Source organism: Halopseudomonas sp. 4NH20-0008 (genome assembly GCF_057548395.1).
Genome location: NZ_BAAJMD010000001.1, coordinates 57,672 through 115,061, shown reverse-complemented (window position 1 = coordinate 115,061; position 57,390 = coordinate 57,672). Strand labels below are relative to the sequence as shown.

Annotated in this window: 51 protein-coding genes (1 of these 51 cut by a window edge); 29 read left to right on the top strand and 22 right to left on the bottom strand. The window is 56.9% G+C overall.

The window, feature by feature from the left end; all coding sequences use genetic code 11:
- Positions 1–143 precede the first annotated feature (143 nt).
- Positions 144–2,882, top strand: a complete 2,739-nt coding sequence (gene secA, locus AC27HQ_RS00465; RefSeq protein ID WP_487154177.1) for a preprotein translocase subunit SecA — start codon at positions 144–146, stop codon at positions 2,880–2,882.
- Between the two features lie 439 nt (positions 2,883–3,321).
- Positions 3,322–4,539: a bifunctional glutamate N-acetyltransferase/amino-acid acetyltransferase ArgJ gene (gene argJ / locus AC27HQ_RS00460; protein ID WP_487153854.1), complete on the top strand. Its 1,218-nt coding sequence runs from the start codon at positions 3,322–3,324 to the stop codon at positions 4,537–4,539.
- Positions 4,540–4,566: 27 nt separating this feature from the next.
- Here the strand turns inward: argJ and AC27HQ_RS00455 are convergent, their stop codons facing one another.
- From AC27HQ_RS00455 to AC27HQ_RS00445, 3 genes are all read right to left on the bottom strand, one after another.
- Positions 4,567–5,091: a GspH/FimT family pseudopilin gene (locus tag AC27HQ_RS00455; protein WP_487153853.1), complete on the bottom strand. Its 525-nt coding sequence runs from the start codon at positions 5,089–5,091 to the stop codon at positions 4,567–4,569.
- Between the two features lie 67 nt (positions 5,092–5,158).
- Entirely contained in the window at positions 5,159–5,578 is a 420-nt protein-coding gene (locus AC27HQ_RS00450; RefSeq protein ID WP_487153852.1) for a type IV pilin protein, read from the bottom strand.
- A complete protein-coding gene (locus AC27HQ_RS00445; protein ID WP_487153851.1) occupies positions 5,578–8,652 on the bottom strand; it encodes a pilus assembly protein in 3,075 nt (1,024 codons plus the stop codon). Before AC27HQ_RS00445 ends, AC27HQ_RS00450 begins: the two co-directional genes overlap by 1 nt.
- Positions 8,653–8,916: 264 nt before the next feature.
- Between AC27HQ_RS00445 and AC27HQ_RS00440 the strand changes: the two genes are divergently transcribed.
- Positions 8,917–9,195: a hypothetical protein gene (locus tag AC27HQ_RS00440; RefSeq protein WP_487153850.1), complete on the top strand. Its 279-nt coding sequence runs from the start codon at positions 8,917–8,919 to the stop codon at positions 9,193–9,195.
- Positions 9,196–9,446: 251 nt separating this feature from the next.
- Here the strand turns inward: AC27HQ_RS00440 and AC27HQ_RS00435 are convergent, their stop codons facing one another.
- From AC27HQ_RS00435 to trmA, 5 genes are all read right to left on the bottom strand, one after another.
- Positions 9,447–10,070, bottom strand: coding sequence for a pilus assembly PilX family protein (locus tag AC27HQ_RS00435; protein ID WP_487154176.1), 624 nt, complete (start codon positions 10,068–10,070; stop codon positions 9,447–9,449).
- A gap of 32 nt (positions 10,071–10,102) precedes the next feature.
- Complete coding sequence (locus tag AC27HQ_RS00430; protein WP_487153849.1) at positions 10,103–10,867, bottom strand: PilW family protein; 765 nt, start codon at positions 10,865–10,867, stop codon at positions 10,103–10,105.
- Entirely contained in the window at positions 10,864–11,394 is a 531-nt protein-coding gene (gene pilV, locus AC27HQ_RS00425) for a type IV pilus modification protein PilV (protein WP_487153848.1), read from the bottom strand. The genes AC27HQ_RS00430 and pilV overlap by 4 nt, the downstream gene beginning before the upstream one ends.
- 2 nt (positions 11,395–11,396) lie before the next feature.
- Positions 11,397–11,876, bottom strand: coding sequence for a GspH/FimT family pseudopilin (locus tag AC27HQ_RS00420; RefSeq protein WP_487153847.1), 480 nt, complete (start codon positions 11,874–11,876; stop codon positions 11,397–11,399).
- A gap of 141 nt (positions 11,877–12,017) precedes the next feature.
- On the bottom strand, positions 12,018–13,106 hold the full coding sequence (gene trmA / locus AC27HQ_RS00415) for a tRNA (uridine(54)-C5)-methyltransferase TrmA (RefSeq protein ID WP_487153846.1): 1,089 nt from the start codon (positions 13,104–13,106) through the stop codon (positions 12,018–12,020).
- A 189-nt stretch (positions 13,107–13,295) separates the two neighbouring features.
- Between trmA and bamJ the strand changes: the two genes are divergently transcribed.
- The gene (gene bamJ, locus AC27HQ_RS00410) at positions 13,296–13,907 is read left to right on the top strand and encodes a BamJ family beta-barrel-assembly machinery protein (RefSeq protein ID WP_487153845.1); all 612 of its coding nucleotides are present in this window, start codon (positions 13,296–13,298) and stop codon (positions 13,905–13,907) included.
- A gap of 134 nt (positions 13,908–14,041) precedes the next feature.
- On the opposite strand, the gene AC27HQ_RS00405 is transcribed toward bamJ, so the two are convergent.
- Positions 14,042–15,010 carry a polyprenyl synthetase family protein gene (locus AC27HQ_RS00405; RefSeq protein ID WP_487153844.1) on the bottom strand — a complete coding sequence of 323 codons (969 nt, stop codon included), beginning with the start codon at positions 15,008–15,010 and terminating at the stop codon, positions 14,042–14,044.
- A gap of 288 nt (positions 15,011–15,298) precedes the next feature.
- On the opposite strand from AC27HQ_RS00405, the gene rplU reads away from it, so the two are divergent.
- From rplU to proB, 4 genes are all read left to right on the top strand, one after another.
- A complete protein-coding gene (rplU, locus tag AC27HQ_RS00400; protein ID WP_487153843.1) occupies positions 15,299–15,610 on the top strand; it encodes a 50S ribosomal protein L21 in 312 nt (103 codons plus the stop codon).
- A 23-nt stretch (positions 15,611–15,633) separates the two neighbouring features.
- Complete coding sequence (rpmA, locus tag AC27HQ_RS00395) at positions 15,634–15,891, top strand: 50S ribosomal protein L27 (RefSeq protein ID WP_487153842.1); 258 nt, start codon at positions 15,634–15,636, stop codon at positions 15,889–15,891.
- An 89-nt stretch (positions 15,892–15,980) separates the two neighbouring features.
- A complete protein-coding gene (gene cgtA, locus AC27HQ_RS00390) occupies positions 15,981–17,183 on the top strand; it encodes an Obg family GTPase CgtA (RefSeq protein WP_487153841.1) in 1,203 nt (400 codons plus the stop codon).
- 343 nt (positions 17,184–17,526) lie between these two features.
- On the top strand, positions 17,527–18,645 hold the full coding sequence (proB, locus tag AC27HQ_RS00385) for a glutamate 5-kinase (RefSeq protein ID WP_487153840.1): 1,119 nt from the start codon (positions 17,527–17,529) through the stop codon (positions 18,643–18,645).
- A 274-nt stretch (positions 18,646–18,919) separates the two neighbouring features.
- On the opposite strand, the gene rpsT is transcribed toward proB, so the two are convergent.
- Positions 18,920–19,192, bottom strand: coding sequence for a 30S ribosomal protein S20 (rpsT, locus tag AC27HQ_RS00380; protein ID WP_487153839.1), 273 nt, complete (start codon positions 19,190–19,192; stop codon positions 18,920–18,922).
- Positions 19,193–19,432: 240 nt separating this feature from the next.
- Here rpsT and murJ point away from each other — a divergent pair, with 240 nt between their 5' ends.
- The 6 genes from murJ to ispH all read left to right on the top strand — a co-directional run bounded on the left by murJ (position 19,433) and on the right by ispH (position 27,399).
- A complete protein-coding gene (murJ, locus tag AC27HQ_RS00375) occupies positions 19,433–21,004 on the top strand; it encodes a murein biosynthesis integral membrane protein MurJ (protein WP_487153838.1) in 1,572 nt (523 codons plus the stop codon).
- 250 nt (positions 21,005–21,254) lie between these two features.
- Positions 21,255–22,181, top strand: a complete 927-nt coding sequence (gene ribF, locus AC27HQ_RS00370; RefSeq protein ID WP_487153837.1) for a bifunctional riboflavin kinase/FAD synthetase — start codon at positions 21,255–21,257, stop codon at positions 22,179–22,181.
- 22 nt (positions 22,182–22,203) lie between these two features.
- Positions 22,204–25,035 carry an isoleucine--tRNA ligase gene (ileS, locus tag AC27HQ_RS00365; protein WP_487153836.1) on the top strand — a complete coding sequence of 944 codons (2,832 nt, stop codon included), beginning with the start codon at positions 22,204–22,206 and terminating at the stop codon, positions 25,033–25,035.
- Complete coding sequence (gene lspA, locus AC27HQ_RS00360; RefSeq protein WP_487153835.1) at positions 25,028–25,531, top strand: signal peptidase II; 504 nt, start codon at positions 25,028–25,030, stop codon at positions 25,529–25,531. The genes ileS and lspA overlap by 8 nt, the downstream gene beginning before the upstream one ends.
- A gap of 239 nt (positions 25,532–25,770) precedes the next feature.
- The gene (gene fkpB, locus AC27HQ_RS00355; protein WP_487153834.1) at positions 25,771–26,208 is read left to right on the top strand and encodes an FKBP-type peptidyl-prolyl cis-trans isomerase; all 438 of its coding nucleotides are present in this window, start codon (positions 25,771–25,773) and stop codon (positions 26,206–26,208) included.
- Between the two features lie 243 nt (positions 26,209–26,451).
- Entirely contained in the window at positions 26,452–27,399 is a 948-nt protein-coding gene (gene ispH / locus AC27HQ_RS00350; protein ID WP_487153833.1) for a 4-hydroxy-3-methylbut-2-enyl diphosphate reductase, read from the top strand.
- A 325-nt stretch (positions 27,400–27,724) separates the two neighbouring features.
- On the opposite strand, the gene mutT is transcribed toward ispH, so the two are convergent.
- From mutT to pilB, 6 genes are read right to left on the bottom strand one after another with little or no spacing between them, the layout of a single operon-like run.
- Positions 27,725–28,795, bottom strand: coding sequence for an 8-oxo-dGTP diphosphatase MutT (gene mutT, locus AC27HQ_RS00345; protein WP_487153832.1), 1,071 nt, complete (start codon positions 28,793–28,795; stop codon positions 27,725–27,727).
- A 5-nt stretch (positions 28,796–28,800) separates the two neighbouring features.
- Positions 28,801–28,989: a DNA gyrase inhibitor YacG gene (gene yacG, locus AC27HQ_RS00340; RefSeq protein ID WP_487153831.1), complete on the bottom strand. Its 189-nt coding sequence runs from the start codon at positions 28,987–28,989 to the stop codon at positions 28,801–28,803.
- Positions 28,986–29,591 (bottom strand): dephospho-CoA kinase, encoded by a 606-nt coding sequence (gene coaE / locus AC27HQ_RS00335; RefSeq protein ID WP_487153830.1) that lies wholly within the window; start codon positions 29,589–29,591, stop codon positions 28,986–28,988. The genes yacG and coaE overlap by 4 nt, the downstream gene beginning before the upstream one ends.
- Positions 29,592–29,594: 3 nt before the next feature.
- Positions 29,595–30,467 carry a prepilin peptidase gene (locus tag AC27HQ_RS00330; protein ID WP_487153829.1) on the bottom strand — a complete coding sequence of 291 codons (873 nt, stop codon included), beginning with the start codon at positions 30,465–30,467 and terminating at the stop codon, positions 29,595–29,597.
- A gap of 3 nt (positions 30,468–30,470) precedes the next feature.
- Positions 30,471–31,727, bottom strand: coding sequence for a type II secretion system F family protein (locus AC27HQ_RS00325; protein WP_487153828.1), 1,257 nt, complete (start codon positions 31,725–31,727; stop codon positions 30,471–30,473).
- A gap of 3 nt (positions 31,728–31,730) precedes the next feature.
- A complete protein-coding gene (gene pilB / locus AC27HQ_RS00320) occupies positions 31,731–33,431 on the bottom strand; it encodes a type IV-A pilus assembly ATPase PilB (protein WP_487153827.1) in 1,701 nt (566 codons plus the stop codon).
- A gap of 291 nt (positions 33,432–33,722) precedes the next feature.
- Here pilB and AC27HQ_RS00315 point away from each other — a divergent pair, with 291 nt between their 5' ends.
- A complete protein-coding gene (locus tag AC27HQ_RS00315; RefSeq protein ID WP_487153826.1) occupies positions 33,723–34,151 on the top strand; it encodes a pilin in 429 nt (142 codons plus the stop codon).
- Between the two features lie 134 nt (positions 34,152–34,285).
- Here AC27HQ_RS00315 and AC27HQ_RS00310 read toward each other — a convergent pair whose 3' ends face one another.
- Positions 34,286–35,221, bottom strand: coding sequence for a hypothetical protein (locus tag AC27HQ_RS00310; RefSeq protein WP_487153825.1), 936 nt, complete (start codon positions 35,219–35,221; stop codon positions 34,286–34,288).
- 168 nt (positions 35,222–35,389) lie between these two features.
- Between AC27HQ_RS00310 and AC27HQ_RS00305 the strand changes: the two genes are divergently transcribed.
- The 4 genes from AC27HQ_RS00305 to AC27HQ_RS00290 all read left to right on the top strand — a co-directional run bounded on the left by AC27HQ_RS00305 (position 35,390) and on the right by AC27HQ_RS00290 (position 39,563).
- Positions 35,390–35,812, top strand: a complete 423-nt coding sequence (locus AC27HQ_RS00305) for an MAPEG family protein (RefSeq protein ID WP_487153824.1) — start codon at positions 35,390–35,392, stop codon at positions 35,810–35,812.
- A 95-nt stretch (positions 35,813–35,907) separates the two neighbouring features.
- Positions 35,908–38,556, top strand: coding sequence for a transglycosylase domain-containing protein (locus AC27HQ_RS00300; protein ID WP_487153823.1), 2,649 nt, complete (start codon positions 35,908–35,910; stop codon positions 38,554–38,556).
- 21 nt (positions 38,557–38,577) lie between these two features.
- On the top strand, positions 38,578–38,922 hold the full coding sequence (locus tag AC27HQ_RS00295; RefSeq protein WP_487153822.1) for a hypothetical protein: 345 nt from the start codon (positions 38,578–38,580) through the stop codon (positions 38,920–38,922).
- 2 nt (positions 38,923–38,924) lie between these two features.
- A complete protein-coding gene (locus AC27HQ_RS00290; protein WP_487153821.1) occupies positions 38,925–39,563 on the top strand; it encodes a PIN domain-containing protein in 639 nt (212 codons plus the stop codon).
- A 63-nt stretch (positions 39,564–39,626) separates the two neighbouring features.
- Here the strand turns inward: AC27HQ_RS00290 and AC27HQ_RS00285 are convergent, their stop codons facing one another.
- Positions 39,627–40,724, bottom strand: coding sequence for a DUF2855 family protein (locus tag AC27HQ_RS00285; RefSeq protein ID WP_487153820.1), 1,098 nt, complete (start codon positions 40,722–40,724; stop codon positions 39,627–39,629).
- Positions 40,725–40,937: 213 nt separating this feature from the next.
- On the opposite strand from AC27HQ_RS00285, the gene AC27HQ_RS00280 reads away from it, so the two are divergent.
- The 4 genes from AC27HQ_RS00280 (at position 40,938) to AC27HQ_RS00265 (ending at position 46,598) form a co-directional block, all read left to right on the top strand.
- A complete protein-coding gene (locus tag AC27HQ_RS00280; RefSeq protein WP_487153819.1) occupies positions 40,938–42,005 on the top strand; it encodes a calcium/sodium antiporter in 1,068 nt (355 codons plus the stop codon).
- A 409-nt stretch (positions 42,006–42,414) separates the two neighbouring features.
- The gene (locus AC27HQ_RS00275) at positions 42,415–44,082 is read left to right on the top strand and encodes a wax ester/triacylglycerol synthase family O-acyltransferase (RefSeq protein ID WP_487153818.1); all 1,668 of its coding nucleotides are present in this window, start codon (positions 42,415–42,417) and stop codon (positions 44,080–44,082) included.
- 57 nt (positions 44,083–44,139) lie between these two features.
- Positions 44,140–45,594: a DUF3336 domain-containing protein gene (locus tag AC27HQ_RS00270; protein ID WP_487153817.1), complete on the top strand. Its 1,455-nt coding sequence runs from the start codon at positions 44,140–44,142 to the stop codon at positions 45,592–45,594.
- Positions 45,595–45,725: 131 nt separating this feature from the next.
- A complete protein-coding gene (locus AC27HQ_RS00265; protein ID WP_487153816.1) occupies positions 45,726–46,598 on the top strand; it encodes a uroporphyrinogen-III synthase in 873 nt (290 codons plus the stop codon).
- Between the two features lie 231 nt (positions 46,599–46,829).
- On the opposite strand, the gene AC27HQ_RS00260 is transcribed toward AC27HQ_RS00265, so the two are convergent.
- Complete coding sequence (locus AC27HQ_RS00260; RefSeq protein WP_487153815.1) at positions 46,830–48,338, bottom strand: amidase; 1,509 nt, start codon at positions 48,336–48,338, stop codon at positions 46,830–46,832.
- 154 nt (positions 48,339–48,492) lie between these two features.
- On the opposite strand from AC27HQ_RS00260, the gene AC27HQ_RS00255 reads away from it, so the two are divergent.
- The 6 genes from AC27HQ_RS00255 to AC27HQ_RS00230 all read left to right on the top strand — a co-directional run bounded on the left by AC27HQ_RS00255 (position 48,493) and on the right by AC27HQ_RS00230 (position 55,275).
- Positions 48,493–50,913 (top strand): Lon protease family protein, encoded by a 2,421-nt coding sequence (locus tag AC27HQ_RS00255; protein WP_487153814.1) that lies wholly within the window; start codon positions 48,493–48,495, stop codon positions 50,911–50,913.
- Between the two features lie 396 nt (positions 50,914–51,309).
- Complete coding sequence (locus AC27HQ_RS00250) at positions 51,310–51,822, top strand: TIGR00645 family protein (RefSeq protein ID WP_487153813.1); 513 nt, start codon at positions 51,310–51,312, stop codon at positions 51,820–51,822.
- Between the two features lie 66 nt (positions 51,823–51,888).
- Positions 51,889–52,203, top strand: coding sequence for a DUF6482 family protein (locus AC27HQ_RS00245; RefSeq protein ID WP_487153812.1), 315 nt, complete (start codon positions 51,889–51,891; stop codon positions 52,201–52,203).
- A gap of 14 nt (positions 52,204–52,217) precedes the next feature.
- Positions 52,218–53,603 (top strand): GIY-YIG nuclease family protein, encoded by a 1,386-nt coding sequence (locus tag AC27HQ_RS00240; protein ID WP_487153811.1) that lies wholly within the window; start codon positions 52,218–52,220, stop codon positions 53,601–53,603.
- A complete protein-coding gene (locus AC27HQ_RS00235; protein ID WP_487153810.1) occupies positions 53,600–55,144 on the top strand; it encodes a cryptochrome/photolyase family protein in 1,545 nt (514 codons plus the stop codon). Before AC27HQ_RS00240 ends, AC27HQ_RS00235 begins: the two co-directional genes overlap by 4 nt.
- Positions 55,144–55,275, top strand: a complete 132-nt coding sequence (locus AC27HQ_RS00230) for a DUF2256 domain-containing protein (RefSeq protein WP_487154175.1) — start codon at positions 55,144–55,146, stop codon at positions 55,273–55,275. Before AC27HQ_RS00235 ends, AC27HQ_RS00230 begins: the two co-directional genes overlap by 1 nt.
- A 170-nt stretch (positions 55,276–55,445) precedes the next feature.
- Here AC27HQ_RS00230 and AC27HQ_RS00225 read toward each other — a convergent pair whose 3' ends face one another.
- The 3 genes from AC27HQ_RS00225 to pap all read right to left on the bottom strand — a co-directional run.
- On the bottom strand, positions 55,446–56,573 hold the full coding sequence (locus AC27HQ_RS00225; RefSeq protein WP_487153809.1) for a methyltransferase: 1,128 nt from the start codon (positions 56,571–56,573) through the stop codon (positions 55,446–55,448).
- Between the two features lie 89 nt (positions 56,574–56,662).
- Positions 56,663–57,073, bottom strand: coding sequence for a large-conductance mechanosensitive channel protein MscL (gene mscL / locus AC27HQ_RS00220; protein WP_487153808.1), 411 nt, complete (start codon positions 57,071–57,073; stop codon positions 56,663–56,665).
- Between the two features lie 68 nt (positions 57,074–57,141).
- Positions 57,142–57,390, bottom strand: partial view of a polyphosphate:AMP phosphotransferase gene (pap, locus tag AC27HQ_RS00215; protein WP_487153807.1) — the end only. It continues 1,206 nt past the right edge of the window; 249 of the gene's 1,455 nt are visible here — the last part of the coding sequence; the start codon falls outside the window, past its right edge; it ends in the stop codon at positions 57,142–57,144.

Sequence of the window (57,390 nt, the reverse complement as noted above, 5' to 3'; positions counted from 1 at the left end):
GCCTCCTGAATCGTTGTTGCTCCGGCTGCCGTGTCCGCCACGGTTTATTGTGTCGGCTGAATCGGAGTAGAATGCGTAACTTTGTTTCGGCGCTGCCTTGTGTGCGCAACGCCGCCACCCTCAAACGGATATCGAAGTCGACTATGTTTGCGCCTTTATTGAAAAAACTGTTTGGTAGCAAGAACGAGCGTGAGTTGAAGCGCATGGGCAAGGTTGTGGTCAGCATCAACGCCCAGGAAGAAAAACTGAACGCCCTGAGTAACGAACAGCTGAAGGCCAAAACCGCCGAGTACAAGGAGCGTGTTGCGCAGGGTGAGAGCCTTGATGCGATTCTGCCTGAAGCCTTTGCCCTGGTCCGTGAATCCAGCAAGCGCGTCATGGGCATGCGCCATTTTGATGTGCAGATGATGGGTGGCATGGCGCTGCATGAAGGACGCATCGCCGAGATGAAGACCGGCGAAGGTAAAACCCTGGTTGCGACCTTGGCGGCTTATCTGAATGCGCTCTCCGGCAAGGGTGTGCATGTGGTCACGGTAAACGATTACCTGGCACGCCGTGATGCCAACCTGCTCCGGCCCCTGTATGAGTTTCTTGGCTTGACTGTAGGCGTGGTAGTGCCTTTTCAGGATCCGGAGGACAAACGTGCAGCCTATCGCTGCGACATTACTTATGGTACCAACAACGAATTCGGTTTTGATTACCTGCGTGACAATATGGCCTTCAGTCTGGATGAGAAGTTCCAGCGTGAACTGAACTTTGCCATTGTCGACGAAGTTGACTCTATTCTTATCGACGAAGCGCGGACACCGCTGATTATTTCCGGCCCGTCGAATGACAGCTCACGCTTGTACGAGGCGATTAACAAGCTGATCCCGCAACTCAAGCGCGGCTACCTGCCGGAAGAGGGTGAGGAAGAAGTCGAAGGTCACTTCTATATCGATGAAAAGACCCGTCAGGTTGAGCTGAATGAAGAGGGTCACCAGTTCATTGAAGGGCTTCTGGTCAAAGAGGGTCTGCTGCCCGAAGGCGACAGCCTCTACGCGGCGCAGAATCTCAACCTGCTGCATCATGTCCATTCAGCACTGCGCGCGCATACGCTGTTCCATCTGAATGTCGAATATATTGTGCAAAATGGTCAGGTGATCCTGGTTGATGAGCACACCGGTCGTACCATGCCTGGCCGGCGCCTGTCCGAAGGCCTGCACCAGGCCATCGAAGCGAAGGAAGGCCTGAAGATTCAGGCTGAGAGCCAGACTTTAGCCTCGACGACTTTCCAGAATTATTTCCGTCTCTACAACAAGCTCTCCGGTATGACCGGCACCGCCGATACCGAAGCTTTCGAATTCCGTCAGATCTATGGTCTTGATGTGCTGGTTATTCCTACCAACAAGCCGATGATCCGCAAGGATTACAATGACCTTGTCTATCTGACCATTGACGAGAAATTTGCTGCCATCTGTGCCGATATCAAACACTGCATGGGTGAGGGGCGTCCGATTCTGGTCGGTACCGCCTCGATCGAATCCTCGGAAACCGTGTCCAAACTGCTGGAAAAGGAAAAGATTCCGCACAAGGTGCTGAATGCCAAGTACCACGAAAAGGAAGCCGAGATCATTGCCCAGGCCGGTCGCCCCGGTGCCGTGACCATCGCAACCAATATGGCGGGTCGTGGTACCGATATTATTCTGGGTGGTAGCTGGGAAGCCGAGGTCGCCAGCCACGAGAGCCCCGGTGATGAGCTGGTAGCGCAAATCAAGGCCGAGTGGCAACAGCGTCATCAGCAGGTTCTGCAGGCTGGCGGCTTGCATATCATTGCCTGTGAGCGCCACGAGTCCCGCCGTATCGACAACCAGTTGCGCGGTCGCTCCGGTCGCCAGGGTGACCCGGGTTCCAGCCGCTTCTATCTGTCACTCGAAGACAGCCTGATGCGCATCTTTGCCTCTGACCGGGTGAAGAACTTCATGAAGGCACTGGGTATGGAGAAGGGCGAGGCGATTGAACATCGCATGGTCACCAATGCCATTGAGAAAGCGCAGCGCAAGGTTGAAGGTCGTAACTTCGATATCCGCAAACAATTGCTTGAATACGATGATGTGGCCAACGAGCAGCGCAAGGTCATCTATGGGCAACGTAATGCCATCCTTGCGGCCAACGATGTAGCTGAGACGATCAAGGCTATTCGCGAAGATGTAGTGGCTGAAGCAATCAGCCAGTATATCCCGCCACAAAGCCTGCCTGAGCAGTGGGATATTCCGGGACTGGAACATCATCTTTCCGCAGAGCTCGGGCTGAAACTGCCGGTACAGCAATGGTTGGATGAGGATGACAGCCTTCAAGAGGACGGTCTGCGTCAGCGTATTCTCGAACAACTGGTCGCCGTTTACGACGAGAAGGAAACCAAGGTTGGCGCAGACACCATGCGCACGGTTGAAAAGCAGATGTTGCTGCGTTCGCTGGATGACCTCTGGAAGGAACACCTGTCGACCATGGATCACCTGCGTCAGGGTATTCACCTGCGCGGTTACGCCCAGAAAAATCCAAAGCAGGAATACAAGCGCGAAGCCTTCAATCTGTTTGAAGAAATGCTCAGCTCGATCAAACACGACACTATTCGTATCCTCAGCCATATTCAGGTGCGTCGTGAGGATCCGGCTGAAGAGGAGGCGCGGATGCGTCGTCAGGCGGAAGAAATGGCCAGACGCATGCAGTTCAAGCATGACGAATTGGCTCCTGCTGCTGCCGAAAGCTCAGAGCCAAATACTCAAGGCGCCCCGGCTCAAGCCGCGCCCATTACCCGTGACGGCCCCAAACTGGGGCGTAACGACCCCTGCCATTGTGGCTCAGGCAAGAAATTCAAGCAGTGCCACGGCCGGATAGGCTGATATACCACCGCTGAAACTCGACCTGTTGGGTGTACCCCGACAGGTCTTCGCGGCGAGGCCGCCGCTCCTACCAATGCTAGAGCTTTTTCTGGTAGGAGCGGCGGCCTCGCCGCGAATGTGGTTCGGGTAAAGATCCCAGATTACCTCGCCAGATTAGGTTGATACAGGATATGCCAACCTGGGAGTGTCGAGTTCCATCTCCACATAGGGGTGCTGCCAGCGACACCACAGGCCGAGATGGAACTCGGCCGCTCCCAGGGCGCTTCCCGCGAGTATCGCGTTTTACCCCGATACTACGATCTGCGACATATTCAGAAGCTTTTGCGTCCATGTTGCTTAGCCAGCACCTCGCTGCACTATTCTGCCAGCCTGTTCTGCACTGGCATTAACTCCTGATACACTCTTGCCCCAATTCTTTTTCTTCTTTCGGAGATAACCCATGCCCGTCGGTCTTGGTCCCTTGCCTGTTCTGCACCCCGTTCCAGGTTTTCGTTTGGGCATCGCCTCTGCCGGAATCAAGCGAGTAGGCCGCAAGGATATCGTGGTCATGGAGCTGGTTGAGGGTGCGAGCATCGCCGGTGTTTTTACCTTGAATGCCTTTTGTGCCGCCCCGGTTAGCCTGTGCCGTGAACACCTCAAGCATGCCCCGCGCTATCTGCTGATCAATACCGGCAATGCCAATGCGGGCACCGGCAAGCCGGGAATGCAGGCCGCTTTGACGACCTGTGAAGCGTTGGCCCAACTGACTGGCGTCGAGTTCCAGCAGGTGCTGCCCTTCAGTACCGGTGTGATTGGTGAGCTGTTGCCGGCTGACAAGGTCATCGCGGCCTTGCCCGCGGCCCTTGCTGACCTGGATGCGGATCACTGGGCGCAAGCTGCAGAGGGAATCATGACCACGGATACACTGCCCAAGGGCGCCAGCCGACAGATATCCCTCGGCGGGCATACTGTAACCATCACCGGTATCTCCAAAGGTGCCGGCATGATCAGACCGAATATGGCTACCATGCTGGGTTATGTCGCTACCGATGCCAAGGTCAGCCCTGCGTTGTTGCAGAGCCTGCTGCGCGACGCTGCCGATCGCTCATTCAATCGCATTACCATTGATGGCGATACCAGCACCAATGACTCCTGCATGCTGATTGCCACCGGTCAGGTGGCCATGGCTGAAATCAATGATCCGCAGAGTGCCGAGTATCAGCAGCTCTGCGAGGCAGTCAACGCGGTTATGCTCGAGCTGGCCCAGGCCATTGTTCGCGACGGCGAAGGCGCCACCAAGTTCGTCACTATTCGCGTCAACGGTGGCGGCAGTCGCAAGGAATGCCTGGACGTGGCCTACGCCATTGCCCACTCGCCACTGATCAAGACCGCGCTCTTTGCCTCCGATCCAAACTGGGGCAGGATTCTTGCCGCCGTTGGTTATGCCGGGGTGCCTGATCTGGATGTGGAGAAGATCGACGTGTATCTCGACGATGTCTGTATTACCCGCAACGGCAGTCGCGCGGCGGATTATACCGAGGACCAGGGTGCGCGGATCATGGCTCAGGCCGAGATCGGTATCCGTATCGAACTGGGACGTGGCGAGCACAGTGAAACCCTGTGGACCACTGATCTGTCACACGAGTATGTGCGTATCAACGCGGAATACCGCACCTGAGATGAGGTAACCCGGTTGTTGCTCGGTCTAGGGCTGGCAACCGGGTACGTCAATCTGCCCTTGCTCGACGCGCCAGCGCCCGACACTGTTGATTATCACGTGCCGTGCCGCTGTTGTCTGGTTACGCGGGCAGAGTGTAAAACGCCCAGCCTGAAACCCACCGTTCAATAGCTGGGTCTCGCCCCGGCCATTGAATCGAACATACTCGCTCACAGGTGGGTTGCTGACTACGCGCAGGTTGGGCATCGCAGGAATATGCCGCAGCGCGGTTTCTTCGGGATCCAGCTCAGCATTGTGATTCAGGTCGACAAATACTACCCAGTCCCCTATCCAATTGGCTTCCAGCGGTGCCAGGGTAACCACCTGATTTCGCAATATGGCTTCTTGGCGTGCCAGATTAAGACTACGACCAAGCGTATCGACTGCACTATCCAGCCGTTGCCGCTCAACCAGTCCTGATAAAGCAGGCATACCAATGGTTATCAGTGTTATCAATAGACCGAGGGTGACAAGCAGCTCGAGCAAGGTAAAACCGCGGTGCGGGGTGGCCATAGTGTCCTCCGTGAGTCGACCAAAGGGGCGGCATCCTGCTGCCCCCGTATTGATCAGAGATAAATGCTTATTTCCAGCACTCCTCCAGTGCCTTGGAGCCTGTGCGGCCACGCGTACCAACGGCGTTCAGGGTCAGATTGCCACAGTCGGCATCGCTGAATTTCTGTGTCGCCGTCAGGGTGTAGCCTCCATCGTTGGCCTGAGTACTTACTGACAGGTCATACAGGTCGGCGTAGCGGGCTTCATTTATGCCCAGACGCCCACGATTGGCGTCAGTAGTAACGTAGGCATTGTTCTGGGCGTAGAAACGTTCCTGGCGTGCAGCAGCCTCTACTAGCAATGACTGTCCTTCAGCCCGGTTATTGCGCAGCACGTATTCGCGATAATTCGGCAATGCTACCGCCGCGAGAATCGCGACGATAGCCACCACAATCATGAGTTCTACCAAGGTAAAGCCCTTGCTTGCTCTTAGGCGCATAAGGATCATTAGTTTTCTTCCTCCGGAGGCGGAACATTTTGCCATGTGGTGCGACCTTGCTGGGTGGCATCAAGGATGAGTTCAATACAAACGCCATCATTACCACAAATCAAGCCATCGCGGGTCAATGGGATGCCGCCAGGAATTGGAAGCTGGATGCCAGAGGGTGGCAATCCGGCACTGGTCAAATCACCCGAAGTGATACGGCCGTCGCGATTGAAATCAAAGGGTGGCAAAGCCAGACGAGCACCGGTCTGAGCGTTTATGCCGTAAAGAAAGCTATTTAAGCCATCGGCACAGGGGTCATCATCAGGGATGATGGTACTGAACAGTAGTGTGTTGCCTCTAGCCAGCATTTCGTTGACGAGCATTTCTCCTTCAAGGCTATTGCCTACCGCAAGATCAAGGTACCAGCCCCGCCGTTCAACGGCCGATTCGTTGGCCTCTTCTGCACGGCTTGTCCCTTCGCTGTACCAGTTGATGGCGCCCTCACTGATAATGCGGATGGTGCTGGTTACCGAACCACCGGTTTCACGGTTGAAGGTTTGTACGCTTTCGCTGGTGATATTGCGCTCCTCCATATTGCTGCGGCTTGCGGAAGCCAGAGCAGCGGTGGTGTTTTCGCCGCGACTGTATCTGTCCCAAATGGCATAGAGTGAGTTTGCCTTGCTGGTATCCGGTGCGCTGTCAGCCGTCTCGAAGTACTTGCCGGTACCGACAATCACCAGATAGCCGCGACGAGTTGGATGCCGCACAAGTGAGGGAATAGCAGTAATGGCTTGTGGTATGCCGTTATAGTCCGCCGTGAACATGGGCTGACCGCCATAGGCCACTTTGAATACATTGGGGTTTACAGTGCCGACTACCGAGCGTGCAAAGGGGTCTGGCGCACTGCTGCTGCCTGTAGGCACCAGATCAAAACGCCACACATTGCCTTTCAAATCGCCGGCATAGGCGTAATCGACCACGCCGTCACTGTTGTTGTCTGCACCACGCACGCTGGAGAGACCGTTGGTGCCTTCAGTGCCGTCATCCACTTCCAGTTTGCGCAGCAGGCTGCCATCGGCAATATCGATGACATACATGGCTGCAGCACCGTTGATGCTGTCGTAGCCGTTACCTAGCAGAACACCCCATTGGCCGCTGTGCAGACGAGCAATTTCCGGTCTGGCAAAAGTGAAGCCGAGATCTTCGTAATCACTATCCTGATTACTGATTTCCCACAACAGTTTTACGCCTGAACCATCAATGCCTGGGTCTGTGATATCAAGGGCAAATACAGATTTGCCGCCGGCACGCAGGGTGCCTACCAGAACCGTCCGCCACTCGCCGCCAATGAAGACGTCCCTAACGATAGGTGAGCCGTCAACGTAGTAGCGGTGACCGCCGCCTTTAAAACTTTGTCCGGCGAGCTTGGGTAGATTAGGAATGACGGCACTGGGAATAAAGGCAAACGCCTCACTCCCCCCGGTAAATGCCGGGCTAGCGGCTGTGTCGGTGCCAGTGAAAATGGCATGCAGCATGCCGTCGTTGGCGCCGACATAAACCAGTTCAGGGCGTGACTGGGTCTGAATCAGATACTCCAGGTAATCACCGCGATCGCCGTCAATACGGTCCATCAGATAGGGCACATTGGACGCCATGCCGACCACTTCCGGACTGGAGTTGATGATATCGCCCAGTACGGTTTTACGTGTTCTGAAATCCGTTGGTCCATTACCCTCGGCAGTGCGCGCTCCACGGATATAGTTCAGGCGGGCGGCACCACGCCCGTCGGCCGTATTCGTCAGGGCATCAGGGTTCAGATTGAACAGGTTCTGGTTGGCAGTTCCAATGTTGGTCCAGGTAAAGTCCTTGAGACCGTTTGTTCCGTTGCCAGCCATAAAGATATTGCGGCTGGTGGACTGGGCGTCAATCTTGCTCGATGCGGCCCAGACTTCATTGACTTGCTGGCCACCGTTGCTCAGGCGGACAACATCTTTACGAACCAGGTCACCTGACCAGCCATCTTCACTGTCATAGCGGGTCTCAAAGATTCGGTTAATGATCGACACATTGGTGATATCGCCGCCATCCAGGCTGACAGATGACGAAACACCCGGCTTACCAGCCGTTGACGTGCGTTCTGCGATTCGGTTGATGATGTTATTGAACGCGGTAACCAGTTCGCCCGGGCTATCGGCACTGAAAAACTCGCCACGCGAATTGATTGCAGCATGCCAAAGGTCGTAAACGTTGTTGGCACTGCCGCTGCCTGCTGCTGGCCAGTCTTCAGTGCCGGCAGACAAAGCAGCGTAGCCACCTTTAAAGGTGTCGTCGTCCCAGGGGATATCCGGGTCGTTCAGCGCGCTACTAAGGCCCAGACCCACCATATAATTGGTCATATTTTGCCAATCAGAGGGGTTGTTACGCGGATCCCAGTATTGGGTATCGGCATTGGCATTGCTAAAACGCGTATAGGGCTTGATTTCGTTATCAAGACCAGGATTCAGGTCGGTTGCCCAGTAGTGCATGGCCAGATCAGCCAAGGTATTGGTGGTAGCGTCTGCGTAAGGTGCGCGGCTACCGGAAAAGCTTTCGTTGTCAGGCAGATTGAAGTTGCTATGGTCTGGTCGCAGTGTTTGTGACGGAGACCCATCAGCACCATTCCATATCCCGTCCGTCATCATGATATGAAAGCTGGGGCGGCAGCTGTACTCGGGGCTCCTGACAGTTGTAGAAGTACCGCCACTTGCCGTGAAGGGATTTGGCTCGTTGGCCCAGGCCACGTTGGTTCTGAGAAACTCACCTGCGCGACCGAGACTTTCGCGAAGCGGAGTGCCTCCGGAAAAATTGACATCCGTCAGCCATTCAAGAAAGTTGGATTTCTGTCTATTGCCGAATATACGGAAGCGGTTGTCGTTACAGCCTGAACCGTTATTGAAGTTTGTACAGTTGTTCAAAGACTGCCAGGTAAAACGAACTGAGGAGGGCAGTTCATAGAAAGCCAAGTGGGCGGCGCTTTGGGTGGCCAGGGCGCGGTCACGGTAGAAGGAATACCAGATCGCAAAATTTTGTTGTTCCGCCGCCTCTACCAACTTCAATTCATAGCAATCATCATCTGTATCAGAGCCGTTGCAGTTTGCTCTTTCAGTATCAAAAACATAGTAGTAAGCAGCAACTGATCGCTGTCTCAGGTCAACGGTGGCTGTTCTTGCGTTTGATCCCGAAGTTTGAGAGCAAACCGATCTGTTGTTGAAATAACCTGCTCCAGTAAACTCGCATCTGTCATTTGCTGTACGAGTAATACTATAGGCTAATCCACCAGCAGTGGTTCCAGATATTGTCTGGTCCCTTCTGATGCTTACTTGAATAAAGAAGTCATCAGTGGGGTTGTCAGCCAGTTCATTGATCGCACCAAAACCATTGGTGTTATAACTACAGTTACCTACTTCATCCCGGGTGCAATACCAGGTGACCCGATAGTTGTTACTCAGGTTGGTGCTGCCGAAGCTGGTTTGGAAGCCCATATGATAGGCGGTAGTAAAGCTGGTGGTATAGAGGATGTCCGAGCCGTCTGTATTGACCCCTTTGGGGATGATGTAGGTCGTATTCGGATCGTAATAGGCTGGGTTGAAGTTGGCTGACTTGGCCCTCTTTGTGCGCATGTTATTGTCGTCGGCAATAGTGTCAGGCACATGCGAGCGCTTCATACTACCGGAATCATCAATGGTAAAGATCAGGTTGGGTGCAACCGAATCGACCAGCATCAACGGTTGTTGGCTAACATCCAGGTTGGCGTTGGCAACTCCTGCGTGAAGATAAAGGCTGAAGGCCAGGCAACTCAGGACTGTCTTTGAAATGGTCTTGTGCGTTTTCATGGTCATGGGTCCTGGTGTCAGAGGTACACGCGAAGGGTGGTAGAGCGCAAGCGCACTTCGCAGCTGTTGTCGTCGACGGCACGTGCATTAACTTCATGTCGAACGGGACCAATGCCTGCGGCCGTGTTGCCATACTCAGGGTTTTCAGATTGCGCCTGCGAGGCGCCACCAAGGATCGGTATGCCGTACCAGGCAATGTTTTGATCAAAGCTGGTGTCTGCGTCTGGACTATATTGTTTGACGCCGGCATAGCCTGCTTCTGCTGGATCGAAGGCCTGTTCGAAGGTGATGTCGTCAGGTTCGACATCAATGATGCAGGGTACTTCAGGATCAAGATTGTCTGGACAAGCTTGCAATGCATTCGTTTGATTGAGTACATATACATCACCGACTTTGGCAATCGGGATTGCTGAGTAGCTGCCAGGTCCGTCGGTGTTGATTTTTCCAGAAATACGGTATTCGCCGTCACGCAAGCCTGCTTCACCTGCATTAAAGCAGGCCCTTTCACTGACAAGTGTGCCGGTGATACGCGATTCGAGTGCAACTTCGCGCATGTTACTCACGGCGAGGGTCGTCAGTACCAAGAGAAAGATCAGGGCAATGACCAGTACGGCACCGCGTTGATTGGCTCTGCTCGGCATCTGTGACGCAGGGAGTCTGATGGGGTATTTGTTCATCTGGACAGATTCCTCAGGTTTACAGTGTTTTCAGTGACGAGATACAGGGCACGGTCTGGCGCAGTTGCACCTTCAGTGCCGTAGCGCGTCTCATACCAGGTTTCATAAGCCAGACTCTCTGTGTTCTCGGCCAGGTTTTCGTAGCGGCTCTTCATCAGTGCGGCAAAGCGCACAGATTGAATCTCTTCACCTGCGGCGGGACTGGAGGTAAAGAGTTCGGTTTGGCGACTGCCGTTGTTACTGACGCCGAACTCAAGTTGGAAGTCGACCAGACCATTGACAATGGATTGACCGTTACACTGCAGCTCGTTGCCGAAGTAAGTCAGATCAACAACCATATTAGGAATGGCTGTATTTGCGTCATAGGGCTCGGCTGGGCCTGCCTGTGCAATACCGTCGCAAGCGCTGATGCCTGGCAGGTAAGGTTCATAACGTAAGCAGATACGTTGCGCTGCCGGATCAAAGTTGATGACTTCAGCTTCAGTGAAGGTGCACAGACCGACAGTTTGAGCTCTGAAAACGAAGCGCGGATCAGAATCGGGGTTGATCCTGTATCCGGCGCGGCGCAACTCTTCTTCAAGAATCAGCAGGGTGTAGCGCGCATTCTCGTTATTATCTGATTGTCCCTGCTGAAACAGATAGTTGCTTCGGTTATCGACATAAATCTGCACGATACCCAGCACCAACAGGCTGCTGATGACCAGTGCAACCAGCAATTCAATAAGCGATAGGCCGCGCTGGGCTTGTAGAGTGCGCATCATATTTGCGTCCTTACTCGGTATAGACAAATATCAGAATCCACAGCGTTGTCGTTGAGGCATTCGGAACCAACAGCGCGCCATGCCAGTCGGATTTCAAGGGCTGTGCCGTTACCACAGTTACCCGGTGTATCTGTGAGGCAAACGTAAAACTGGGAGCTGACAGCTGCATCTTCAGTGCCGGGCAGAAGCCGGCGTACTTTGTCACCCCAGCATTCTATTTGCCGGTCCATCAGGTCGCTATCAGGGAGTTCGAGGCACTCCTGTCCGGCAGCTGGAGTAGGCAGGGTGCCAGTAAAATACAATGAAGCATTTTCGTCCGAGACAACACTGGATGGTGTAGCGCGAATAATTTCAATCAACTCATTGGCTAGAATGGCGGCTTGGGTGCGATGCAATGAATCTGTTGTGTAGGCAATGCTGCGACCCTGCATGGCAACCATGCCAAGTAGTCCAACGGTAACCAGCAACAGGGTAATCAGTACTTCCAGAAGGCTGAAGCCTGCTGTCTTGCGATTGTTGATAATCATGATCAGCAGCCTCCCAGTGCATTGCCAAATTCATCGCGACCACGTGGGTGCATGGTCGCCCGGCCGCTGCCAACAACTGTTACTACAAAGGCTTTTTCAGCCAGCCCATCGCGACAGAACACGGCGCGATATGCATTGATGGTAGAAGTGCCATTTGGTCGGTATGACAGGAGAGGATGGGTCGATGTGATGGAAATGCCATTAGTATTGAGTGTGGTCGAACGCAATGTCTCTCCGTTCGCAAGGACATCCACCAGGCCGGTACCTGCGTTAATATCGACGTTCACCGCCCTACGGCGAATCACCGACTCGCTACGCGCATACTGCAGCAGGCTATTGAACTCTTCAGCCTGCGCCTGAACCTGATTGTCACGAATCAGGCCGACAAAGCTTGGCACGGCAATAAAGGCTACGATGGCCAATAGAACCAAGACCATCATCAATTCAATCAGGGTGAACCCCTTTTCGCGTCCGCTTGGCATCTCAGCCTCCATCGTTTTTCCAGTGATAACTTTAACCCGAGCAGGCAGGCAAGCAACCTGCTTGTGATAAGAGGCGCTATTACCGGGACGGGCGGTCTGACAAGTTTAGCCGTGAAGTTGGCTTACTCAGGGGTTTGTGGTCTATGTTCGCCGCTCAAGCAAAACCCCTGACTCCATATGATGGCTGTAGGGGAACTGGTCGAACAGTGCGCATCGGCTGATCTTGTGGGTGCTTGAGAGCCCTTGAAGATTGGCCGCCAGGGTCTCAGGGTTGCAGGAAATATAGATGATGCGTTGATAGCCGCGCACCAGCTCCAAGGTTGCCGGATCGAGTCCAGCTCGGGGTGGGTCGACAAACACTGTGCCGAACTCAAAGCTGCTCAGGTCTATGCCCTGCAGGCGTCGGAACGGTCGCACACCGGTCAGTGCCTGTGTGACTTCCTCGCTGGACAGGCGCACCAGGGTGACGTTGTTGACGTTGTTCAGGGCCAGATTGGCGGTGGCCGAGTGCACCGAACTTTTTGCCAGCTCGGTGGCCATGACCTCGCGAAAGCGGGTAGACAGCGGCAGGGTAAAGTTACCGTTGCCGCAGTAGAGTTCCAGCAGGTCATCGTTGTTGTCGCCAGCTACATCCAGGGCCCAGCTGAGCATATGCTGGTTGACCGTGCCATTGGGCTGGGTAAAGCCGCCCTCGGCTTGCTGGTAGTGCCATTGGCGGCCAGCTACCGTCAGTTCCTCAAGCACGTGATCGCGCTGCAGCACCCGCTTGCGGCCCCGGCTGCGGCCAATTACCAGAATGCCCAACTGACCGGCCAGCTCATTGGCGGCCTGATCCCAGCTTTCATCGATGGGCCGGTGGTAGCACAGGGTAACCAGTGCTTCGCCGGACAGGGTGGTCAGAAACTCGACCTGAAACAGCTTGCGGCCCAGCAACGGGTTGGCCCGGCAGGCATCAAGCAAAGGGCCCATTAGCGCGTTGATGCGCTTGCTGGCAATGGGTAGCTGGTCGATCAGTACGGCCTTGTATTTCTCGCCGGGCTCAAACATGGCGTAATGCGCCTGACCGTCTTGGTACCACAGGCGAAACTCGGCGCGCAGACGAAAGTGCGATTTCGGCGAGGCAAAGACCTCGGGTTCGGGGGCGTCAAAGGGCCTCAGCAGCGTGACCAGGCGCTCGCGCTTGGCCTCCAGCTGGTGCTCGTAATTATCCGGATCGTACTCGAGGCCCATCAGTGCGCCCTTGTTGAAGCGTTGATTGCCAGCGAAGACTCGAGCGGGCGACTGACGGTAGGCAGTTGCATGGGCAGGATCAATCCGGCATGGCAATAAAGGATCGGCATGATAGCGGATTTGCGCCTTTGGGTGAATTTTCCGGGCGATTATGTCAGGCTTGTGGGCCTTTTTTCAGCGGAGAACGCCATGAGCAGCATCAACAGCAACGAGCAGCGCGTCAGTTACGGCATTGGCCGGCAGATGGGCGATCAACTGCGCGGCAGCAACCTGCCTGACCTTGAGATTGATCTGGTGGTGGCTGGCCTGCGCGATGCCTTCGGTGGTCAGCCGAGTCAGGTCGATGAGCAGGCGCTGCAGCAGGCTTTTCAGGAATTGCAGGAAAAAATGCAGGCGGTTGCCGAAGCTGCGGCAAAACAGGCGGCGCAGGCCGGGGTTGATTATCTGGCCGAGAATGCCAAGCGAGAAGGCGTGGTTACCCTGGCTTCCGGTTTGCAATACGAAGTGATCAGTCAGGGCAGTGGTGAAACGCCCGTGGCCAGCTCCACTGTGCGTACCCACTATGAAGGCACGCTGATCAATGGCGAGGTGTTTGACAGCTCCTACAAGCGCGGCGAGCCGGCTGAGTTCCCGGTAGGCGGCGTCATTGCCGGTTGGACCGAAGCCCTGCAATTGATGCAGGAAGGGGCCAAGTGGCGCCTTTATATTCCGTCGGACCTGGCCTACGGTGCCCGCGCTGCCGGCAGCATCCCGCCACACAGCACGCTGGTGTTTGATATTGAGCTGTTGAAGGTGCTGTGAGTTAGAAGCTGGGCTATATGGGAGCGGGTTTTCGCGGTCAAGGCCTCGCCGGCCGCCCCGCTCCTACTGGGCCATGCACGCCCTGATTTTTGTAGGAGCGCGCTTGAGCGCGAAAGCGGACTAATTTGGCCTGATCAATAAGCTCGATCTACAGCAAAGCGAGCCAGTTGTTCCAACGAATCGCGGTAGCGCGAGGGCGGCAGGCTTTGCAGCAAGCGAACGGCCTCATCGGCCTGATCACGTGCTAGTTTTGATGTGTACTCCAGAGCGCCACAGTCGCGTACGGCGGCCTGAATGGGCTCGATCTGATCGGTGCCGCCGGACTGAATGGCCTTGCGCACCAGTGCCGCCTGCTCTGCAGTGCCTTCGCGCATGGTGTAGATCAGTGGCAGGGTAGGTTTGCCTTCTGCCAGATCATCGCCGACATTCTTGCCCATGGCGATCGCATCGCCACTGTAATCCAGTACGTCATCAACCAGTTGAAAGGCCACCCCGAGCGCATTGCCATATTGGCGCAGCGATTCGGTCTGTTCGGCACTGGCGTTGGCCAGCAGGGCGGCACAGTGGGTTGAGGCTTCAAACAGCATGGCTGTCTTGCTGCGGATGACTTCCATATAAGTAGCTTCATCCGTGCTGGCATCGCGTACCTTGGACAACTGCAGTACTTCGCCTTCGGCAATGACATTGGTGGCGTTGGCCAGAATGCGCATGATCGGCATATCGCCCAGCTCAACCATCATTTCAAAGGCGCGGGAGTAGAGAAAGTCGCCAACCAGTACGCTGGGTGCGTTGCCCCACAGGGCATTGGCGGTGGAGCGGCCACGGCGCTGGTCCGAAGTGTCGACCACATCGTCGTGAAGCAGGGTGGCGGTATGCAGGAATTCGATAATCGCTGCCAGGCTGTGCTGGCGCGGGTCATTCAGGCCGCAGGCGCGGGCCGCAAGCAGGACCACCAGGGGGCGCAGGCGTTTGCCACCCGCGCTGATGATATAACTGCCGATCTTTTCCACCAGAGGAACGCGGGAGTGTAGCTGACGCATGATCAACTGATTGACGGCGTCAAAATCCTCGGTAACTGCATTGTAAAAAGGCAGGGTAGACATGAACTGCACATTCCTCGGAGGTTGCGCGGCATGCTAGGCGGCAGGCCGGTTGCTGTCAAGAAAACCAGCTTTGTATGGCGGTTGTCTAAAGCGTATTCATGCTGCTGTTTTCAGGCTTGCTTGCGCGGGCAATCTTGCGTAGAATCCACGCCCCTGAAAACCAGATTTACAGCATCCCTGTTTTGACAATGGCAAGGTCGGGCCCGATAGGCGGGTTCACTTGCAGCCATGCCGGCCACTAACCATTATACCTAAGCGCCGGGTGAGCAGGATTACGGAGAAAGCACCATGTATGCAGTCATTGTTACCGGCGGCAAGCAGTACAAAGTTGCTGAAGGCGAATACCTGAGAGTTGAAAAGCTGGAAGCCGAAACCGGTTCCAGCATTGATTTTGACCGCGTTCTGCTGATCGGCAACGGCGACGATGTAAAAATCGGTGCCCCGGTCGTTGAAGGCGCCAAGGTTACAGCTGAAATCAGCTCCCACGGCCGTCATGACAAGGTGCGCATCATCAAGTTCCGTCGCCGGAAGCACCACATGAAGCGCCAGGGCCACCGTCAGTGGTACACCGAAATCAAGATTACCGGCATCTCTGCCTAAGCCCATTGAGGAGATAACCACCCATGGCACACAAAAAAGCAGGCGGTTCCACGCGCAACGGTCGCGATTCAGAATCCAAACGCCTTGGCGTTAAACTGTACGGCGGCCAGGCCATCGTTGCAGGCAATATCATCGTTCGTCAGCGTGGCACTCAGTTCCACCCTGGCAAGAACGTCGGCATCGGCAAGGATCACACTCTGTTCGCCAAGGCGGATGGTGTGGTCAAGTTCGAAGTCAAAGGCAAGTTCGGTCGTCGCTACGTGAATGTCGTAGCTGCCTGATCCGCGCCCCTGGTTCGAAAAGCCCTGTCTGACGACGGGGCTTTTTTGTTTGTAGTAACCTTAATCCATCCCGACAGGGAGGGAGCCAGATGAAATTTGTTGATGAAGTGTCCATTACGGTCAAGGCCGGTGATGGTGGTAACGGATGCATGAGTTTTCGCCGGGAGAAGTTCATTCCCAAGGGCGGTCCCGATGGTGGCGATGGCGGCGACGGTGGCTCGATCTATCTCGAGGTAGCGGACAACTGCAATACCCTGGTGGACTACCGTTACACGCGGCGTTTCAACGCCCAGCGTGGCGAAAATGGTCGCGGCAAGGATTGTACCGGCGCCAAGGGTGAAGACCTGGTACTGGTGGTGCCTATCGGTACCACGGTGATAGATGCCGGTACCCAGGAAATCATTGGTGACCTGACCGAGCCAGGCCAGCGCCTGCTGGTTGCCCAGGGTGGTTTTCACGGCTTGGGTAATACCCGTTACAAGTCCAGTGTTAACCGCGCGCCGCGGCAGACGTCTCAGGGCAGTCTGGGCGAGCAGCGCGACCTCAAGCTGGAATTGAAGGTGTTGGCCGATGTCGGCCTGCTGGGTTTGCCGAATGCCGGCAAAAGCACCCTGATCCGCGCCGTGTCAGCTGCCAAGCCCAAGGTCGCCGACTATCCCTTTACTACCATGGTACCGAACCTCGGTGTGGTGGATGTGGGTCAGTTGCGCAGCTTTGTGATTGCCGATATTCCCGGTGTGATTGCCGGTGCTGCTGAGGGTGCTGGTCTGGGTACGCGCTTTCTCAAGCATCTGTCGCGCACCCGTCTGTTGTTGCACCTGGTCGATATGGTGCCGCCGGATGGCAGTGACCCAGTGGAAGCGATTGAAACCATCATCCACGAGCTGGGTAAGTTCAGCCCGGCCCTGACCCTGCGAGAGCGCTGGCTGGTGCTGAACAAGTGCGACCAGTTGCTGGAAGATGAGCAGCAAGCGATGCTGGATGATGTGGTCGAGCGTCTTGAGTGGGAAGGTCCGGTATTCGTGATCTCTGCCTCCGAGCGCCAGGGTACTGAAGAGCTGGCCAAGGCGGTCATGAACTGGCTCGACGAGCGTCGGGAGCGCATGGAAGACGACGAAGAGTACGCCGCCGAAGTGACTGATCTGGACAAGCGCATCGAGGAAGAGGCGCGCGCTCATATTCAGCAGCTGGATGATCGCAAGGCCTTGCGCAAGCAGGGGCTGCTGGATGAAGACGACGAAGATGATGACGAGGACGATGAAGATGGTCCGGAGATTTTCTACGTGCAGTGACGCCGTTGTTTGAGCCTGTTTCGCAGCGAGGCCGCCGCTCCCACCAAAAAGACCAACGCAAGATACAAGGTCGGGTAGGAGCGGCGGCCTCGCCGCGAAAGGTTTTGATGGACACCAGAAGCCCCGTTGATACATCAGAGTAGTTTGCAGTCACTGCTGGCCGAGGTGGAACTCGGCCTTTCCAGGCACCTCCTTTCAAATATTTCTGTGTAGCTACTGGACCCCTCCCGTGAGTGCCGAAATCCATCTCGATACAAGCTCCTTGGTGTTGAAGCTTATTCTCGCTGGCCTTGAATCAGGTAGAATGCAGCCATTCAACTGACTCTATGCATCTGGATCGAATATGCGCGACAAGGTAACCAACGCCCGACGTTGGGTGGTCAAGATTGGCAGTGCCCTGCTAACCGGCGATGGTCGCGGCTTGGACAAAGCCGCTATGGCGATTTGGGTTGAGCAAATGGTCGGGCTGCGCAAGGCTGGTGCCGAGCTGGTGCTGGTGTCGTCGGGTGCGGTTGCAGCCGGCATGAGTCGGCTTGGCTGGACCGAGCGCCCGAAAACCATCCATGAGTTGCAGGCCGCCGCTGCGATTGGCCAGATGGGGCTGGTACAGGCCTGGGAGTCGAGCTTTCAGCAGCATGGGTTGGCCACCGCGCAGGTGCTGTTGACTCATGATGATCTGTCAGACCGCAAGCGTTATCTGAATGCTCGCAGTACGCTTCGGGCCTTGCTGGATCTGGGCGTGATCCCGGTGATCAATGAAAACGACACTGTGGTGACCGACGAGATCCGTTTTGGCGACAATGACACTCTGGGCGCCCTGGTCACCAATCTGGTTGAGGCTGACCTGCTGGTTATTCTTACCGACAAGGATGGGTTGTATACGGCTGACCCGGGCAAGGATGTGGATGCCGAGCTGATCAAGCAGGCCATGGCCGATGATGCCAGCCTGGATGCCATGGCCGGCGGTAGTGCCGGTGCGCTGGGTCGCGGCGGCATGCTTACCAAGCTGCGTGCGGCGCGCCTGGCTGCGCGATCGGGTGCAGGGACTGTGATTGTCGGCGGGCGTATCGAGCGCGTCATAGAGCGGCTGCAGGCTGGGGAAGAGCTGGGTACCCTGCTGTTGCCGGAGAAAGGCATGTTGGCGGCACGCAAGCAGTGGTTGGCCGGGCACCTGCAAACCCGTGGCCGGTTGATGATCGATGAGGGTGCCGTACGTGCCCTCACCTCGGGTCGTCGTAGCCTGTTGCCGGTGGGTGTGACAGCGCTTGAGGGTAACTTCCGGCGAGGCGAGATGGTGATCTGTATCGGTCCGGATGGGCGTGAGGTAGCGCGCGGCCTGGTCAACTACAGCGCCCAGGATGCCGAGAAAATTCTTGGTCAGCCGACCGAGTCCATTGCCCGTATTCTGGGTTATATCGACGAGCCGGAAATGTTGCACCGGGATAATCTGGTTTTGGTCTGATAGCGGGCTCTTTTTAGGCTGTCTTGGACTTTCGTCGTTTCCGGTCTTTGTAGGAGCGCGCTTGAGCGCGATAGCAGACCAAATTGCCGATGTGAGGATTAGAGGTCGGCCTTCTTCGCGGTCAAGCCCGCTCCTACAGACTTAACCAAGGCCCGGGTTTTGTAGGAGCGCGCTTGAGCGCGAAAGCAACTCAGCGAATTACAGGGCGCAGCTTTGCGATAATTCGGGCATAAAAAAACCGGCCAAGGCCGGTTTTTTATCGACAGCAACACAATCAGGCGGCGGTAGCCAGATCCTTGATGTGTGCGTTCAGGCGGCTCTTGTGACGAGCGGCCTTGTTCTTGTCGATGATGCCCTTGTCAGCCATGCGGTCGATAACCGGAACGGCAGCTGTGTAAGCAGCTTGAGCTTTTTCCAGGTCCTTGGCGTCCAGCGCCTTGACCACGTTCTTGATATAGGTACGAACCATGGAACGCAGGCTGGCATTGTGATTGCGGCGCTTCTCGGCCTGCTTGGCGCGTTTCTTGGCTTGAGGTGAGTTGGCCACCGTCGTGCTCCTCAGAAAAAATCGTGATGAAAATAAGGTACAAATAAGGCCGCGTACTATGCCGCCGGGCCAGGCTAATGTCAAGCGCTGTGCCGGGATGGCTGTGTATTGCGGTACGGCGCGCAGTGTATCACGGCTATAAGCCTGTTTGCGTTCATTGCGTTGCGCATTGGCAGGCATTTCACTCGCCACGTGCTGGGCGTCGGCGCTATCATCGGGGTTTTCCAACAAGAGCCAGGTATGACTGCTATTCCAACACCACCGGCGGATGAGCCTAAGGCACCGACACTGCTGCGTTCCGGCCTGGTGGTCAGCGTCATGACTCTGCTGTCACGGGTGCTGGGTCTGGCGCGTGATGTCGTGGTGGCCAGCTATTTTGGCTCCAAGTCTGAGGCTGACGCGTTCTTTATTGCCTTCAAGATTCCCAACTTTCTGCGTCGCCTGTTTGCCGAGGGCGCGTTTGCCCAGGCTTTTGTCCCTGTGCTGTCGGAATATCGCACCCGGCGCAGTCTGGCCGAGGTCAAGGAGCTGGTAGACAGGGTGACCGGCAGTCTTGGTATCGTATTGGTTGCCATCACTGCGGTGGGTGTGGCGGGCGCACCGCTGATCATTACGCTCTTTGCCCCGGGTTTTCATGGTGATGAGGCCAAGCTGTCGCTGGCTACCGACATGCTGCGCATTACCTTCCCCTATCTGCTGCTGATCTCCCTGACCGCCCTGTGCGGCTCGATCCTCAATAGTTATGGCCGTTTTGCCGTGCCGGCTTTTACGCCAGTGCTGCTCAACCTGAGTATGATTGGCGCCACCGTGCTGATGACGCCGTATTTTGATCAGCCGATCATGGCGTTGGCCTGGGGTGTGTTTATTGCGGGTCTGGTGCAGTTACTCTTCCAGTTACCCTTTTTGGCGCAGATCAAGCTGCTACCGACTCCGCGGCCGGATCGCAAGCATGAGGGCGTCAAGCGCATCATGACGCTGATGATTCCGGCGTTGTTCGGCGTGTCTGTCAGTCAGATCAACCTGTTGCTGGATACGGTGCTGGCCTCCTTCCTTGAAACCGGCAGTATTTCCTGGCTGTACTACGCCGACCGCTTGTCTGAATTGCCGCTGGGGGCCTTTGGTATTGCCATCGGCACGGTCATCCTGCCGGCCCTGTCGCGGCAACATGCCAGCGAAGATCCCAAAGCCTTCTCGGCCACACTGGACTGGGCCATACGCATGGTCATGCTGGTAGGTGTGCCGGCGGCCCTGGCATTGTTGCTACTGGCCGAGCCACTGATTGCAACGCTGTTCCACTACGGGGCGATGACCGAGCGTGACGTCAGTCAGGCAGCGGCGGCCCTGCGTGCCTATTCTGTCGGGGTCATGATCTTCATGCTGATCAAAGTGCTGGCGCCCGGCTACTTTGCCCGCCAGGACACGAAAACGCCGGTCAAGATTGCGATCATCTGCATGGTCGTGAATATGGTGCTCAATCTGATTCTGATCTGGCCGCTGGCGCACGTCGGTCTGGCTCTGGCCACCTCCATCGCCGCTGTGCTGAATGCCGCTTTGCTCTGGTGGGGGTTAAGAAAAATCGGTGTCTATCAGGCCCAGCCCGGTTGGTTGATGTTCGGGTTCAGGCTGGTCGCCGCCTGTGCCGCCATGGCGCTGGTTATTCTGTGGCTGGTGCCGAGTGTGGATCAGTGGTTTGCCTGGGGCTGGCAGAACAAGGTCTGGGAGATGACCCTGTTGGTAGTCGCTGGCATGGCTGTCTTTGTTGCCACGCTGGTGGTCACCGGCATGCGTCTCCGGCATTTACGTCAGGGCTGATGCAGGACACGGGTGGTTGAAGTCTTTCGCGGTCAAGGCCTTGCCGGCCGCCCCGGTCCTACGGGTCTAAGCTGCGAGCGAATGACTTGGTAGGAGCGGGCTTGACCGCGAAGGGTTTGATTTTTCAGGCCAGGACCAAACGCCACTTCGGCAAGAGTGAGCGGTGGCGACGCGCTGCCTTGGCATGACGCATGTGCGGCTATACCTGTATACTTGCCCGTCTCGACCCCTGAGCCAAACAACGAGCATTATGGAACTGGTCCGCGGTATACAGAACCTGCGTCCCCGGCATTGGGGCTGTGTGGCAACTATTGGTAATTTCGACGGCGTGCATGCTGGGCATCAGGCCATTCTCAAACGCCTGCGGGCCCATTCTGCGCGCATGGGTCTGCCTGGTTGCGTGGTGATTTTTGAGCCGCAACCGCGTGAGTACTTTGCCCCGGCCGCTGCCCCGCCACGCCTGACCCGTTTGCGTGACAAGCTGGCCCTGCTGGAAGCCCAGGGCGTTGACCGGGTGTTATGTCTGGCCTTCAACCGGCGCTTGCGTGAATTGAGTGCGGAAGCTTTTGTGCAGCAGGTGCTGATCGACGGTTTGGGCGTCAAACACCTTGAAGTGGGTGACGACTTCCGTTTTGGCTGTGACCGTTCCGGTGATTTTGCCTTTTTGCAGGGCAGTGGTGCGCGCCATGGCTTCAGCGTCGAGGCGGCCAATACCGTGGCCGAAAATGGTGAACGGATAAGCAGTACCCGCGTGCGCCAAGTGCTGACCGAAGGCGATTTCGTGCTGGCGGAGCGTCTGCTGGGGCGTGCTTTCAGTATCAGCGGCAGAGTCTTGCATGGGCAGAAACTCGGGCGACAACTGGGTGCGCCGACGGCCAATATTCAGCTCAAGCGCCTGCACGCGCCCCTGCGTGGTGTCTATCGCGTCAGCGTTGAACTGGACGGGGTTGTGCTCAAGGGGGTGGCCAATATCGGCTCGCGCCCAACCGTTGAGGGTGACGGCCAGGCCCATCTGGAGGTGCACCTGCTGGATTTCAGCGGTGATCTCTATGGCCGTCGTTTGACTGTGGTGTTCCATGAAAAACTGCGTGATGAACAAAAGTTTGATTCGCTGGATGCCTTGAAGGCGGCCATCAAGGCCGATTTTGCAGCCGCCCGGGCCCAATGGGGCCTTTGACAGAACAAGTGAGCCTGACCAGATGACTGATTACAAATCGACGTTGAACCTGCCGGAAACCGACTTCCCGATGAAAGCCGGGTTGCCGACCCGCGAGCCGGAAACCCTGAAGCGCCTGCAGAGCATCAATCTGTACCAGAAAATCCGTGAGGTCAGCAAAGGCCGGCCAAGCTTCGTGCTGCACGACGGCCCGCCCTACGCCAATGGTGATATCCATATAGGCCATGCGGTCAACAAGATCATCAAGGACATGATCGTGCGCTCGCGCACCCTGTCCGGTTTTGACGCGCCCTACGTGCCGGGTTGGGATTGTCACGGTCTGCCGATCGAACACAAGATCGAAGTGACCCACGGCAAGCACCTGGAGCCGACCAAGACCCGCGAACTGAGCCGCGCTTATGCCCTCAAGCAGGTCGAAGGGCAGAAGGCAGACTTTATCCGCCTGGGCGTGCTCGGTGACTGGGATAATCCCTATCGCACCATGGACTATGTCAACGAGGCCGGCGAAATCCGCGCCCTCGGCAAAATGGTTGAAAAGGGCTTTGTATTCAAGGGTCTGAAACCGGTGAACTGGTGCTTTGATTGCGGCTCGGCGCTGGCTGAGGCCGAGGTCGAGTACGCCGACAAGCAGTCGCCGACCATTGATGTGGGCTTCCCTTGCGCTGAACCGGAAAAACTGGCTGCGGCCTTTGATCTGGACGCCCTGAGCAAGCCGGCGCAGATGGTGATCTGGACCACCACGCCCTGGACCATTCCGGCCAACCAGGCGCTGAATATCCATCCCGAATTCAACTATGCCCTGGTCGATGCCGGTGATCGCCTGCTGGTCCTGGCTGAGGAGTTGGTTGAAAGCTGCCTGGCGCGTTACGGCCGTAGCGGCGAGATCATCGCCCGGACAACCGGTGATCGCCTGGAGCTGATCAACTTCCGTCACCCTTTCTATGATCGCTTGTCCCCCGTGTATCTGGCCGACTACGTCGAACTGGGTGCCGGTACCGGTATTGTGCATTCGGCCCCGGCCTATGGCGTGGACGACTTCCATACCTGCAAGCGTTACGGCATGCACAACGATGACATCCTCAATCCGGTGCAAGGCAACGGGGTGTATATCGATGCACTGCTGTTCTTTGGTGGTCAGTTCATCTGGAAAGCCAATCCCAATGTGGTTGCCAAGCTCGATGAAGTGGGCTGTCTTCTGGCCAACGAGCAGGTCAGTCACAGCTATATGCACTGCTGGCGGCACAAGACCCCGGTGATCTATCGTGCCACTGCGCAGTGGTTTGTTGGCATGGATACGCCGCCGCACGAGGGCGAGACCCTGCGTGAACGCGCTCTCAAGGCGATTGAAGAGACCGACTTTGTTCCGGCCTGGGGCAAGCAGCGACTGCACGGCATGATTGCCGGCCGGCCTGACTGGTGTATCTCCCGTCAGCGCAACTGGGGTGTGCCGATTCCGTTTTTTCTGCACAAGCAGACCGGCGAGCTGCATCCGCGCACCGTTGAACTGATCGAGGCGGTCGCCCAGCGTGTTGAGCAGGGCGGTATCGAAGCCTGGTTCTCGATGGAGGCGGCCGAGCTGCTCGGTGACGAGGCTGCCCAGTACGACAAGATCAGCGATACCCTGGACGTCTGGTTTGACTCCGGCACCACTCATTGGCATGTGATGCGCGGTTCGCACCCCATGGGCCATGAGCAGGGTCCGCGTGCCGATCTCTATCTGGAAGGCTCGGACCAGCACCGCGGCTGGTTCCACTCGTCACTGCTGACCGGCGCCGCAATTGACGGGCATGCGCCCTACAAGGGTCTGCTGACCCACGGCTTCGTGGTCGATGAGAACGGCCGCAAGATGTCCAAGTCGCTGGGTAACGTGGTCGCGCCGCAGCAGGTCAACGACAGCCTGGGTGCCGATATCCTGCGCTTGTGGGTCTCGTCCACCGACTATGCTGGCGAGATGGCGGTATCGACCCAGATTCTGCAGCGCAGTGCCGATGCCTATCGCCGCATCCGAAATACCGCACGCTTCCTGCTATCCAATCTGAACGGCTTTGACCCGGCTCAGCATCTGCTGGCTCCCGAGCAGATGCTTGATCTGGACCGCTGGGCAGTGGACCGCGCACTGCTGCTGCAGCAGGAGATTATCGAAGCCTACGACACCTACAAGTTCTGGAACGTCTACCAGAAGGTACACAACTTCTGTGTGCAGGAACTCGGCGGCTTCTACCTGGATATCATCAAGGACCGTCAGTACACCACTGGTGCCGACAGCACCGCCCGGCGTTCCTGTCAGACCGCCATGTATCACATTGCCGAGGCCCTCACCCGTTGGGTCGCGCCGATCCTGGCCTTTACCGCAGAAGAGCTGTGGCAGTTCCTGCCGGGTGAGCGCAGTGAGTCTGTGATGCTCAGTACCTGGTATCAGGGTCTCAGCGCGCTGCCGGACAATACTGCCTTTGGTCGCACCTACTGGGACCAGATCATGGCGGTCAAGGTCGCGGTTAACCGTGAGCTGGAAAATCAGCGCAATGCCAAGGTGATTGGCGGCAGCCTGCAGGCCGAGCTGACCTTGCATGCGGATGAGAAGTTGGGTGCCATGCTGGCGCAACTGGGTGACGAATTACGTTTTGTATTGATTACCTCGCAGGCTGGTCTTGCTCCCCTTGAGTCTGCCGATGCAGACTGCGTTCAGAGTGAGATACCAGGTTTGAAACTGAAGATCGTCAAGTCAACTCAGGCCAAATGCAGTCGCTGCTGGCACTTCCGGGCCGATGTGGGCAGTCATCCCGATCACCCGGACATCTGTGGCCGCTGCGTCGACAATATTCAGGGTCCAGGCGAGGTGCGCAAGCATGCTTGATCTGCGTCAAGGCAGCTTGCGCTGGTTGTGGATCACAGTAGCGGTCATCGCCGCAGATCTGCTCAGCAAGTGGTTCGCTGAAAGCAGCCTGACCCTGTACCAGCAGGTGCCGGTCATTGATGGCCTGTTCAGCTTTACTCTGGCCTACAACCCCGGCGCCGCTTTCAGCTTTCTGGCCGGTGCCGGTGGCTGGCAGCGCTGGTTTTTTATTGGCGTAGCGGTGGTTGTCAGCGTCGTATTGCTGGTCTGGCTGGCCCGTCTGCCACGCAGTGCGCGGCTTGAGCCCATTGCGCTTGCGCTGATTCTGGGCGGCGCAATCGGCAATGTGTACGACCGTATTGTGCATGGCCATGTAGTGGATTTTATCCTAGTGCACTGGCAGCAGAGCTGGTTCTTTCCTGCCTTCAATATCGCTGATAGCGCCATCTCCGTTGGCGCGGTTTTGTTGATACTGGATATGTTTCTGGGTAGCAAGAACAAGGCGGCTGCTGGCTGACACCCTTCGCGGTCAGGCGGCCGCTCCCACCAGGTTTGCAGCTCAATCCTTGTGGGAGCGGCGGCCTCGCCGCGATGGGGTTTGGTTCCCCTGGGAAGGTTAACCAGAGCGACGTTGATCATGCTGGCACACCCAGCCGTGACATGCTCCATACCATTGTAGGAGCGGGCTTGACCGCGATAGTCGTTAAAATGGCGTCCCACGCCACACCCTGATTTCGATCGAAAACGAGAGCGACCATGTCTGACATCCGCATCAACCATGACACGCAAGTGACTCTGCATTTCACCCTCAAGTTGCCAAATGGCGATGTCGTTGACAGTACCCTGGGTAAGTCACCGGCCACCTTCAAAATCGGCGATGGCAGCTTGCTGCCCGGCTTCGAACAAAGCCTGTTTGGTCTCAAGTCCGGCGATCAGCGCAGCTTCGAGATTGAGCCCGAGCGCGGCTTTGGCCCGGGGAATCCGCAGAATATCCAGAGCGTGGCGCGTGACAACTTCAATGAAATGGAGCTGGAGCCGGGTCTGCTAGTGATTTTTCAGGATGCTGCAGGGGGAGAGATGCCCGGGGTGGTCAAGCAGATCAACGAGAAAACCGTGGATGTGGACTTCAATCACCCGCTGGCGGGCAAGACCATTACCTTTGATGTCGAGATTATTGAGGTCAAGGCGGCCTGAGTCTGACCCCATACGCTGTAGGAGCGCGCTTGAGCGCGAAAGGGCAATGTGCAGGCTCGTTCGGATTAAATAGCTTCGCGGTCAAGACCTCGCCAGCCGCCCCGGTCCCTCAGGGCCGTGCACGCTCAGATTCTTGTAGGAGTCCGCTTGAGTGCGAAAGCCTTTGGTTCTCCCCAATGCAGCCGACCGAATATTCATGGATAATGCCAATCAACGTCATATCTCAACTCTTTGAGGCTCTCCATGCAGATCCAACTGGCTAACCCGCGTGGCTTTTGCGCCGGTGTCGACCGCGCCATCGAGATCGTCAATCGCGCCCTTGAGGTGTTCGGTCCGCCAATCTATGTGCGGCATGAAGTGGTGCACAACAAATTTGTGGTCGAGGATCTGCGCAGCCGCGGAGCGGTCTTTGTCGAGGAACTGGACCAGGTGCCGGATGATGTGATTGTCATTTTCAGCGCCCATGGAGTGTCCCAGGCGGTGCGCCAGGAAGCCGATACGCGCGGTCTCAAGGTCTTTGATGCGACCTGTCCGCTGGTGACCAAAGTTCATATGGAAGTGGCGCGTTACAGTCGTGATGGCCTGGAGTGCATCCTGATTGGTCATGCCGGCCACCCTGAGGTCGAAGGCACCATGGGTCAGTATGATTCCAGCAGAGGCGGTGCTATCTATCTGGTTGAAGATGAAGCGGATGTCGCCCGTTTGCAGATCAACAATCCTGCGCGTCTGGCCTTTGTCACCCAGACCACCCTGTCGATGGACGATACCGCACGGGTTATCGATGCGCTCAGGGCGCGTTTCCCGGCCATCGACGGGCCGCGCAAGGATGATATCTGCTATGCCACACAAAACCGCCAGGATGCAGTCAAGCAGCTGGCCAGCGGCTGCGATCTGGTGCTGGTGGTAGGTAGTCCCAACAGCTCCAACTCCAACCGCCTGCGCGAGCTGTCAGAGCGCATGGGTACGCCAGCCTATCTGATAGACGGTGCTGATGAGATTGATCCTGCCTGGCTTGAGGGTGTCAGTCATATAGGCATTACCGCCGGTGCCTCCGCACCCGATATTCTGGTACGACAGGTGATAGAGCGGTTGCATGGCATGGGCGCAACCGGTGCCGAAGAGTTGGCTGGGCAGCCTGAGAATATTGTGTTCAGCATGCCCAAGGAATTGCGCGTGGTAAATTTGGATTAGGGCAGTTCCTGGTGGGGGTGGCGAATTTCAGCTCGACGCAAGGGCTATCGCGTTCAAGGCCTAGCCGGCCGCCCCGGTCCTACAAGGCTTTGCACGCTCGGGCTTTTGTAGGAGCGCGCTTGAGCGCGAAAGCGGAGTTCAGTGGCTGCTGTGGGATTGCAGATCAAAACCCTTCGCGGTCAAGCCCGCTCCTACTGGGTCATGCATACCGTGGTTTTTTGTAGGAGCGCGCTTGAGCGCGAAAGCGGAGGTCAGTGACTGCTGTGTGTTTTCAGGTTAACCCCTTTCGCGGTCAAGGCCTGGCCGGCCGCCCCGGTCCTACTTATTAGGCTTTCGGCCACAGGCCGCTGATCCCGGCAATGCCCTGGGCCCCAATGGCGAAGGCTTTCTCCAGCATGCTGTTATCCATTCCACCCAGTAAATACACCGGATAGTTCACCTGAGCGATCAGCTCAGCAGCGGCTTCCCAGCCCAGCGGTCGCGCGTCCGGATGACTGCCAGTGGGTAGCACCGGTGACAGGGTTGCGAAGTCCACCCCGATTTCACCGGCCATCTGCAGTTCTTCGGCTGAGTGACAAGATGCCGCTAGTAGGCCGTACCAGTCTGCCGTTTGAGAAGCTAAAGCCTGAGCGGGGGTTCCTGGGAGGGCCGAGTTCCATCTCGGCCAAGTAGTTGGCTGGTTGGTGCGCTGGTCGAGGTGGAACTCGACCTTCCCAGGCTGAGGGTCGGTTGGTGTTTGCTTTCGCCACCCGGTCGCGTGCAGTTGCCAGAGTTGCTTGGAGGTCAAGTGCCAGCCCTGGCCCAGTTGTGGTGGTTGGTCACCCTTGAGTATCCAGGTGGCCTTGTCAGCATGCTTAGATAGTACAGCCGCCGCCAAGGCATGATATTGCTCAAACCCAAGGCTGGGCTGGCGCAGCTGGATCATGGCGTTGGCGCGTGGCGCAAGATATCTCAGGTCGGAGCCCAGCGTCGCGGGGTCGATGCCGTCCGGGGTAATCAAATAACGCTCCGGCAATTGCACCGCCTGCACAATAGGGCGGTTGGCATCGGGGAAGTCATATTCGGACAGTTGTTCAGCGGTGACCCAGCGAATGGGTTGGCCCTCAGCCCCATGGGCTTCGCCAGTGAAATTCTCTACCAGCCAGACATCCAGGCGGATTGATTTATCCGTGTAGTCATGGCGGATATCAATCAATGGCCGAGCCAAGGTCACCTGAATCCCCAGCTCCTCCTGCAACTCGCGGACCAGGCCAGCCAGGCGCGCTTCTCCGGATTCCAGCTTGCCGCCGGGAAACTCCCATAATCCGCCCTGATGGGCGTTGTCAGCGCGCCGGGCAATCAGAATTCGTCCGTCCACTCGGCGGATCACCGCAGCCATTACATGCAGGCGTTTCACCAGGGTTACTGGGGTGGCAGGTCGTCGGAGAAAATGTCCTGCTCGAGTTCCTCGCCGGGAATGGCGTGCTCCTCGGAGGCCCAGGCGCCCAGGTCAATCAGACGGCAGCGCGGTGAGCAGAAGGGTCGGTCAGGTGATTCGTCATTCCAGCTGACCGGAGCCTTGCAGGTGGGGCATTCAACACTCAGGGTCATACGGTAACTCCCTTGGTCAAGGCAAGATAGCGTTGGTGCAGGGCGTCTACCTGCTGATGCAGGGCGGCCAGATCACGGTCATTGCTGATCACATCGTGGGCATGGCGCAGGCGCTCATCGCGCGATGCTTGGGCCTGCATGATGGCGCGAACCTGTGCCTCGGGCACCTGATCGCGCTGGCTGGTGCGCAGCAGTTGCAAAGCTTCAGGCACATCCACTACAAGAATGCGTTGGGTCATCTGGTGCTGACCTGACTCCACCAGTAGCGGCGATACCAGCAGGCTATAGGCTGAGGTTGCACTATTCAGATCGCGGACGATTTCATCACGGATCAGCGGATGCAGCAGGGCTTCCAGCCAGCGGCGTTGTTCGGCATCGGCGAATACCTGCTCACGCAGGGCGGCCCTATCCAGTTCGCCATTGGGCTGCAACACGGCAGCGCCAAAGCGGTCAACGATATGCTGCAGAGCGGGCTGGCCCGGTTCAACCACAACCCGGGCCTTGATGTCGGCATCCACAATATGGATGCCATGGGCGTCAGCGAAGCGGCGGGCAGCAGCGCTTTTGCCGCAGCCTATGCCGCCGGTCAAACCAATAATCATGGATCAGAATCCGGCAAATTTCAGATAGGTGCCGGTGATTGTCTCACCCCAGATCAAGGCAATCCAGCCGGCAATCGCCAGATAGGGCCCGAAGGGGATAGGGGTGGCGTTATCCTTGCCGCGGCTCTTGAGAATAATGAGGCCGAGTATGGCGCCGACCAATGAAGACAGCAGTATGGTCAGCGGCAATATCTGCCAGCCACCCCAGGCGCCGAGCATGGCCAGCAGCTTGAAGTCACCATAGCCCATGCCTTCCTTGCCGGTGATCAGCTTGAACAGCCAATAGACCGACCACAGACTCAGGTAACCGGCAACAGCACCCCAGAGTGCGCTGTTCAAGTCGGTAAAGAGCCCGGTGCTGTTGACTATCAGCCCGAGCCAGAGCAGCGGTAGCACCAGTATATCCGGCAGCAGCTGGGTGTCGGCATCGATCATGCTCAGGCTGATCAGGCCCCAGGTCAGCAACAGCATGGCGCCAGCGGCCCAGCCAAAGCCAAAGTGCCAGGCCACCAGCATCGAGAGTCCGGCAGTCAACAGCTCGATCAGCGGGTAGCGTGAACTGATGCGCTCGCGACAATGACCGCAGCGGCCCTTGAGCAGCAGATAACTGATCACCGGCAGGTTCTGCCAGGGTTTGATTTCGGTTTGGCAATGTGGGCAGTGCGAGTGGGGCAGAATCAGGTTGTAGGTAGGCTGTTCTGGCGCGGGTTGGTCAGGGGTCAGGAACTCATGGCATTGCTGGCGCCAGTCGCGCTCGAGCATGCGTGGCAGGCGATGAATAACAACATTCAAAAAGCTGCCGATGATCAAGCCCAGCAGTCCTGCCAGCAAAATAAAGGCCAGCGCTTGGCTGGCCAGATACTCAAGGATTGGCATGAATTAAACCACGGCACCCAGCTGGAAAATGGGCAGGTACATGGCAATAATCAGGCCGCCAACCAGAACACCCAATACCGACATGATCATGGGTTCAAGCAGGGTGGTCAGGTTGTCGACCGCATTATCCACTTCAGCCTCATAGTAGTCAGCTACCTTGTCGAGCATACCGTCGAGGTTACCGGATTCTTCACCAATGCCGGCCATTTGCACGGCCAGTGAAGGAAATACGTTGGTGGTCCGCATGGAAAAGTTCAGCTGCGAGCCGGCCGAAACATCTTCCTTGATCTGCATCACGGCGTTGTAGAACACCACGTTACCGGCTGCTCCAGCGACTGAGTCGAGGGCATCTACAAGAGGCACACCGGCTGCAAAGGTGGTTGACAAAGTGCGAGAGTAGCGAGCAATTGCGGCTTTATAGACGATATCGCCAATAATGGGTGCCTTGAGCAGGGCGCGGTCTTCAGCATCGCGAAACGTTTTTGATTTTAGGCGAGCTTTGCCATAGGCAAACCCGATGACGATAATCATGACTAAAATTACAAACCACCAGCTTTGCATCCATTCAGACAAACCGATGACAAAAAGGGTAAATGCAGGTAAATCTGCACCGAAGTTGGCGAAGACATCAACAAAGGCAGGAACAACCTTTAAAAGCATAATCGCTGTGACGATAATCGCAACGACAAGCACGGAGATAGGATAGGTCATGGCCTTTTTGATTTTGGCCTTCAATGCTTCGGTCTTTTCCTTGTAGGTAGCGATACGATCCAACAGTGATTCTAGCTTACCAGACTGCTCACCGGACTCGACCAAGTTGCAGAAAAGATCATCGAAGTACTTGGGGTGCTTGCGCATCGAGTCTGCCAGAGTATTACCGGCGGCTACATCGGTTTTGATTTCATTGACCAGCTTGACCAGATTAGGGTTTTCAGTTCCCTCGGCAATAATGTCAAAGGCCTGAATAATAGGTACGCCCGAGGCCATCATGGTGGCCAGCTGACGGGTAAAAAAGGCAATATCAAGGGGTTTGATTTTTTTGCCCTTACTACTAAACAGGGTCGATTTTTTCTGAATCTTGGTGACCAGTACGCCCTGCTTGCGCAGTTGCGCTTTGACCAGCGCGGCATTGGTGCCCTGGATTTCTCCCGCGACCTTGGTGCCTTTACGGTCTTTACCTTCCCATTTGAACGGGACGGTGTTTTCGACCTTGGTCTTTTTCGCCGCTACCGGCTTTCTTGCTGCTGTCTGTTGCGCCATGACTTAATCCTTGGTCACTCGGTTGACTTCCGCCAGGCTGGTCACGCCTTGCTCGACCTTCTGGAGGGCGGACTGTCGCAAATTGTGGAAGCCTTCGCTCTGGGCGACATCGGAGATCTCGATGGAGTTGCCGTCTTCCATGATAATACGCTGCATAGCCGGGGTGATTTTAACCACCTCATAGATGCCCACTCGTCCTTTATAACCGTCCTTGCAGTTTTCGCAACCCACAGGGCCATAAATTGTGATGCCGGCAGCGATTTTTTCCGGGCTGAAGCCTTCTTCCGCCAGAACCTCTTTTGGAACCTCAATGGTCTTTTTGCAATTCTTGCACAGGCGTCGCGCCAGGCGCTGGGCAATAATCAGGTTCACCGAGGTGGCAATGTTGAAAGAGGGTACGCCCATATTGCGCAGGCGTGTCAGGGTTTCTGCGGCGCTGTTGGTGTGCAGGGTAGAGAGCACCATATGTCCGGTCTGGGCGGCCTTGATGGCGATTTCCGCTGTTTCCAGATCGCGAATCTCGCCAACCATGATGATATCCGGATCCTGACGCAGAAAGGCGCGCAATGCCTGGGCAAAATCCAGCCCTTGCTTGGGTTTGACGTTGACCTGGTTGACACCCTCCAGGTTGATTTCAACCGGGTCTTCAGCCGTGGAGATATTGCGCTCCATGGTGTTGAGAATATTCAGGCCGGTATAAAGTGAAACGGTTTTGCCTGAGCCGGTCGGCCCGGTGACCAGGATCATGCCTTGTGGTTTGGCCAAGGCGCTGAGATACATCTCTTTCTGGTCTTCTTCGTAGCCCAGGGCGTCGATACCCATTTTGGCGCTGTCTGAATCCAGAATACGCAGTACGACTTTCTCGCCCCAGAGTGTGGGCAGGGTGTTGACGCGGAAGTCGATGGCCTTGTTCTTGGAGATTTTCATCTTGATGCGGCCGTCCTGCGGCTTGCGCCGCTCGGCCATATCCATGGCCGACATCACCTTGAGGCGGGCGGCGATGCGCACACCCAGCTGCACAGGAGGCTTGGCCACCTCATGCAAGATGCCGTCTGTACGAAAACGCACGCGATACATTTTTTCAAAGGGCTCAAAATGCAAGTCCGATGAGCCCATGCGCACGGCATCCAACAGCATCTTGTTGACGAAGCGGACAATGGGTGCGTCATCTGCATCACCACCACTTTCTGCTTTGTCATCGTCCTTGACTGCCTGCACATCCAGCTCATCCAGGGCATCATCGCCCATATCACCAAATCCGGCGGTTGAACTGTCGAGGAACTTTTCGATGGCGGCCTGCAGCTTGTCGTCTTCGACTATAACTGCATCGGTCATCAGGCCGGTGTTGAACTGTACATCGCTCAGGGCTTGCTGGTTGGTCGGATCAGAGATGCCCAAGAACAAACGGGTACCGCGTTTGAACAGCGGCAGTGCATTGTGCTGGCGTATCAGTTTTTCACTGACCAGGTCGTGGGGTTGTGTGTCCTTGTCAATCGCGGCCAGGTCAAGGTAGGGGTAACCGAACTCCTCGGCACAGAGCATGGCCAGATCACGGGCATTGGCCAGCTTGTGCTGCACCAGATAAGTGATAAAGGGGATCTTGTCCTGGCTGGCCTGCTTGCTGGCCTTGCTGGCCACCTGGGCGTCCAGCAATTGATCCTGAACAATACGCCGGGCCAGCCCGGAGAGCGCGGGGGTATCCATAGGCGGAGAACTGCCTCAATCCGTTATTTTATATAGAGTCGTTGCAGCGACTATAGTACAGGCAGGGCCTGCTGCACACTCCCTCTGGGTAAAAAGGCCGGCTTTGGTAGCTTGTTACGCTGTTTGGTGACAAAAAATGTCAGTCAGTGACCTGTGCTGTCGTTATTCAAGGTAACAATTGAAGCTTTTTTTGGCTGCATACCCTGATTTTTCTGCTTTTATTGACGCTGGCACGCAATGTGCTTTACTCACAACAGCCCTGTGGCTATTTACCTACATACGGAGTTGCACATGAAATCACAAATGCAGAAAGGTTTTACCCTGATCGAACTGATGATCGTTGTAGCCATCATCGGTATTCTGGCGGCCATCGCACTGCCTGCTTATCAGGATTACACTGCTCGCGCCCAAGCAACAGAAGGTCTGTCAGCTACTGCAGGGATTAGAGCTGATGTTGCTGTTGCTACAGCAGAGGCCGGTGGTAACGTCGCTGTTGCAAGCGCCGACACTCAAGCTTCTGCGGCCCTTTTGACTGGTAAGTATTTCCCCTTGGGTGGTGCAACAGTTAGTCCTGCAGGTGCAATCTCGGTTGCTTTCGGCTCTGGTGCACTCCAAGGTCAAACTATGACCATTACACCTCAAGTTGCCAACGGCCAAATCAGTACTTGGACATGTGCTGGCTTGACAAATGGTAGCCATATTCCTTCAGGTTGCCGCTAATCTTTTTGTCTGAGCGTCATCCTTTGGGTGGTTTCTAATAGCGCTCAGCAATTTAAAGATTAAAAACCCCGGTTCGCCGGGGTTTTTTGTGTCTTATGATATTTGGAACGTCCAGTCGGCAATCACCCCTACTGTTATTGGTTGAGAGGAAATACCCTCAAAGTCAGCGCGTCATCCACCCTGTCTTGGTCTTCTGTCCAGTCACGTGTGGTCTCGAACCGATATTCCCAATCACCCCTGGGGTCCCCCGAATACAGGCCGCCCTCAAATGCGCCTATCAAGCTGGGATGCGTTACGCCGTATAGCCCAAAGAGCATCCCTTCGATGTCATACAATGCTGCTGCAGCAGTCTCATCCGGTCGAGCTATCGGGCGGGAGTGAAATTGCCATTCCCCGCTTAGCAGGCCGTGCACCTCTGTATTGGCCTCTGCTGCGGTAACCGGTGAGCCGTAGGCTGCGAGCATCATCAGAGCGGCTGACGGGTTGGCTTCCAGGCCGCCCCCTTCAATGCTGCCGATCATGGGCAGCTCAAAGCTGATATGCACTGAGGGCTCAGGGTTGCGCAGGCCACCGGCAAATAATCCGTCAAGGCGCCCATGCTGGTTGCCACTGAAGTCGCCGTGGAGGTCCAGGTTCAAGGGTGATGGAAAATCCTGGTCATAGTGATCGCGGGTGATGGATGCAGTAAAGCGGGCTTCGCCGGCCAGCGGGTCACTGGAACCTGCGCTCTGCCAGGTGGTCCAGTGGCCGGTACCTGGTTCTGACAGGGCTTGCATCAAGGTGCCTTGTGACAGGGTGATTGACAGGTTGAAGCTGGCGCGTTGCACGTTGTCCCGTCCGGCGGGGCGCACGGCCTGTCCGCTGCGTTGATACTCAAGTGTATAACCCAACTGACGCCATGCTGGGTCAGGATCATGTCCTGTGCTTGCCAGCGTCGCAGAGGGTGGTGTGCTGGCCTGCGGGTCTGACGAGGTATCGCTTTGTTCTGCTCCGCATCCCTGCAGGAGCAAGAGGGTACTTGCAAGTGCGATAAGGGTGCCATACGGGTAGGCGCTTCTGCTCAGTTCCATGTTGGTTGGTCTCCTGGTTGGCAATGTCGATCATCTGCGGTCTGGTGGGTAATCCGCGGTTACAGGGTTTCACGTCATATCACTTACCCAGTCTGTTGGCACCGGGCTGGTTCAAATAGAGCTATTACTCTATTCTGTGCTTTCCAATAATAATATGAGAGAAAACCCATGTCCCTGTCCCCCTCTGCACTCGCTTTGCTGGGTCTTGCCGCCTGGATGCTGATACTGCTTCTGGTCATGGTCAATCAGCGTGGCTTGTTGGTCTTGACTGGCAAAATGGCGGTCAACGGTTTTGCCCCGGATGGCAGTAATACGCCGGCCGGCTTTGGTCAGCGCCTGGTTCGAGCCCATGCCAACTGTGTTGAAAACCTGCCTTGGTTGATGGCGCTGCTGCTTTATGCCCTGGCCACCGATCAGACCGCGTTGACTGACGGGTTGGCACTGGTGCTGCTGGCAGCGCGGGTGTTCCAGTCGGTGATGCATCTGATCAGCACGTCAGCCCTGTTTGTCTGGCTGCGATTTGCCGGCTTTTTGCTGCAGCTGCTGATTGCATTATGGTGGGTGTTACTGTTTGCCGGGCTGGCAGGCTGAGCCCTCCCTCCAGGCAATACTGCTTTCTTTAGGTCTTCCCCTGTCAGCTTGGGTCGGGCTGCACTAGACTGTGTGCATGAGCTCTAGGAGGAGACATGCGCGCACGACCCTGGATACTCTTGCTCTGTGCACTGCTGGCCTTTGGGTGGCTAGTCAGTCAGGAGATTGAACACTCGTTTTATCAATCCTACTTTATCAGCCGATATGCCTCGCAGCTGAATTACGATCGCGTGCAGGGCAGCAGTGCGCGCGTGCATTACCCCGAACAGGGGCCTTTCAACAAGCGCCTCGGTTACACTGCCTTGCCAGCGTTGTTGTCACGCTTGCAGCAAAGTGGCTATGTGATTACCGAACAGACTCAGTTTTCGCCGGGGTTATTGCGGTACAGCGAGCTCGGTTTACACCCACCCTATCCGGAGAAGACCCGTGCTGGTCTGGGTATCCGTGATTGCCGCGCCGAGCCATTGTTTGATTTTCGCTATCCACAGCGGCAATACGCCACCTTTGAGCAGGTGCCGGCCTTGTTGGTTGAGGGATTGTTGTTCATTGAGGATCGGGATTTGCTGAATCCCGAGCATCCTCGGGTCAATCCGGCGGTCAACTGGCTGCGCCTGGCGGGTGCCTCTGTGTCATTGGCCAGTAGTCGTTTCAATGCTGACCGCGCCAGCTATGGTGCCAGCACCCTGGCGACGCAGATCGAGAAATTTCGCCATTCCCGCGAAGGTCGGACCCATGGTCTGCAGGACAAGCTGATTCAGATGGCTTCAGCCAGTGTGCGAGCCTATCGAAACGGGCCAGAGACCTTGCCGGAACGTCAGCGGTTGGTGCTGGATTATTTGAATACGGTGCCCCTGGCCGCGGCTCCCGGGCATGGTGAAGTCAACGGTGTGGGTGATGCACTGTGGGTCTGGTTTGCCACAGACTTTGAGCGCTTCAGTCGGGCTCTGAGGGGGCAAGACGGACTGGCGAATCAGGCTGTTGCCCTGCGCCAGGCCCTGGCGCTGTTGATTGCACAGCGTCGTCCAAGCTATTACCTGTTACAGGGTCGTGCCAATCTTGAGGCGCTGATTGACAGCCATGTGCGTTTGATGAACCGCGACGGCCTGGTTGATTCTGCGTTGCGAGATCAGACATTGGTCAGTCCTTTAGTATTTCGTGACTGGGCCAGCCAGCCATTGCGTGACCGCTTGCCTGCAAATAAAGCGGTAACGGTGGCGCGCAGCCGTCTGGCCGGTTTGCTGGGGCAGACGCAGTACGCTGTGGATCGCTTCGATCTGCAAGCAGACAGTAGCCTGCATGGTGATTTGCAGCAGCAGGTCAGTGCCTACCTGGAAAGCCTGGCTGATCCACAGGTGGCACAGGGGGTGGGGCTGTTTGGTGAGCGCTTGCTGGCCCCGGACAAGGTTGGGCAGGTGCGCTACAGTTTTACTCTGATGCAGCGTGCCGAGGGCGGCAATCAGGTGCGGGTGCAAACCGATAACACCGGTCTGCCCTTCGATCTGAACGAGGGCAGTAAGCTGGAGCTGGGCTCCACCGCCAAATTGCGGGTGCTGGCGACCTACCTCGAGATTATCGCGGAACTGCATAGCCGCTTGCAGGATGATGAAGCGCGGGCGCAAGCGGTTGGCGATGATGCCTTGAGTCAGTGGGCGGCGAACTATCTGCGCAGCAATCCGCAGGCCCCTGTCGAGCAGATGCTTGAGGCGGCGTTGGAGCGCCGCTACTCGGCCAACCCTGACGAGCGTTTCTTTACCGGTGGCGGGGTCCAGCGCTTCAGCAATTTCCGGCGTGAGGATAATGGCCGAAACCCAACCCTGCGTGAGGCCATGCGCGAGTCGATCAATCTGCCCTTTGTGCGCCTGCTGCGGGATATTCTGCGTTACGCCAACAATGCCGCCAGCGTCGATTATCAGGCCTTGATGCGTAATGACGCAGATCCCCTGCGCGAGGCGTATCTGCGTCGTTTTGCCGACCGTGAGGGCACGACCTTTCTGTTGCGTTTCTGGCGCAAGTACGACGGTCTGGATGAGCAGCAGCGGCTGGAGACCTTTCTAACGGGGCTGCGTCCAACCTCGGCGCGGCTGGCGGCGGTGCACCGATACCTGTATCCAGAGGTCGATCGGTCTGCCTTTGATGCCTTTATGCTCAGCCAACCCGGTCAGAATACCTTGAGCGAAGAGCGCTTGCGTGTGCTGTATCGCGATTACGGTCCCGGGCGCTACAGCCTGCCTGATCAGGCCTATATCGCTCGCGTTCACCCGCTGGAATTGTGGCTGCTGGCCTATAAGCTCAATTCGGACCCTGTTGCTGATTTTTCTGCTGCGGTGGCCGCCAGTGAGGCTCAGCGTCAGGAGGTCTATGGCTGGCTGTTCCGTACTCGGCACCGCAGTGCGCGGGATACACGTATTCGCAGCATGCTGGAAGTCGAAGCCTTTTCCGAGGTGCATCGGCGCTGGCAGCGACTGGGTTATCCCTTTGCCCATCTGGTGCCGTCCCTGGGCACGGCGCTGGGGAGTGCCGGTGATCGTCCGGCGGCGCTGGCCGAGTTGATGGGGATCATTCAGAACGGCGGTGTGCGCTATGGCAGCCGGCGTATCAATGATCTGCACTTTGCCGCCGACACGCCCTATGAGGTGCGCCTGCACCGGCAGGATGATGCCGGCCAGCAGGTCATGCATCCGGCGGTAGCGGCAACACTGCGCGCCAGTCTGGCTGATGTGGTCAATAACGGTACGGCAAGGTGATTGCAAGGTGCTTTTGTCAATGTGGATGGAACTGCGCTGGACATCGGCGGCAAGACGGGCACCGGTGATAACCGCATCCACAGCCTGACCAGCGATGGTCGTTCGAGTGCCAGTCAGGTAATGAACCGGACAGCGACTTTTGTGTTCTACCTTGGCCCAGATCACTTCGGCAGCCTGACTGCCTTCGTGCCAGGTCGGACGGCAGATGGATTCAGTTTTACCTCGGCTTTGCCGGTGCAAGTGCTCAAGGGCATGGCGCCGCTGCTGCAGGAGTATCTGAGCAACCCGGCGTTGCGCTGTATGCCTGGTGCTATCGCGTCAGAGCAAGGCGAGCAACTGACGGAGCAAATGGATGGGGGAGAGTAAGCATGACCGAGACCGGCGCGGATCGAACGCCAGCCAGCGTGTTGTTGCTTGACCTGGAGAATTGCCCGCATCACCTGAATAATTTGCCCAGGAGTCTGGAGCACTTTGATCGGGTGATCATCTGTTATGCCCAGCGCGGCCCCAAGGTGCCGCTGGACTGGCTGGTGCCACTGGCCCAAGCGATCAATTCGGAAAAACTGACCATTCACAAGATGGAACAGACCGGCAAGAATGCGGCGGACTTTGGTATCTGTTTTTTTGCCGGTATGTTGATGCATGAGTTGCCGGAGGATGCGCACTTTGTGATTGTCTCCAACGACAGTGATCTGGACCATACCATTGGCCTGCTACGCAGCCAGGGTCGCTCAGCCGAGCGCGTTGGCTCACAGAAGGCGGATGCCGAAAGCGCTGACGAAATGGATGAGTCGGTGCGGCTCTATGCCCAGCATCTGCTGCGCTACAGTCGCAACCGTCCGGCGCGTCAGGACAGCCTGCGTAACAGTGTCAACAACAAGTTCAAGCTGCAGCCGGTCAAGGCGGGGATTGTCTATGAAGCCCTTTTGCGCGTCGGTGCGGTGCGTATCGAGCAGGGTCGCGCGCTATACGACGATGCGGTAATAAGCCAGTTGGCAGACAGCTGATAGCCATGGCAAACGAAGAGCCGGACGGAACCTGAAGGTCCGTCCGGCCTGCTCTGAGTATCATTAAAAACGCATGATAGTGCCTTGTTCCGGGCTGATACTGCCTGTCAGTGTATCCAGATAAGCCTTGGCGATGGCCTGTTCTCCGCGTACTTCATTAACCTTCATCCATTTTGCCACTGAGCCGACCAGCGGCGCCCAGAGCCGGGCGAAACGCTGCATCAATTCGGCATTGCCCAATTCTTTGCCGCGCGTCTCCCAATAGCCGGGGGCGAAGAACACCTCGGCGGCCGGTCCCGGCAATTTCTTGTCACCCCCTCGCTGATCCCAATGGGCGGCGCCCACCAGCGAACTGAAACGCAGGTTATCGGCAAAGTGCTGATGAATGTCCGCCAGTACCTGGCCATTGCCGGCAAAGTCGACCGAAACAGACAATTGATTGGCATCCAGACTGCTGATCGCATCGTAGCTGACAACCTTGTCGTAATAACCCAGTGACTCGACAAAGGCGCAGTTACCGCTGGAGGTCAGTGCGGTGATAGTCAGGGGTTTGCCGCGCTGACTACGCTGGTGCTGGAGCATAAAGGCCAGACCCAGGGCGGTCTTGCTTGAGGCGCTGGTGAGGATGATCTGGTCGGCGCCGAAGAAGGCGTTTTCGGCCAGAAAGTCATCCAGCAAAAAGGAGGTCAGCAGTAACGGGCGCAGCAGCATTTGCAGGGCTTCGTATTGTGGCTGGTAAGCCGGGTCTGTGGCGGTAAACACATACTGGTTGTAGGCCAAGGCCAGATGCGTGCGGTGTGCCGAGGTGTCAACAAAACTGCTCTGGCTGACCCTGCCGGGTAATACACGCAACTGGCTGGCCATGGGCAGGTAACCATAGACCCGACTGCCGACGCTGATCTCAGGGTGGCGCGAGGCACTGACATCGGCAAAGCCCCAGACTGGAATCTGTCCCCAGGGGGCGTCGGCCGGGAAGAAGTCCCAATATTTGAAGCGTTTGCCAAGCGCCGCGTAGGTGATGTTGTTGGCGGTGAAGGCAGCACTATCGACCTTGAGCAAGACTTCACCTTCACTCAGGTCGTCGGCCTGGATATCAGGTAATGCCTGGGTTATGCACTGTTCCAGATTGTTCTGGTCGACAACAAAGCGGCTGCTGGTCATGGTCATGGCCTCCGAGTGGGCTTATGTCAGAGCTCTTATCCTGCCTGAATTCAGCGCCCGGGTCTGTGTTTAATCATGGGCATAATGGTGATTGATAACGGGCGGCGAGATAGTACTGAGATAAAGGTCATAGCCCCCTTATAGCCATTCATCACGCATGCTAGATTGGTCCTGCAACGTACCCTGCTTATGCCCCGGGGAGGGGTGAGTATCATGTCAATGATGGTGTTAGTGCTCTTTGTTGTTGGTCTGGTGTTGCTGGTGGTCGGTGCCGAGCTGCTGGTCAAGGGCGCCGCACGGGTCGCTGCAAGCTTCCGGATTTCGCCGCTGGTGATTGGTCTGACTGTGGTCGCGTTTGGTACCAGTGCGCCGGAAATGGCGGTAAGCGTCAATGCGTCGGTGTCAGGCCAAGGTGATATTGCGCTGGGTAACGTCGTTGGCAGCAATATCTTCAACGTGTTGTTCATTCTCGGTTTGTCCGCCTTGATTGCGCCCTTGGTGGTGTCGCGTCAGTTGATCCGCCTGGATGTGCCGATCATGATCGGCGCCAGTTTTCTGGTTCTGCTTCTGGCCCTTGATGGCCGTCTGGGTCGCCTGGATGGCGCTTTGTTGTTTGTGCTGATTCTTGCGTACACAGCCTTTCTGATCATCAGCAGTCGCCGCGAGAACCAGGCCGACGACTTGCCTGAAGATGAGGCTGCTGCGCCGTTATGGCTTAACGCATTGTGGATAATAATTGGTCTGGTCATGTTGGTACTGGGCGCGCGATGGCTGGTCAATGGTGCGGTCAGTATGGCGCTGAGCTTCGGCGTCTCCGAGCGAGTCGTGGCACTGACCATAGTGGCTGCCGGCACCTCGCTGCCAGAGGTGGCAACCTCGGTCATGGCCAGTATTCGTGGTCAGCGAGATATAGCCGTCGGTAATGTGATCGGCAGTAATATCTTTAACCTTTTAGCGGTGCTGGGTTTGGCTGCACTGGTAGCCCCAGCCGGGGTGGTCGTCAGCGAGGCGGTTTTACGCTTTGACCTGTTGGTCATGTTGGCTGTCGCGATAGCCTGCCTGCCTATTTTTATCAGCGGCATGCGTATCGGTCGCTGGGAGGCTTTGTTATTTCTCGGCTACTTCATGCTCTACACCTTGCATGTAGTGACCAGCGGCACAGCCAATAGTCTGCCTGGGCTGGGCAGTGCCGTGGTCTTTTACCTGCTGCCGTTAACGGCCGTTACCCTGGTGTTGATTCTGCTGCGTGACCGGCTGCGCAACGCGTCGGGTAAAAGCTGAGCACCTCTCGCGCGCACTTGCACCCCTTGCTTATTAATTGGTGCGCTTTTTTGGTGCATTGATTGGTCTGCAAGGGGTTTTTGGATTCGTTCAAACAGGTTTTCATCATACCTTTGCTCTTCGCTGCGCCGTGCATTGTAGAGCGGCTGCCCGGTGTTAGCTGGGTCACATCCTGTGGTTCTGACATAAAAAATATCTGATTTCGTGACCTATTGGTCATATAATTGCATTATTAATTTGTGTCTCAAGCTCGGGATGGCGTGATATGCCGTCGGCTTTGTGCAATGCCTGATTTTATTGCTGTGTGACCTTGATCAGGGTCAATACACATCGATCTTTAAGAGGCAATCATAGCCTTTGTTCATGCTGCCTGACTCTACACCCACCTTGGCGAACGAGGACTGTTCCAATGAAACAACTGACGCCCATGGATTCGCATTTCTACTATTTTGAAAGCCCCAATCAGCCGATGATGATCGGCAGTCTGTGGCTCTGTGACCAGAGCACGGCACCCGGTGGGCTGGTTCGCCACAAGGACATTCTTCAATACGTCGGGGACCGTCTGAATACCACCTCGTATTTCCGTCGCCGCCTCGAGCAGGCCCCTTTCCAGCTGGATGATCCGTACTGGCTGGATGATGAAAACTTTGACCTTGAATACCATGTGCGCCACGTTGGGCTGCCGCAGCCCGGCGACTGGCGGCAGCTGTGCATTTTTACCGCGCGGACCATGTCGCGCAGCGTGGATATGGAGCGCGCGCCCTGGGAAATCTACATTATCGAGGGGGTCAACAATGTCGAAGGGGTCCCGCCCGGTAGTTTCGCGGTACTGATTCGCTTCCATCATGCCTATGTTGATGGCAAGGCGGGTCTCGAGCTGACCACGGCCCTTTGGGAGGATACCTTCTCCCATGAGTATGGTCGCCGTGACCGGGTTGAAGTGGCCGAGCGGGCACCAACCCGTTTGGAAATGTGGGCCCGCACTGCGCCGCGCATGATGGGTCAGGCACTGCGTACGCTGAAGGCGGGCGCGGTATTTTCGCGCAAAAGCATCGAGTTGGCGCGGCGCCTGCGTTCTGATGCCAAGCCGGATCAGAAGCGGGTGCCCAATACCATTTTCAATACGGCTATTACTCCGCACCGATCCTATGGCGTGCATATCTGGAATATCAGCGATCTGAAGCGCATGCGTGTGTTGAGTCCGGGGTCCAGTATGAATGATGTGATCATCGCCATCATTGCCGGTGGACTTCGTCGCTACCTGAGTTTCCACAAGCAACTGCCTGCCGAGTCACTTGTCTCCATGTGCCCGGTGTCGATTCGTCCGGATGAGGCGCGCAAGGACTGCGGTAATCTGATATCCGCGATGTACATCGGTATCGGTACGGATCTTGAGGATCCGGTCGAGCGTCTGATTGCCGTTCATCGGCGCACCGAACGCGGCATTCCGCTGGCCAAGGAAGTGCTTTGCGACCTGACCAATGCCGCAGGCGATATGGTGCCGGCCTACATGCGCGCCCTTGGCGCCTGGGCACAGAACAAGTCGCGTCTGGCTGGTCGTTTCCCGCTGATTAATACCGTGACCACCAACGTACCGGGTATTCCGGGTATGGCGCCGAAGTATTTTGCCGGTGCCAAGGTCAATCAGGTGTTCCCGCTGGTACCGATCTCCGATGGTGTGGCGATCAGTCATGGCATGACGGGTATTTACGACAAGTTGAATGTCGGCGTATTGGCGGACCGCAAGGTGATGCCGGATATGGATAGGTATATCGGCTTTCTTGAGGAGTCTACGCAGGAGTTTCTGACCCTGGTAGAGGCCTATGAGCAAGCCATGCGTCAGTCCGCCGAGCGCGAGAGCAGCAAAGCGTTGCCCGCTGCCGAAGAGAAAAAAGGGGATGTCGCAAGCAAGCCGGTGGCGAAAAAACCGGCGCGCAGCAGTGCAGCCGCCAAACGCAAGGTATCTTCAGGTCCAGCAAGTGCCAAAGCAGCAGTGCAGAGCGACAAGCTGGCAGCTGCAGAGCCGGCAGCAAACAGTGAGGCGCAGTTTGCCGTGGTGCCAACGAGCAAAGGCTGAGGCAAGAGGAATCATCCCGGGCGTTCTTCGGAGCGCCCCTGACATATCGAGGTTGTCATGAAACTTTTTCAGCGAAATCAGACCAAGCAGTTACTCCGGGACATGGAAGAGGCGGAGTGTTACGAAGACTGGGCCGAACTGGCCTCAGCCTACGATCATGAGAACGGTCTGGATGACTGGAAGCAGAATGACGCCTGTGAGAGTTATGATTATCGGGCAATCCGAACCCGGCTGGATCGCATCCGTGACTTGCGATTTCGCCGCGAGTACCACGATCTGCTGTTTGTCCTGAATGAGGGTATTCACGGCAATCTTGGCGGTATGGGCAAACCCTCGCTGTACAACAAGGCCAAGCTGGGCACCAAGAATCTGATCAGTCAGTACATCAAGGAAATCTGTGGTGCCTTGAATGACTTGAATGAAGTGGATGAGAGCATCATTTCACTGGAGGAAAAACAGGACTTTTTCCTGCGCGCCAGCCATTGCTATGGTCGCTCGGCCTTGATGCTCAGTGGTGGTGCGGTGCTCGGTTTTTTCCATGCGGGTGTATTGAAGGCCCTGTTCGATCAGGGCCTGTTGCCGGAAATCATTTCCGGCTCCAGTGCCGGCTCCATTCTGGCGGCTACTGCCTGTACCCATCCGGACGAAGAGTTGCGTGAACGCTTGAGCCTGGATGCGCTGCACCATGAAGCGGACGTGGCCGAGAAGATCCGTCCGACTCTGTCGCTGTTTGGTAACGGTCACCCGCGCATGGATGCCGATAACCTGCGCGATTATCTGACCAAGATCATTCCGGATATTACTTTTCAAGAGGCCTTTGAGCTGACAGGCCGCAAGCTGAATATTACAGTGACCGGGCTGTCTCCCAAGCAAGCGCCTCGCCTGCTGAATGCGGTCACTTCGCCAAACGTATTGATTCACTCGGCGGTCATGGCCTCCTGCGCCATCTATGGCATTTATCCGCCGGTGACCCTGATGTGCCGCAATGCCAAGGGTGAAACCGTGCCCTATCTGCCTGATCTGAAGTGGATTGATGGCTCTTTTGCTGACGATCTGCCGGCCAAACGCCTGGCGCGACTGTTCGGCGTCAATCACTTTATTTCAAGCATGACCAACCCGGCGGCGCTGGCCATTACGCCGGATCCGGATGCGCAGCCCAATCCGTTGCGCACGCTGTATAACTATCAGATGCGTTTTCTGAAGATCACCACGGCCGAAGCCATGCGCTTCAGTCGCGACAATATCCGCATCAAGTCGCCGGTGATCAGTCTGATGCAGCATTTGACATACGGTGTACTGCGCCAGGAATATACGGCCGACATCAATATCTTCCTGCGCAATCGCTGGGACCACCCCCTGCGTTTGCTGGCGCCTCCCTCACGTGAAGCCATGCACCGTCTGTTGCACGAGGGCGAGCGGGCGACCTGGGAGAAGATCGAGATGGTCCGTAACTGCACCGCCATCAGCTGCACGCTGGACAACATTGTCCATGGTCGTGGTTGGGAGAAATAGCACAGACCGGGATGGCTGTTCGGCGCCGCTCAGGCGTCTGACAGCTGCCCAGGCTGTTATCTTTGATCTGCGCTTCCAATGCGCAGCGGTGGGACGCACAATGACGGCTGACCCGTTTTGTGATCATGCCCATGACCTCTGATGACCTGCCCCTGTCTAGCCGCCATATTGCGCTGCCGGAAAGCCGTGAACTCGATCTGTTTGCCGATATGCTGATCAAGCGTGGCGCCACCGTGCTGCGCTGCCCGTTGGTTTCCATCCATGATGCGCCAGACCAACAGCCGGTTCTGGCCTGGTTGCAGCGCTTTATAGAACAGCCTGTGGATGATCTGATTCTGTTGACGGGTGAGGGATTGCGGCGTCTGCTGGGTACTGCCGAACGCGCTGGTGGCCCGCTCAAGCCGGATTTTATTGCTCGCTTGTCGCAAGTACGCAAGCTGACCCGCGGACCCAAACCGGGTGCGGCTCTGCGCACCATTGGCCTCAAGGCTGATCTTGTTGCTCTGGAACCCACCACCGAGGGCGTGATACGTACTCTGCAAAGTGAAAATCTGCAGGGCCGCAAAATAGCGGTGCAGTTGTATGGCACCGAGCCAAACCATCTTTTGGTGGACTTTCTCACTGCCGCTGGCGCCGAGGTTGATTGTGTGGCGCCCTATGTGTATGCCGATGATGTCGAGGACGCTCAGGTTGAAGCGCTGGTGGCCAGCGTGCTGGGCCAGAGTCTGGATGCCATTGCCTTCACCAGCGCGACACAGGTCAGACGGCTGTTCCAGATTGGCAAGCGTGTCTGTGGCGAGCCCGCATTGGTAACGGCGTTGGGCAGGTTGTGTGTGGCCGCCGTGGGGCCCGTGGTAGCGGATGAGTTGCGGGCGCGTGGCGTGCAGGTAGATCTGATGCCGGAGTCGAGCTTCTTCATGAAGCCTTTGGTCCGTGAGTTGGTCAGGGCGTTTGGCCGGCCTGGCGCTGAAGATAGCGATTCAGACCAGGATGCCAACGGCTAGACCACCGTCTGGTAGGAGCGCCGGCCCCGCCGCGAAGAGGTTCTTCGCGGTCAGGCGACCGCTCCTACCTGGTTGGCCGAAGTACAGCCCGGCCACGGGGATACTGCGCGGAGATTGGGGGATGAACCTTTACCTGGGAGTGTCGAGTTCCATCTCGACACGCTGAGTCAGCCGCTGCGCTTTGGGCCGAGGTGGAACTCAGTGCCTCCCGGGGGCGTTTAATCCAGCACCCTATTCAGGCAGCTTTGCCATGGCCGGCCATTTGTCTGCCCAGGGTTGTGCCTGTTCCAGTTGGCTGGCCAGTTGCAGTAGCCTGGCTTCACTGCCGCTCGGGCCACAGAGTTGCACGCCCAACGGCAGACCATCGGCGGTCCAGTACAGCGGTACGCTCATGGCCGGTGTGCCGGTCAGGTTGGCCAATTGGGTAAAGGGCACATAGGTCAGGTTTTTGCGCGCCATGTCGCTGGCCATGTTATCCAGTGCACCCCAGCGTGCCAGCAGCGGCAGAATGCCGGTATTCAGCAGCCAACCCAAGAGCTTTTCCTGCTGCGCCGGCAGGTTGCCGCGTTCATGGCGAATCGGCGGATGCGCCAGGGTCGGGGTCAGGAACAGGTCATGTTGTTGGTAAAAGTTGCCCAAGGCCTGGCTGAACAGATTCCACTGGCGGTGACTGTTGATGTAGGTAGCGCTGTCCATGGCGCGGCCAAAGGCGGCCAGCGTGCGGGTCAATAGTTCAAACTCGTCATCTCGGGCACCCATCTCGCGGGCCTGATCCAGGGTAGCCGCGACCTGGCCGAAGTACATATTCAGGTAACAGCGCGCCAGCGCCTGGCCGTCATAGTCGGGCTCGGCTTCAACCAGCTCATGGCCCAATGAACGCAGCAGCGCAACAGCGCTTTCCAGCGCTTTGATTGCCTCTGGATGCACCGGCGTATCAACCGGTGATCGGGCGCTGTAGCCGATACGCAATACGCCCGGAGGGCGTTGCGCGAGTTGACGAAAACTGTCCTCGGGGCCGGCAATAACAAAGGGGTCGCCCGGATTGGCCCCGGAGAGCAGATCCAGGGCCAATGCGGCGTCACGTACTGAGCGGGTAAGCACTAGGTCACTGGATGCGCCTTCCCAGATTTCGCCATGCGCCGGACCGACCGAGACGCGTCCGCGACTGGGTCGCAGGCCAAACAGACCGCAGCAGGCGGCGGGGATACGGATCGACCCACCCCCGTCGTTTGCGCCAGCCATGGGGACCATGCCGGCGGCGACCGCTGCCGCCGATCCGCCACTGGAGCCACCGGTGGTATGGGCGGTGTTCCAGGGGTTGCGGCTGGGGCCAAAAGCCTGAGGGTCGGTGACGCCCTTGAGGGCCAGCTCCGGGGTATTGGTCTTGCCCATGATCACCGCACCGGCATCCAGCAGGCGTTGCACGATATGCGAGTGGCGCTGCGCCGGAATCCGGCTGAAGACCTTGCTGCCGGCCCCTGTGGGTAGACCAGCATAGTCCTGAATAGCATCCTTGATCAGCAGAGGGACACCCGCCAGCGGTCCAATGAGTGGCTGTTTGATGCGTTCACGCGCGATCTCGAACATCGGCTGACATACGGCGTTCAGTTGGGGGTTTAGCCGATGGTACTGGCTGATGGCATGGTCAAGCAGCTCACTGGCACTGGTCTCGCCAGAGGCAACATGTGCAGCCAGAGCAGTCGCGTCACTGCGCTGATAGTCATTAAGGCTGAGGGTCATGCGGGGCAGTCCTTATTGTTGGTCTTGTTTGGCTGAGTAAATACTCTAATCCAATTGCTGAGCCTGAACCAGCGGCTATCCAAGCTTTGCCCCTTGTCACATTGCATTGGCAGGGCAACAATACCCGTCTTACCCGCCCCATCAAGGATGTTTGATGACCAAGAATACCGAGGCACTGAAGCTCAAGCCCGAGCAACTGACCATGCCCATCGATCTGGACAGCCTGGGCTTCACTACGACGGATGAGCTTGAGCCCTTTCGCGGTATTCTCGGGCAGGACCGTGCGGTCCAGGCCATGCAGTTTGGTGTGGCCATGCACCGGCCGGGTTACAACGTGTTTGTCATGGGTGAACCTGGCACCGGTCGTTTTTCCTATGTGATGCGTTACCTCAAGGCCGAGGCCAAGCGCCAGATCACTCCGCAGGATTATGTTTACGTCAATCACTTTGAGGAACCGCGCGAACCCAAGGTGTTAGGTTTGTCACCGGGTACGGCGGGCAGCCTGCTGGCGGATATTGAAAAGCTGATTGACAATCTGATGGCCACCTTTCCTGCGGTGTTCGAGCACCCGGCCTTCCAGCAGAAGAAAAGCGCTATCGACCGCGGTTTCAATCAGCGTTATGACCGCGCCATAGACTCGGTCGAGCGCAAGGCACTGGAAAAGAATATCGCCGTCTACCGCGATGCCCAGAATATTGCCTTTACCCCGATGAAGGAAGGCAAGGCGCTGGATGAAGCAGAGTTTGCGCAACTGCCAGAGGATGAGCGTGAGCGTTTCCATGTGGATATTGCCGTGCTCGAAGAATTTCTGAATGAAGCGCTGTCGAGCTTGCCGCAATGGAAGCGTGAAACCGGCAACCAGATGCGCGAACTCAATGATCAGACCATCACTGAGGCTATCCAACCGATCCTTGAGCCCTTGTTTGAACGTTACAGTGGTAACCAGGGCGTCTGTGATTATCTTGAGGCCGTACGAAACAATCTTTTGAAGACGGTAGTTGATCAACTGGTAGATGAGCGTCTGCTGGAACAGCGTCCTGATGCCTACAGAAAGCAGTTGTTGACCGAGCAATACGCGCCGAGCTTGGTTGTGGGGCACCCTGACAGCGGTGGTGCGCCGGTGGTACACGAACCGCATCCGTCCTATGACAACCTGTTCGGACGTATTGAATACAGCTCCGAACAGGGTGCGCTGGTGACCAGTTATCGGCATATCCGCCCCGGTGCGCTGCACCGAGCCAATGGTGGCTATCTGGTATTGGAAGCAGAAAAGCTGCTTGGTGAGCCCTTTGTCTGGGAGGCGCTGAAACGCGCCTTGCATTCACGTGAACTGAAAATGGAATCGCCCTGGGCCGATATGGGTCGATTGACTACGGTGACACTGAACCCGGAGGTTATTCCGCTGGCGGTCAAGGTGGTGATCATCGGTTCGCGCAATCTGTATTACACCTTGCAGGATCTGGATCCGGACTTTCAGGAAATGTTCCGTGTTCTGGTCGACTTCGATGAGGATCTGCCGCGTACCGCAGACAGCATAGAGGGTATGGCGCAGCTGTTGAAAACCCGTACCTCCGAAGAGGGGCTGGCGCCCCTGACCGCAGCAGCAGTGGCTCGGGTACTGACCCACAGTGCCCGCCTGGCCGAGCATCAGCAGCGGCTGTCGGCGCGTATCAGTGATATTTTCCAGTTGGTTGCCGAGGCGGACTTTACCCGCCAATTGGCGGGTGATGCGCTGATTGATACGGCGCATATCGAGCGCGCCTTGTTGGCCAAGGAAGCGCGTACCGGACGCGTCAGTTCTCGCATCCGCGAGGACATGCTGTCCGGCGTTATCCTGATTGATACCCAGGGAGCCGAAGTCGGAAAATGTAATGGTCTGACCGTGCTTGAGGTGGGCGATTCCGTGTTTGGCGTGCCGGCCCGGATCAGCGCCACGGTATATCCCGGTGGCAGCGGCATTGTCGATATCGAGCGCGAGGTTAATCTGGGGCAGCCAATCCACTCCAAGGGTGTGATGATTCTTACGGGTTATCTTGGCAGCCGCTACGCGCAAAATTTCCCGTTGGAAATTTCCGCCAGCATCGCCCTTGAGCAGTCCTATGGTTATGTCGATGGCGACAGTGCCTCACTGGGTGAAGTCTGTGCGCTGATTTCCGCCCTATCACGTACGCCGCTGAAACAGGGCTTTGCCATTACCGGCTCAATCAACCAGTTTGGTGAAGTACAGGCCGTGGGCGGAGTAAACGAGAAAATCGAGGGCTTTTTCCGCCTGTGTGAGGCGCGTGGCCTGACCGGTGAGCAAGGTGCGATCATTCCGCGCTCGAATGTACCGAATCTGATGCTCGATGGGCGTGTGTTGGATGCAGTGAAATCCGGCCTGTTTAACGTTTATGCGGTCAGTCACGTTGACCAGGCGCTTGGCCTGTTGGCCGACCATGAACCGGGTAGGGCGGATGTGCAGGGCAGTTTCCCCGAGGGTACGATCAATGCGCGGGTCGTGGCGCGGTTACAGGAGATTGCCGAGCGTGATCGTGACGATGAGCCCGAGGCTGCGACCAGTGCGGAAAAAGAATGACTCTGGGGTCTTTTTTGATCAGTTGCTGAGCAGTCCAACGCAGGCCCCGTAGCGAACAGCACAGGGCGATGTTTCCCGCGTTTGCCCACAGAGTTATCCACACTTTTTGTGAGCAAGCTACAGGGCTTCGTCACTGCTGCCCGCTTGTCAAGAGCGTGGGAAGTAAAATAAAAGGCTTTTAATGCTTGACCTTGTATATAGGTGCAGGGCAGGCAAATAGCCTGCTGCAGCTGATTGGGGGGAGGTCTGTTTGAGTTCTCTAAAGCTGGTGGTTTTTTCACCAGTTGGGTGCAGCACTTGCCCTGGTTGGCGCCTTTGTCATTATGCCAGTGCTGTCCACAGTGTTATCCACAGATACTGTTGACAACTTTTTTGATCCTTTGAGGTGGTCGTTTCATGGAACGTTTTCTGGAAAATTTGATGTACTCGGCACGCTGGATTCTGGCGCCAATTTACCTTGGTTTATCACTTGCCCTTTTTGCCTTGGCCGTCAAATTTTTTCAGGAAGTGATCCATCTGATACCCAAGCTGTTGAGCATGGGTGAGGCGGACTTGATTCTGGTGGTGTTGTCGCTGGTTGATATGGCGCTGGTGGGTGGATTGCTGGTCATGGTGATGATTTCCGGTTACGAAAATTTCGTGTCGCAACTGGATATAGGGGATGGAAAGGAAAAGCTCAGCTGGCTTGGCAAGATGGATTCCGGCTCGTTGAAGATGAAAGTGGCGGCGTCAATTGTGGCGATCTCCTCCATTCATTTGCTGAAAGTCTTCATGAATGCGCAGAACATCGATAATGAAAAAATGATGTGGTACGTGATCATCCATATGACCTTTGTTGTATCGGCTTTCGGTATGGGGTTGTTGGACAGGATGGGTAAAAACGAGAAATCCTCGGAAATAGTCTCCTGACCATGTACAGATAGAGGGCTAAATTTTTCTGATGTATAGTTCTTGTATAAGTTCAGGAGCTATACCATGACGTTGTCACAGTTACTTGCCGTGGCCCATGCAGGGCGAGTGGATGAGCTCAACCTGCTCTCACATGAAGGTGCCATGTACTTTGTCGAGGTGGTTGCAGATGGGCAGAGGCGCTTGCTCAAGCAACGTGAGGCTGATGTGCGTGGCTGGGCTTTCCGCTCCCTGAACGAGGCTCGCCACGTGCTGGCTCAAATGCCCATGGAGTCCATTAATCTGGTGCACCTGAATGTCTGCGACGAGATAGGGCCAGCCAGTCAGGGCTTGCCCCTTGATGCTGCTGCCATGCGTCTGAGTGTGCCGCTGCGTCCGTGAATGGCCCGAAGGCCGTGTCTCTGAAAGCCAATCGGGTGCTAGCTGAGCCTCTTGCCGTGGTTGCCCTGCATACCACGGGCCCTGATCCACGTCATGATCGGATCTGGTCCTTGGCGATTATGCCGATTGATCAGGGTCAGCCCGGTGAGTGCCTGTTCTGGCATTTTGATCCCGGTATGCCAATACCCGCAACCGTCAGTAAGGGCAGGTTAGCACCAGTTTTGCCGTTGCATGGCTTGCCTGTTTTTTCTGAGCAGTCCGCCGAGATAATCAAAGCCCTTGAAGGCCGCCGTATTGTGGCGCATAACGCGCGACTCTCTTGCATCTTTCTGCGCCGGGCGCTGCGTGAAAGCGGTTTTACCCTGCAGTCAAAGCAGTTGTGCACCCTCAAGATGTCGCGGTTTTGCTGGCCCTCTCTGCCCAGTCACCGATTGGATAGCCTGCATGATGTTCTGGCACAGGATAGTCAGCCGGATATCAGGACCAATGAGGTAGCGACGGTCTGGCAGCTACTCCAACGTCTCGCTGATCATCTGACAGCCGAGGACTGGCAGGCGGCGCTTGAACATCAACGGCGCAGCATTACCCCGCGTCTGCTGAGTAGTCAGGAATTGGATGCCTTGCCGCAACGCCCCGGGGTCTATCGCTTTTATGCGCAGACTGGGGCACTGCTGTATGTCGGCAAGAGCATCAATATACGCAGTCGGGTGTTGTCCCATTGCCAGGCTGACGGTGACAGTCGGCGGCAGATGCAGCTGACGCAACAGATGCAGCGTATCGAGTGCACGCCGACCGCCGGTGAGCTGGGCGCCTTGCTGCTTGAAGCGCGACAGATAAAGTCGTTGATGCCCCTGTTCAATCAGCGGCTACGACGTATAAGGGGTCTGGTTAGCCTGCAGCCGAATGAGCAAGGCTGCGTGCATTTTGCTTCACGCATCGAGCCACAGCCCGATCGGCCATTGTTTGGCCTGTTTCGTTCGCGCACGCAGGCCATTGAACGGCTGCGAGCCTTGGCCCGGGAGCGGTATCTGTGCCTCAAGGTGCTGGGTCTGGAAAAGGGCCGCGGTCCCTGCTTTGCCCGTCAATTACAGCAATGTCGTGGCGCCTGTGTTGGCGAGGAGTCTCTCGCGGCCCATGCCGCACGTCTGGTCGCTGCATTGGAGCCCCTGCAGCTGTTAGCCTGGACCTGGCCCGGTAGCATTGCTATCCGCGAGGAGGATGCCGAGCACGGTCTGGTTGAGTGGCATGTGGTCCGTTTCTGGTGTCACTTGGGCAGCACCTCGGATCCTCAGGACTTACCGCGTCTGGCGCAATCCAGCGCCGATTTTGATCTGGACATCTACCACCTGCTGGTTGGCTGGCTGCGCCGTCATTCGCATACCGAGATTATTCCACTATGACTGTACGCCGTTTGATCATGCTGCTGGGAGACCAACTCAGTGCCGGTCTGTCTTCGCTGGTTGACGCCGATCCGGCCCGTGATCGCATCCTGATGGCCGAGGTGCAGGAGGAGGGGCGCTATGTGCCGCACCACCCGAAAAAAATTCTGCTGATTCTCTCGGCCATGCGGCATTTTGCTGAAGAGCTGCGAGAACGCGGTTTTCAGCTGGATTATGTGCGCCTGGATGATGCTGGCAACAGCGGCTCCCTGCTGGGCGAACTGAGTGCCGCACGGGCGCGCTGCCAGCCTGAGCAAATCTGTATTACCGAGCCCGGTGAGTGGCGCCTGCTGGCGCAATTTCGGGAGCATCAGACGCAGTGGCCTGAGCTGGAGATTCTTGAGGACACGCGCTTCTTTTGCAGTCATGAGCGCTTTGCTGCCTGGGCCAAGGGTCGCAAACAATTGCGCATGGAATTCTTTTACCGTGATATGCGCCGCCTTAGTGGCTTGCTTCTGGATGCGGATGGCGGGCCTGAGGGCGGCGCATGGAACTTTGATGCCGAGAACCGCAAGGCGCTACCGGTCGGTGTGACTGTGCCGGCCCAGCCACACTTTGCAGCGGATAGCATCACCCGTGATGTAGAGGCGCTGGTTGCCCAGCACTTTGCCGATCACTATGGCAGTCTGGAGGGCTTTGATTATCCGGTGACGGCAGCCGAAGCGGAGCAGTTATGGCAGTCGTTTCTGGCGCAAGGTATGCCCTCCTTTGGTGATTATCAGGACGCCATGGCCGATGATCAGCCCTATCTGTTCCATGCCCGTATTGCAGCGGCAATGAACATTGGTCTGCTCGATCCACGGCGCGTGTGTCTGGACGTTCAGGCGTCCTGGCAAGCCGGGGATATCCCGTTGAATGCCGCCGAGGGTTTTATTCGGCAGATTCTCGGTTGGCGCGAATATGTGCGGGGGATCTACTGGCTGCATATGCCGGAGTATGCAGAGCGTAATGCCCTGGGTAACAGTCGTACCTTGCCGGACTTTTACTGGACCGGCGACACCCGTATGCGCTGTATGCAGCAGGCCATCGGCCAGACCCTTGAGCATGCCTATGCCCACCATATCCAGCGCTTGATGGTCACCGGCAATTTTGCCTTGCTGGCGGGTATCGAACCCAAACAGATCTGTGACTGGTATCTGGCGGTCTACATGGACGCCTTTGACTGGGTCGAATTGCCCAATACCCTGGGTATGGTCATGCATGCCGATGGCGGTTATCTGGGGTCAAAGCCCTACTGTGCCAGTGGCCAGTACATCAAGCGCATGTCCAACCATTGCAAGGGCTGTAGCTACAAGGTGAGTGAGCAAACCGGGGAGCGCGCCTGCCCGTTCAATTCGCTGTACTGGCATTTTCTCATGCGTCACCGCGAGCAGCTGGGGCGCAATCAGCGCCTGAGCATGGTCTACCGCAATCTCGAGCGCATGCCCGAGGCCAAACAGCGGGCGCTGTGGGACTGGGGCGAGACCTTGCTGGCGCGGCTGGATGCAGGGGACAGGCTGTGATCAAAAAAGCAGACCTGCCGAGCAAGGTATGTACGGTGTGCGGCTTGCCGTTCAACTGGCGGAAGAAGTGGGCGCGCTGTTGGGATGAGGTGAAGTATTGCTCGGAGCGTTGTCGGCGGCAGCGCGGGTAGTGGGGCAGGCCAGGTCGAGGCCCGAACAGGACTCGGTGTAGCACCCCGGTATTGAACGAGTTCCACCTCGGTCAGCGGTGCTTGCCGCTGGCGCCCAAGGTCGGGATGGGGCTCGATCATTCCCAGGGAGAGTGCTACACGGCTCAGCGTCACTATATAGCCGGCAGGTGTTACTCCCAGGCTGCCAGGACGTTGAACTTGGGATGCGCAGAAAGCTGTTCGATCTTGTTGAAGAAGGTCCGCAGCTTGACGTGATAACCCATATGCCGATTACCCACTATGATCAGGCGGCCCTGGGCCGTCAGCACGCCCTTGCTCTGCTGGAACAGACGCATGGCCAGTTCATCGCCAATCACCTGCTGCTGGTGAAAGGGCGGGTTGCAGAGAATCAGGTCGGCGCTGCCGGGGGCGAGGTTGAGCAAGCCGTCGGCCACCATGAAGTCGGCCTGGCGCTCTGGGAAAGCCAGGGTAAAGTTGGCTTTCGCTGAGCTGACCGCAGCATAGGACTCATCGATAAACAGCAACTGCGCTTCCGGGTTCAGCTCGGCAGCGCGAATCCCCAATGCCCCATTGCCACAACCCAGGTCGACGATCCTTGCGTTGCCTTGGCCACTGGGCAGGCAAGCGAGCAGGGCGCGGGTGCCGATATCCAGATGGTCGCGGGAGAAAACCCCGGGCTGGTTCTGCAGGCTGAAAGGGCTACCTTCGAGCGCGTAGCGGGTAATCAGCTCGGGCTTTGCTGGAGTCAGAGACGGGTCCATTTTCGCGTTCAGGAGTCGGGCCTTTTTCCATGCCAGTGAGGCCTGATAGGGGCCAATATAGCGGGCCAGAAGGTCACCGGCGCTGTGTGGCAAGTGCTTGACCATGGCGCCAGCGTTGACCTCGGCGGCGTCAGTCAATCGTTCGCGCAGGCGTGACAGTTGATCTTCCAGCAGACTCAGACTTTTTGGCACCTTGACCAGCACCCGTGCATACGGCCCCTCTGGTGTTTCCTGGCTGCTATAGCTGCGCACGGCATCCGGCTTCAGACCGTTGGATTGCAGATTGTTGATCAACGCCTGTTGGGCCAGGAAGGAATCAGTCCAGCTATGCACCTGAAGGCCTGCCAGGGCCAAGGCGCAGGCCAGGGTGCCAAACTGATCGTTGATCACCAGAATCGGCCCTGCTGGTGCGGGCGCATCAGCCAACTGTTGCAGCAGATACAGATCGGCTGTATCAAAGGGCTGCAGGGTCGGGTTTCGGGTTTCGGGGTAACGATCGAGCTGGAGGGCACCAAAGGGGGTGTTGCACGCTTGCATGGGATCACTGCTGAAGGACGGATGGCTGAGCAGTATACCTGATAGATCCCTTCATGGCCGATGCGTTGAGCATCGGCCATGATCCGGGCTCAGGGGGTGCGCTGTTTGAGCAGGTCGCGAATCTCGGTCAGCAGCAGTTCCTCATTGCTTGGCGCTGGTGGGGCGGCGGGCGGCGCTTCCTCTTCCTTGCGCTTGAGGCTGTTCATGACCTTGACGGCGATAAAGATCGCGGCAGCAATGATCAGAAAATCAACGATACTTTGAATAAAGGCGCCGTAGCCGAGTGTGACTGCAGCGAGTTCGCCTTCGGCTTCTTTAAGAACAATGGCAAGATCGGCAAAGTCGACCCCGCCGATCAGCAGCCCCAGGGGTGGCATTACCACGTTGGCGACAAAGGATGACACGACCTTGCCAAAGGCGGCACCAATAATGATGCCCACGGCCATATCGATAACATTGCCACGCATGGCAAAAGCCTTGAATTCCTGAACTATGCTCATTTAGAGATCCTCTCACGCGCCCCCATGGCGCTTTAAAAGCATATCCGCAAAATAGCCGCCTTTGCCAGTTATTTGAGCCGCTGTTGCAGGTGTTCGCAGATGGTCTTGAGTACCTGAACACGCGCATGACGCTTGTCATTGGCGGCGATAAGGTTCCATGGCGCGCGCTTGTTGCTGGTGAAACTAAACATGTCGTTGGCGGCATCGTGATAGGCCGGCCATTTGTCTCGGTTGCGCCAGTCTTCATCGGTGAGTTTGTAGCGTTTCAATGGCGAAGCGTCGCGCTCCTTGAAACGGGCCAGTTGCTCGTCCTGGTC

Excerpts from the sequence above, each read along its gene's own strand:
- secA (WP_487154177.1), top strand. The coding sequence starts at position 144 with ATGTTTGCGCCTTTATTGAAAAAACTGTTTGGTAGCAAGAACGAGCGT.
- argJ (WP_487153854.1), top strand. The coding sequence starts at position 3,322 with ATGCCCGTCGGTCTTGGTCCCTTGCCTGTTCTGCACCCCGTTCCAGGT.
- AC27HQ_RS00455 (WP_487153853.1), bottom strand. The coding sequence starts at position 5,091 with ATGGCCACCCCGCACCGCGGTTTTACCTTGCTCGAGCTGCTTGTCACC.
- AC27HQ_RS00450 (WP_487153852.1), bottom strand. The coding sequence starts at position 5,578 with ATGATCCTTATGCGCCTAAGAGCAAGCAAGGGCTTTACCTTGGTAGAA.
- AC27HQ_RS00435 (WP_487154176.1), bottom strand. The coding sequence starts at position 10,070 with ATGCCGAGCAGAGCCAATCAACGCGGTGCCGTACTGGTCATTGCCCTG.
- AC27HQ_RS00430 (WP_487153849.1), bottom strand. The coding sequence starts at position 10,867 with ATGATGCGCACTCTACAAGCCCAGCGCGGCCTATCGCTTATTGAATTG.
- pilV (WP_487153848.1), bottom strand. The coding sequence starts at position 11,394 with ATGATTATCAACAATCGCAAGACAGCAGGCTTCAGCCTTCTGGAAGTA.
- AC27HQ_RS00420 (WP_487153847.1), bottom strand. The coding sequence starts at position 11,876 with ATGCCAAGCGGACGCGAAAAGGGGTTCACCCTGATTGAATTGATGATG.
- trmA (WP_487153846.1), bottom strand. The coding sequence starts at position 13,106 with ATGGGCCTCGAGTACGATCCGGATAATTACGAGCACCAGCTGGAGGCC.
- bamJ (WP_487153845.1), top strand. The coding sequence starts at position 13,296 with ATGAGCAGCATCAACAGCAACGAGCAGCGCGTCAGTTACGGCATTGGC.
- AC27HQ_RS00405 (WP_487153844.1), bottom strand. The coding sequence starts at position 15,010 with ATGTCTACCCTGCCTTTTTACAATGCAGTTACCGAGGATTTTGACGCC.
- rplU (WP_487153843.1), top strand. The coding sequence starts at position 15,299 with ATGTATGCAGTCATTGTTACCGGCGGCAAGCAGTACAAAGTTGCTGAA.
- rpmA (WP_487153842.1), top strand. The coding sequence starts at position 15,634 with ATGGCACACAAAAAAGCAGGCGGTTCCACGCGCAACGGTCGCGATTCA.
- cgtA (WP_487153841.1), top strand. The coding sequence starts at position 15,981 with ATGAAATTTGTTGATGAAGTGTCCATTACGGTCAAGGCCGGTGATGGT.
- proB (WP_487153840.1), top strand. The coding sequence starts at position 17,527 with ATGCGCGACAAGGTAACCAACGCCCGACGTTGGGTGGTCAAGATTGGC.
- murJ (WP_487153838.1), top strand. The coding sequence starts at position 19,433 with ATGACTGCTATTCCAACACCACCGGCGGATGAGCCTAAGGCACCGACA.
- ribF (WP_487153837.1), top strand. The coding sequence starts at position 21,255 with ATGGAACTGGTCCGCGGTATACAGAACCTGCGTCCCCGGCATTGGGGC.
- ileS (WP_487153836.1), top strand. The coding sequence starts at position 22,204 with ATGACTGATTACAAATCGACGTTGAACCTGCCGGAAACCGACTTCCCG.
- lspA (WP_487153835.1), top strand. The coding sequence starts at position 25,028 with ATGCTTGATCTGCGTCAAGGCAGCTTGCGCTGGTTGTGGATCACAGTA.
- fkpB (WP_487153834.1), top strand. The coding sequence starts at position 25,771 with ATGTCTGACATCCGCATCAACCATGACACGCAAGTGACTCTGCATTTC.
- ispH (WP_487153833.1), top strand. The coding sequence starts at position 26,452 with ATGCAGATCCAACTGGCTAACCCGCGTGGCTTTTGCGCCGGTGTCGAC.
- yacG (WP_487153831.1), bottom strand. The coding sequence starts at position 28,989 with ATGACCCTGAGTGTTGAATGCCCCACCTGCAAGGCTCCGGTCAGCTGG.
- coaE (WP_487153830.1), bottom strand. The coding sequence starts at position 29,591 with ATGATTATTGGTTTGACCGGCGGCATAGGCTGCGGCAAAAGCGCTGCT.
- AC27HQ_RS00330 (WP_487153829.1), bottom strand. The coding sequence starts at position 30,467 with ATGCCAATCCTTGAGTATCTGGCCAGCCAAGCGCTGGCCTTTATTTTG.
- AC27HQ_RS00325 (WP_487153828.1), bottom strand. The coding sequence starts at position 31,727 with ATGGCGCAACAGACAGCAGCAAGAAAGCCGGTAGCGGCGAAAAAGACC.
- pilB (WP_487153827.1), bottom strand. The coding sequence starts at position 33,431 with ATGGATACCCCCGCGCTCTCCGGGCTGGCCCGGCGTATTGTTCAGGAT.
- AC27HQ_RS00315 (WP_487153826.1), top strand. The coding sequence starts at position 33,723 with ATGAAATCACAAATGCAGAAAGGTTTTACCCTGATCGAACTGATGATC.
- AC27HQ_RS00310 (WP_487153825.1), bottom strand. The coding sequence starts at position 35,221 with ATGGAACTGAGCAGAAGCGCCTACCCGTATGGCACCCTTATCGCACTT.
- AC27HQ_RS00305 (WP_487153824.1), top strand. The coding sequence starts at position 35,390 with ATGTCCCTGTCCCCCTCTGCACTCGCTTTGCTGGGTCTTGCCGCCTGG.
- AC27HQ_RS00300 (WP_487153823.1), top strand. The coding sequence starts at position 35,908 with ATGCGCGCACGACCCTGGATACTCTTGCTCTGTGCACTGCTGGCCTTT.
- AC27HQ_RS00290 (WP_487153821.1), top strand. The coding sequence starts at position 38,925 with ATGACCGAGACCGGCGCGGATCGAACGCCAGCCAGCGTGTTGTTGCTT.
- AC27HQ_RS00285 (WP_487153820.1), bottom strand. The coding sequence starts at position 40,724 with ATGACCAGCAGCCGCTTTGTTGTCGACCAGAACAATCTGGAACAGTGC.
- AC27HQ_RS00280 (WP_487153819.1), top strand. The coding sequence starts at position 40,938 with ATGTCAATGATGGTGTTAGTGCTCTTTGTTGTTGGTCTGGTGTTGCTG.
- AC27HQ_RS00275 (WP_487153818.1), top strand. The coding sequence starts at position 42,415 with ATGAAACAACTGACGCCCATGGATTCGCATTTCTACTATTTTGAAAGC.
- AC27HQ_RS00270 (WP_487153817.1), top strand. The coding sequence starts at position 44,140 with ATGAAACTTTTTCAGCGAAATCAGACCAAGCAGTTACTCCGGGACATG.
- AC27HQ_RS00265 (WP_487153816.1), top strand. The coding sequence starts at position 45,726 with ATGACCTCTGATGACCTGCCCCTGTCTAGCCGCCATATTGCGCTGCCG.
- AC27HQ_RS00260 (WP_487153815.1), bottom strand. The coding sequence starts at position 48,338 with ATGACCCTCAGCCTTAATGACTATCAGCGCAGTGACGCGACTGCTCTG.
- AC27HQ_RS00255 (WP_487153814.1), top strand. The coding sequence starts at position 48,493 with ATGACCAAGAATACCGAGGCACTGAAGCTCAAGCCCGAGCAACTGACC.
- AC27HQ_RS00250 (WP_487153813.1), top strand. The coding sequence starts at position 51,310 with ATGGAACGTTTTCTGGAAAATTTGATGTACTCGGCACGCTGGATTCTG.
- AC27HQ_RS00245 (WP_487153812.1), top strand. The coding sequence starts at position 51,889 with ATGACGTTGTCACAGTTACTTGCCGTGGCCCATGCAGGGCGAGTGGAT.
- AC27HQ_RS00235 (WP_487153810.1), top strand. The coding sequence starts at position 53,600 with ATGACTGTACGCCGTTTGATCATGCTGCTGGGAGACCAACTCAGTGCC.
- AC27HQ_RS00225 (WP_487153809.1), bottom strand. The coding sequence starts at position 56,573 with ATGCAAGCGTGCAACACCCCCTTTGGTGCCCTCCAGCTCGATCGTTAC.
- mscL (WP_487153808.1), bottom strand. The coding sequence starts at position 57,073 with ATGAGCATAGTTCAGGAATTCAAGGCTTTTGCCATGCGTGGCAATGTT.